At 69.8% G+C, this 56,500-nt stretch carries 59 protein-coding genes (2 of these 59 cut by a window edge); 16 read left to right on the top strand and 43 right to left on the bottom strand.

Features of this window, described 5'->3' with window-relative positions:
* Both BM199_RS06730 and BM199_RS06735 read right to left on the bottom strand, forming a co-directional pair.
* Positions 1 to 678 carry the 5' portion of a glycosyltransferase gene (locus tag BM199_RS06730; protein ID WP_091671220.1) on the bottom strand. 444 nt of this gene lie to the left of the window's left edge, so 678 of the gene's 1,122 nt are visible here — the first part of the coding sequence; its start codon is at positions 676 to 678; its stop codon lies beyond the left edge, outside the window.
* Between the two features lie 15 nt (positions 679 to 693).
* The gene (locus BM199_RS06735) at positions 694 to 1,812 is read right to left on the bottom strand and encodes a glycosyltransferase family 4 protein (protein ID WP_177242499.1); all 1,119 of its coding nucleotides are present in this window, start codon (positions 1,810 to 1,812) and stop codon (positions 694 to 696) included.
* Between the two features lie 179 nt (positions 1,813 to 1,991).
* Between BM199_RS06735 and BM199_RS06740 the strand changes: the two genes are divergently transcribed.
* On the top strand, positions 1,992 to 2,831 hold the full coding sequence (locus BM199_RS06740) for an inositol monophosphatase family protein (protein WP_091671221.1): 840 nt from the start codon (positions 1,992 to 1,994) through the stop codon (positions 2,829 to 2,831).
* A gap of 75 nt (positions 2,832 to 2,906) precedes the next feature.
* Here the strand turns inward: BM199_RS06740 and BM199_RS06745 are convergent, their stop codons facing one another.
* Together BM199_RS06745 and BM199_RS06750 are read right to left on the bottom strand one after the other, a co-directional pair.
* Positions 2,907 to 3,377: a DUF3592 domain-containing protein gene (locus BM199_RS06745; protein ID WP_091671586.1), complete on the bottom strand. Its 471-nt coding sequence runs from the start codon at positions 3,375 to 3,377 to the stop codon at positions 2,907 to 2,909.
* A gap of 64 nt (positions 3,378 to 3,441) precedes the next feature.
* Positions 3,442 to 4,944, bottom strand: coding sequence for a M1 family metallopeptidase (locus BM199_RS06750; RefSeq protein ID WP_177242500.1), 1,503 nt, complete (start codon positions 4,942 to 4,944; stop codon positions 3,442 to 3,444).
* A 77-nt stretch (positions 4,945 to 5,021) separates the two neighbouring features.
* Between BM199_RS06750 and BM199_RS06755 the strand changes: the two genes are divergently transcribed.
* The gene (locus tag BM199_RS06755) at positions 5,022 to 5,801 is read left to right on the top strand and encodes a LamB/YcsF family protein (RefSeq protein WP_091671588.1); all 780 of its coding nucleotides are present in this window, start codon (positions 5,022 to 5,024) and stop codon (positions 5,799 to 5,801) included.
* Positions 5,802 to 5,813: 12 nt separating this feature from the next.
* Here the strand turns inward: BM199_RS06755 and menD are convergent, their stop codons facing one another.
* Entirely contained in the window at positions 5,814 to 7,499 is a 1,686-nt protein-coding gene (gene menD, locus BM199_RS06760) for a 2-succinyl-5-enolpyruvyl-6-hydroxy-3-cyclohexene-1-carboxylic-acid synthase (protein WP_091671225.1), read from the bottom strand.
* Positions 7,500 to 7,562: 63 nt separating this feature from the next.
* Between menD and BM199_RS06765 the strand changes: the two genes are divergently transcribed.
* From BM199_RS06765 to BM199_RS06780, 4 genes are all read left to right on the top strand, one after another.
* On the top strand, positions 7,563 to 8,486 hold the full coding sequence (locus tag BM199_RS06765; protein ID WP_091671226.1) for a 1,4-dihydroxy-2-naphthoyl-CoA synthase: 924 nt from the start codon (positions 7,563 to 7,565) through the stop codon (positions 8,484 to 8,486).
* A 162-nt stretch (positions 8,487 to 8,648) separates the two neighbouring features.
* The gene (gene menE / locus BM199_RS06770) at positions 8,649 to 9,809 is read left to right on the top strand and encodes an o-succinylbenzoate--CoA ligase (protein ID WP_091671228.1); all 1,161 of its coding nucleotides are present in this window, start codon (positions 8,649 to 8,651) and stop codon (positions 9,807 to 9,809) included.
* Positions 9,810 to 10,020: 211 nt separating this feature from the next.
* Positions 10,021 to 11,238, top strand: a complete 1,218-nt coding sequence (locus BM199_RS06775) for a hypothetical protein (protein ID WP_091671229.1) — start codon at positions 10,021 to 10,023, stop codon at positions 11,236 to 11,238.
* Positions 11,239 to 11,290: 52 nt separating this feature from the next.
* On the top strand, positions 11,291 to 12,166 hold the full coding sequence (locus tag BM199_RS06780) for a 1,4-dihydroxy-2-naphthoate polyprenyltransferase (protein ID WP_091671231.1): 876 nt from the start codon (positions 11,291 to 11,293) through the stop codon (positions 12,164 to 12,166).
* Here BM199_RS06780 and cds1 read toward each other — a convergent pair.
* Genes cds1 through BM199_RS06795 form a run of 3 tightly spaced genes read right to left on the bottom strand, consistent with a single transcriptional unit; the run spans position 12,163 to position 14,064 of the window.
* Positions 12,163 to 13,242, bottom strand: a complete 1,080-nt coding sequence (cds1, locus tag BM199_RS06785; RefSeq protein WP_091671233.1) for an L-cysteine desulfhydrase Cds1 — start codon at positions 13,240 to 13,242, stop codon at positions 12,163 to 12,165. The genes BM199_RS06780 and cds1 overlap by 4 nt on opposite strands.
* On the bottom strand, positions 13,239 to 13,592 hold the full coding sequence (locus BM199_RS06790) for a DUF4229 domain-containing protein (protein WP_091671234.1): 354 nt from the start codon (positions 13,590 to 13,592) through the stop codon (positions 13,239 to 13,241). Before BM199_RS06790 ends, cds1 begins: the two co-directional genes overlap by 4 nt.
* Positions 13,585 to 14,064: an Lrp/AsnC family transcriptional regulator gene (locus BM199_RS06795; protein ID WP_091671235.1), complete on the bottom strand. Its 480-nt coding sequence runs from the start codon at positions 14,062 to 14,064 to the stop codon at positions 13,585 to 13,587. Before BM199_RS06795 ends, BM199_RS06790 begins: the two co-directional genes overlap by 8 nt.
* A gap of 209 nt (positions 14,065 to 14,273) precedes the next feature.
* On the opposite strand from BM199_RS06795, the gene BM199_RS06800 reads away from it, so the two are divergent.
* On the top strand, positions 14,274 to 14,486 hold the full coding sequence (locus BM199_RS06800; protein WP_091671237.1) for a BldC family transcriptional regulator: 213 nt from the start codon (positions 14,274 to 14,276) through the stop codon (positions 14,484 to 14,486).
* A 178-nt stretch (positions 14,487 to 14,664) separates the two neighbouring features.
* On the opposite strand, the gene BM199_RS06805 is transcribed toward BM199_RS06800, so the two are convergent.
* A complete protein-coding gene (locus BM199_RS06805; RefSeq protein WP_091671239.1) occupies positions 14,665 to 15,696 on the bottom strand; it encodes a LacI family DNA-binding transcriptional regulator in 1,032 nt (343 codons plus the stop codon).
* Positions 15,697 to 15,916: 220 nt separating this feature from the next.
* Between BM199_RS06805 and BM199_RS35155 the strand changes: the two genes are divergently transcribed.
* From BM199_RS35155 to BM199_RS06825, 3 genes are all read left to right on the top strand, one after another.
* A complete protein-coding gene (locus BM199_RS35155) occupies positions 15,917 to 16,018 on the top strand; it encodes a cellulose binding domain-containing protein (protein WP_218160306.1) in 102 nt (33 codons plus the stop codon).
* Between the two features lie 232 nt (positions 16,019 to 16,250).
* A complete protein-coding gene (locus tag BM199_RS06820; RefSeq protein WP_218160301.1) occupies positions 16,251 to 16,865 on the top strand; it encodes a glycosyl hydrolase 115 family protein in 615 nt (204 codons plus the stop codon).
* Positions 16,866 to 17,003: 138 nt separating this feature from the next.
* Positions 17,004 to 17,186 carry a hypothetical protein gene (locus BM199_RS06825; protein WP_091671243.1) on the top strand — a complete coding sequence of 61 codons (183 nt, stop codon included), beginning with the start codon at positions 17,004 to 17,006 and terminating at the stop codon, positions 17,184 to 17,186.
* Positions 17,187 to 17,221: 35 nt separating this feature from the next.
* Here the strand turns inward: BM199_RS06825 and BM199_RS06830 are convergent, their stop codons facing one another.
* The 10 genes from BM199_RS06830 to BM199_RS34460 all read right to left on the bottom strand — a co-directional run bounded on the left by BM199_RS06830 (position 17,222) and on the right by BM199_RS34460 (position 26,614).
* On the bottom strand, positions 17,222 to 18,607 hold the full coding sequence (locus tag BM199_RS06830; protein ID WP_245788199.1) for a MinD/ParA family ATP-binding protein: 1,386 nt from the start codon (positions 18,605 to 18,607) through the stop codon (positions 17,222 to 17,224).
* 183 nt (positions 18,608 to 18,790) lie between these two features.
* Entirely contained in the window at positions 18,791 to 19,789 is a 999-nt protein-coding gene (ccsB, locus tag BM199_RS06835) for a c-type cytochrome biogenesis protein CcsB (protein WP_091671245.1), read from the bottom strand.
* Positions 19,789 to 21,402 carry a cytochrome c biogenesis protein ResB gene (gene resB / locus BM199_RS06840; protein WP_177242501.1) on the bottom strand — a complete coding sequence of 538 codons (1,614 nt, stop codon included), beginning with the start codon at positions 21,400 to 21,402 and terminating at the stop codon, positions 19,789 to 19,791. Before resB ends, ccsB begins: the two co-directional genes overlap by 1 nt.
* Positions 21,399 to 22,172, bottom strand: a complete 774-nt coding sequence (locus BM199_RS06845; protein WP_091671247.1) for a cytochrome c biogenesis CcdA family protein — start codon at positions 22,170 to 22,172, stop codon at positions 21,399 to 21,401. Before BM199_RS06845 ends, resB begins: the two co-directional genes overlap by 4 nt.
* Before the next feature lie 85 nt (positions 22,173 to 22,257).
* On the bottom strand, positions 22,258 to 22,878 hold the full coding sequence (locus BM199_RS06850; protein WP_091671248.1) for a TlpA disulfide reductase family protein: 621 nt from the start codon (positions 22,876 to 22,878) through the stop codon (positions 22,258 to 22,260).
* A gap of 1 nt (position 22,879) precedes the next feature.
* Positions 22,880 to 23,509, bottom strand: coding sequence for a histidine phosphatase family protein (locus BM199_RS06855; RefSeq protein ID WP_091671250.1), 630 nt, complete (start codon positions 23,507 to 23,509; stop codon positions 22,880 to 22,882).
* Complete coding sequence (gene hemL, locus BM199_RS06860; RefSeq protein ID WP_091671251.1) at positions 23,506 to 24,810, bottom strand: glutamate-1-semialdehyde 2,1-aminomutase; 1,305 nt, start codon at positions 24,808 to 24,810, stop codon at positions 23,506 to 23,508. The genes BM199_RS06855 and hemL overlap by 4 nt, the downstream gene beginning before the upstream one ends.
* Positions 24,811 to 24,892: 82 nt before the next feature.
* On the bottom strand, positions 24,893 to 25,717 hold the full coding sequence (locus BM199_RS06865; RefSeq protein ID WP_091671253.1) for a MerR family transcriptional regulator: 825 nt from the start codon (positions 25,715 to 25,717) through the stop codon (positions 24,893 to 24,895).
* Positions 25,718 to 25,778: 61 nt separating this feature from the next.
* A complete protein-coding gene (locus BM199_RS34455) occupies positions 25,779 to 26,207 on the bottom strand; it encodes a helix-turn-helix domain-containing protein (protein ID WP_245788200.1) in 429 nt (142 codons plus the stop codon).
* Positions 26,183 to 26,614 carry a DUF6597 domain-containing transcriptional factor gene (locus BM199_RS34460; RefSeq protein ID WP_245788201.1) on the bottom strand — a complete coding sequence of 144 codons (432 nt, stop codon included), beginning with the start codon at positions 26,612 to 26,614 and terminating at the stop codon, positions 26,183 to 26,185. Before BM199_RS34460 ends, BM199_RS34455 begins: the two co-directional genes overlap by 25 nt.
* Positions 26,615 to 26,779: 165 nt before the next feature.
* Here BM199_RS34460 and BM199_RS06875 point away from each other — a divergent pair, with 165 nt between their 5' ends.
* Positions 26,780 to 27,598, top strand: coding sequence for an alpha/beta fold hydrolase (locus BM199_RS06875; RefSeq protein ID WP_245788202.1), 819 nt, complete (start codon positions 26,780 to 26,782; stop codon positions 27,596 to 27,598).
* 27 nt (positions 27,599 to 27,625) lie between these two features.
* Here the strand turns inward: BM199_RS06875 and BM199_RS06880 are convergent, their stop codons facing one another.
* The 12 genes from BM199_RS06880 to BM199_RS06935 all read right to left on the bottom strand — a co-directional run bounded on the left by BM199_RS06880 (position 27,626) and on the right by BM199_RS06935 (position 39,727).
* Entirely contained in the window at positions 27,626 to 27,991 is a 366-nt protein-coding gene (locus BM199_RS06880; RefSeq protein ID WP_091671592.1) for a hypothetical protein, read from the bottom strand.
* Between the two features lie 13 nt (positions 27,992 to 28,004).
* Positions 28,005 to 28,451, bottom strand: coding sequence for a hypothetical protein (locus BM199_RS06885; protein WP_091671256.1), 447 nt, complete (start codon positions 28,449 to 28,451; stop codon positions 28,005 to 28,007).
* A complete protein-coding gene (locus tag BM199_RS06890) occupies positions 28,448 to 28,972 on the bottom strand; it encodes a hypothetical protein (RefSeq protein WP_091671594.1) in 525 nt (174 codons plus the stop codon). Before BM199_RS06890 ends, BM199_RS06885 begins: the two co-directional genes overlap by 4 nt.
* 243 nt (positions 28,973 to 29,215) lie before the next feature.
* Positions 29,216 to 30,190: a porphobilinogen synthase gene (gene hemB / locus BM199_RS06895; RefSeq protein ID WP_091671257.1), complete on the bottom strand. Its 975-nt coding sequence runs from the start codon at positions 30,188 to 30,190 to the stop codon at positions 29,216 to 29,218.
* An 80-nt stretch (positions 30,191 to 30,270) separates the two neighbouring features.
* Entirely contained in the window at positions 30,271 to 31,803 is a 1,533-nt protein-coding gene (locus tag BM199_RS06900; RefSeq protein WP_091671259.1) for a bifunctional uroporphyrinogen-III C-methyltransferase/uroporphyrinogen-III synthase, read from the bottom strand.
* Between the two features lie 115 nt (positions 31,804 to 31,918).
* Positions 31,919 to 32,890, bottom strand: coding sequence for a hydroxymethylbilane synthase (gene hemC, locus BM199_RS06905; RefSeq protein WP_091671261.1), 972 nt, complete (start codon positions 32,888 to 32,890; stop codon positions 31,919 to 31,921).
* Complete coding sequence (locus tag BM199_RS06910) at positions 32,890 to 34,281, bottom strand: glutamyl-tRNA reductase (protein WP_091671263.1); 1,392 nt, start codon at positions 34,279 to 34,281, stop codon at positions 32,890 to 32,892. Before BM199_RS06910 ends, hemC begins: the two co-directional genes overlap by 1 nt.
* A complete protein-coding gene (locus BM199_RS06915) occupies positions 34,278 to 35,171 on the bottom strand; it encodes a redox-sensing transcriptional repressor Rex (protein WP_091671264.1) in 894 nt (297 codons plus the stop codon). Before BM199_RS06915 ends, BM199_RS06910 begins: the two co-directional genes overlap by 4 nt.
* Positions 35,172 to 35,479: 308 nt before the next feature.
* Positions 35,480 to 36,139, bottom strand: a complete 660-nt coding sequence (locus tag BM199_RS06920; RefSeq protein WP_245788203.1) for a fasciclin domain-containing protein — start codon at positions 36,137 to 36,139, stop codon at positions 35,480 to 35,482.
* A gap of 160 nt (positions 36,140 to 36,299) precedes the next feature.
* Positions 36,300 to 37,904 carry a molybdopterin-dependent oxidoreductase gene (locus BM199_RS06925; protein ID WP_091671267.1) on the bottom strand — a complete coding sequence of 535 codons (1,605 nt, stop codon included), beginning with the start codon at positions 37,902 to 37,904 and terminating at the stop codon, positions 36,300 to 36,302.
* 74 nt (positions 37,905 to 37,978) lie between these two features.
* Positions 37,979 to 38,212 carry a glutaredoxin family protein gene (locus BM199_RS06930; RefSeq protein WP_091671596.1) on the bottom strand — a complete coding sequence of 78 codons (234 nt, stop codon included), beginning with the start codon at positions 38,210 to 38,212 and terminating at the stop codon, positions 37,979 to 37,981.
* A gap of 30 nt (positions 38,213 to 38,242) precedes the next feature.
* A complete protein-coding gene (locus tag BM199_RS06935) occupies positions 38,243 to 39,727 on the bottom strand; it encodes an AMP-binding protein (RefSeq protein ID WP_091671598.1) in 1,485 nt (494 codons plus the stop codon).
* A gap of 506 nt (positions 39,728 to 40,233) precedes the next feature.
* On the opposite strand from BM199_RS06935, the gene BM199_RS06940 reads away from it, so the two are divergent.
* The 3 genes from BM199_RS06940 to BM199_RS06950 all read left to right on the top strand — a co-directional run bounded on the left by BM199_RS06940 (position 40,234) and on the right by BM199_RS06950 (position 43,471).
* Complete coding sequence (locus BM199_RS06940) at positions 40,234 to 40,935, top strand: sigma-70 family RNA polymerase sigma factor (protein ID WP_091671269.1); 702 nt, start codon at positions 40,234 to 40,236, stop codon at positions 40,933 to 40,935.
* Between the two features lie 176 nt (positions 40,936 to 41,111).
* Positions 41,112 to 42,353, top strand: coding sequence for a DUF5667 domain-containing protein (locus tag BM199_RS06945; RefSeq protein ID WP_091671270.1), 1,242 nt, complete (start codon positions 41,112 to 41,114; stop codon positions 42,351 to 42,353).
* A gap of 110 nt (positions 42,354 to 42,463) precedes the next feature.
* On the top strand, positions 42,464 to 43,471 hold the full coding sequence (locus BM199_RS06950) for an HAD family hydrolase (RefSeq protein ID WP_091671599.1): 1,008 nt from the start codon (positions 42,464 to 42,466) through the stop codon (positions 43,469 to 43,471).
* Between the two features lie 21 nt (positions 43,472 to 43,492).
* Here BM199_RS06950 and BM199_RS06955 read toward each other — a convergent pair whose 3' ends face one another.
* The 10 genes from BM199_RS06955 to BM199_RS07000 all read right to left on the bottom strand — a co-directional run bounded on the left by BM199_RS06955 (position 43,493) and on the right by BM199_RS07000 (position 52,777).
* On the bottom strand, positions 43,493 to 44,557 hold the full coding sequence (locus BM199_RS06955) for a lysophospholipid acyltransferase family protein (RefSeq protein WP_245788204.1): 1,065 nt from the start codon (positions 44,555 to 44,557) through the stop codon (positions 43,493 to 43,495).
* Between the two features lie 41 nt (positions 44,558 to 44,598).
* Positions 44,599 to 45,648: an NAD-dependent epimerase/dehydratase family protein gene (locus BM199_RS06960; RefSeq protein ID WP_091671272.1), complete on the bottom strand. Its 1,050-nt coding sequence runs from the start codon at positions 45,646 to 45,648 to the stop codon at positions 44,599 to 44,601.
* A 317-nt stretch (positions 45,649 to 45,965) separates the two neighbouring features.
* On the bottom strand, positions 45,966 to 46,067 hold the full coding sequence (locus BM199_RS06965) for a 30S ribosomal protein bS22 (RefSeq protein WP_005453035.1): 102 nt from the start codon (positions 46,065 to 46,067) through the stop codon (positions 45,966 to 45,968).
* 166 nt (positions 46,068 to 46,233) lie between these two features.
* A complete protein-coding gene (locus tag BM199_RS06970; protein WP_091671274.1) occupies positions 46,234 to 46,449 on the bottom strand; it encodes a helix-turn-helix domain-containing protein in 216 nt (71 codons plus the stop codon).
* A 203-nt stretch (positions 46,450 to 46,652) separates the two neighbouring features.
* Positions 46,653 to 47,465: a pyrroline-5-carboxylate reductase gene (gene proC, locus BM199_RS06975; RefSeq protein WP_091671275.1), complete on the bottom strand. Its 813-nt coding sequence runs from the start codon at positions 47,463 to 47,465 to the stop codon at positions 46,653 to 46,655.
* A gap of 197 nt (positions 47,466 to 47,662) precedes the next feature.
* Positions 47,663 to 48,487 (bottom strand): thioesterase family protein, encoded by an 825-nt coding sequence (locus BM199_RS06980; RefSeq protein WP_177242502.1) that lies wholly within the window; start codon positions 48,485 to 48,487, stop codon positions 47,663 to 47,665.
* Positions 48,484 to 49,410 (bottom strand): proline dehydrogenase family protein, encoded by a 927-nt coding sequence (locus tag BM199_RS06985; RefSeq protein WP_091671277.1) that lies wholly within the window; start codon positions 49,408 to 49,410, stop codon positions 48,484 to 48,486. Before BM199_RS06985 ends, BM199_RS06980 begins: the two co-directional genes overlap by 4 nt.
* A gap of 80 nt (positions 49,411 to 49,490) precedes the next feature.
* A complete protein-coding gene (locus tag BM199_RS06990; protein WP_091671278.1) occupies positions 49,491 to 50,282 on the bottom strand; it encodes a sugar phosphate isomerase/epimerase family protein in 792 nt (263 codons plus the stop codon).
* A 4-nt stretch (positions 50,283 to 50,286) separates the two neighbouring features.
* Positions 50,287 to 51,669: a hypothetical protein gene (locus BM199_RS06995; RefSeq protein WP_091671280.1), complete on the bottom strand. Its 1,383-nt coding sequence runs from the start codon at positions 51,667 to 51,669 to the stop codon at positions 50,287 to 50,289.
* Positions 51,670 to 51,748: 79 nt separating this feature from the next.
* Positions 51,749 to 52,777 (bottom strand): Ppx/GppA family phosphatase, encoded by a 1,029-nt coding sequence (locus tag BM199_RS07000; protein ID WP_091671605.1) that lies wholly within the window; start codon positions 52,775 to 52,777, stop codon positions 51,749 to 51,751.
* Positions 52,778 to 52,914: 137 nt separating this feature from the next.
* On the opposite strand from BM199_RS07000, the gene BM199_RS07005 reads away from it, so the two are divergent.
* Positions 52,915 to 53,658, top strand: coding sequence for a hypothetical protein (locus BM199_RS07005; RefSeq protein WP_091671282.1), 744 nt, complete (start codon positions 52,915 to 52,917; stop codon positions 53,656 to 53,658).
* Between the two features lie 18 nt (positions 53,659 to 53,676).
* Here the strand turns inward: BM199_RS07005 and BM199_RS07010 are convergent, their stop codons facing one another.
* Together BM199_RS07010 and BM199_RS07015 are read right to left on the bottom strand one after the other, a co-directional pair.
* The gene (locus tag BM199_RS07010) at positions 53,677 to 54,366 is read right to left on the bottom strand and encodes a response regulator transcription factor (protein WP_091671283.1); all 690 of its coding nucleotides are present in this window, start codon (positions 54,364 to 54,366) and stop codon (positions 53,677 to 53,679) included.
* Positions 54,363 to 55,622: a sensor histidine kinase gene (locus BM199_RS07015; RefSeq protein WP_177242503.1), complete on the bottom strand. Its 1,260-nt coding sequence runs from the start codon at positions 55,620 to 55,622 to the stop codon at positions 54,363 to 54,365. The genes BM199_RS07010 and BM199_RS07015 overlap by 4 nt, the downstream gene beginning before the upstream one ends.
* A 223-nt stretch (positions 55,623 to 55,845) precedes the next feature.
* Here BM199_RS07015 and BM199_RS07020 point away from each other — a divergent pair, with 223 nt between their 5' ends.
* A protein-coding gene (locus BM199_RS07020) for a hypothetical protein (protein ID WP_091671286.1) crosses the window boundary here: on the top strand, positions 55,846 to 56,500 show its 5' portion. 329 nt of this gene lie beyond the right edge of the window; only the first 655 of its 984 coding nucleotides appear in the window; its start codon is at positions 55,846 to 55,848; its stop codon lies off the right edge, out of view.

Consider the following 56,500-nt stretch of genomic DNA (forward strand, 5'->3'; position numbering starts at 1 on the left):
GGTCAGCGCCGCCACGGTGTCGACACTGCGCTCGACGTGCTTCTCCGGGGAAAGGCGGCCGCAGTGCACCAGCAGCGCATCGGCTCCGCCCGCCAGCGTGTGCCGCCAGCCGTCGTGCCGCCGCGCGGGGTCGAACACGGTCAGGTCCACCCCGAGCGGCACACGGCGCACGTTCGGTGCGTGGATGCGGTCGAACTCGGCGCGGGCGAAGGCCGTGGTGCACACCACGGTGTCGTAGCTGTCCGCCATCCGCCTGTTCGCGGTGTCGGCGACACGGCGGGCCAGCGGTGCGGGCAGCAGGAACTGCTCGAGCAGCCGGTCGAGCCGCTCGTGCGAGATCACCACGCTGGGCACGCCTGCCCTGCGCGCCCACTCCCCCATGCCGCGCAGCGTCAGCCGGTCGGACACCTCCAGCCGGTCCGGGCGCAGCTCGCGCAGGACGGCGCGGACCCGGCGCGGGTCCACCGCGCGGTAGCCGCCCGTCCCGGGTATCCGCGGCGCGGGAAGCGAGCACCGCCGTACGCCGCCGGGCAACAGTTCGTCGGCGTACCGGCGTCCGGGAACCACCAGGGTCACCCGGTGTCCCCGCGCGACGTACCCCGCGCCCAGGTGGTGCAGCGCCGTGCGCAGGCCGCCGGAACGGGGGCCGTAGAAGTTGGCCAGCTGGACGATGTGCATGCCGCTACCCGACGCTCAGGCGGCTCTGGCCGCACGGCCCAGCACTGCCTCGTAGTGGCCGACCAGCTCCTCGCACACCGCGGGCCAGGTCCGGCCGAGCACCGCCGACCTGGCGCGCGCACCGAACTCGGCGCGCAGCACGCCGTCGCGCAGTTCCCCGACCCTGCAGCGCAACTCCGCCGCGAACTCCTCGCGCCGCGGCGGGAGGAGGTAGCCGGTGCGGCCGTGCATCACCAGGTCGCGCGGCCCGCCCGCGGCGGGAGCGAGTACCGGCAGGCCGGATGCCATCGCCTCCTGCACCGCCTGGCAGAAGGTTTCGTGCGGGCCGGTGTGGACGAACACGTCGAGGCTGGCGTAGGCGGCGGACAGCTCGTCGCCGTAGCGGGCCCCGAGAAACGCGGCGTCGGGAATGCGCTCTGACAGCGTCGTGAGATCAGGGCCGTCGCCGACCACCACGACGCGCACACCGTCCATCCCGGCCAGCGCGACCAGCCGGTCGACCTCCTTCTCCGGCGCGAGCCTGCCGACGAAGCCGACCAGCAGCTCACCGTTCGGTGCCAGTCGCGCGCGCAGGTCAGGGTCCGCGTGCGCGGGCGCGAATCGCTCGACGTCCACACCGCGGCCCCAGCGGTGCACCCGCGGCACCCCGTGCAGGCGCAGCTGGCGGACCGAATGGGTGGAGGGTGCCAGCGTTCGATCTGCTCTGCAGTGCAGGCGCCGCACCCAGCGCCACGCCGCGCGGGCCCCGAGGCCGAGTCCGTACGCGGAGGCGAACCCCGCGACATCGGTCTGGTACACCGCGACCGAGGGCACCCCGAGTCGTCGAGCGGCGGCCAGCCCGCGCGCGCCGACGACGAACGGCGACGCGAGGTGCACCACGTCGGGAGCGAACCCGGCGATCGCGGTGAGCACCGTTCTGGTCGGGACACCGACCGGCATCGAGTTGACCATCGGCAGGTCGACGGCGGGCACCCGCACCACGGGTACGTCCAGATACTCCTCAGGGCCTGCGCCGGGCGCGATGACGAGCACATCGTGTGCCCGGTCGCGCAGGTGCTCGATGACCCGCAGTACGGAGTTGGTCACGCCGTTCACCTGCGGCAGGAAGCTCTCGGTGACAATCGCGACTCGCACACGAGCACTGTCCCACCGGGACGCTGCGTGCGCATCGACACGAGCGTGTCCATGAGGACAACGCTGAACGAAATCTCCCCCATCGCCCGGACGGGTGAGGGGAACCTGTCGTCAGATGTCGAGACGGCTGTCACCTCGTGGTCGCGTTCCGTAAACGAAGGATGTCCACGCTTGAGGGGGTGACTCTCCTGTCCTCCCGCCCCTGGCAGCCCGTTGAACCCGGCCTGCTGTCACGCGCGCTCGAGGTCGCCGGACGGCTGGCCAATGACGCCACCGACGTCATCACCGCGACCGCGGGTCGCGGCGCTCGTCCGAACCCGCGGGACTCTCCTTTCGACTGGGTCACCGACACCGACCGGACGCTGGAGCGGCACACGCGTCGCGTGCTGACCGCCGAGTTCCCGGGCATCCCGGTCGTCGGCCAGGAGTTCGGCGCGGACGTCGGCGCCGATGTCGCCGAGTACCGCTGGGTGGTCGACCCGGTGGACGGCACTGCCAACTACGTCGCAGGGGTGCCGTGGTGTGCCTACAGCCTCGCCCTGATCGACGCGTCCGGCCCGGTGGTCGGGGTGGTCGCCGACCCGTTCCGGGGGCAGATCTACGCCGCCGCCCGCGGCCGGGGAGCCCGCGCGAACGGCACGCCGGTGCTGCTCACCGACCGGCCCGGCGGTGCGGGCTCCATCGTCTGCACCGAACTGTCCCGCACCGGCCCGTGGCCGGGGATGGGCGAGTTCATCGAACGCGCGGCGACGGCTCGCGCCGGTGTGCGCGTGCTCGGCTCCGCGGCACTGTCGATCGCACAGGTCGCGCTCGGTCACGCCGCCGCAGCCGTGCTGCACAGCTACCACGAGTGGGACGTCGCGGGCTCGGTCGCGCTGGCGATCGAGGCGGGCGCCGTCGTACTCGACCGCAGGGGCGAGGGCACCGCGCTGCCCGCCGACGGCCTGCTGGTGGCCGCGCCGAGCGCGGCCGAGGACGTGCTGTCCTGGTGGCAGGAGACCGCGACCACCTCACCCTGACCCGGCACCGCACTTTCCCGGGAAAGTGCGGTAGTTGCGCACGCACGTACCGCACTTTCCCGGGAAAGTGCGGACCTAGGCGGGGCGTGCGGCCTCTGTCTTCGCGGCTTTGGCGGCCGGGGTGGCGGCAGCCGACACGTTCCGTCGGATCCACCAGATCGCGGGGCCTGCCACCAGCCAGGTGAACAGGATCGTCGTGCCGAGCGGCAGCAGGGTCAGCGTGGCGCCGCGGCCCGCGACCCTGGCCAGCTCCGGATCGGTGACGTCGTACTCGATCCACACCAGATCCCCCGCGGTGAGGCCCTCGGGATAGAGAACGCCGTTGGCGGGACTGTGGGCGATCCCGTCCGGAGTTTCGTAGCGGATGATCGCGCGGTCGAAGCTGACCTGCTCCACGGTGGCGTACGCGGTACCGAGGTTGGTGGAAATGGCCCTGTCGTTGCGAATGGCCGCGAGCAGCAGCGCGACGCACATCACGGTCAGCAGAGCCGCCACCGCGAACACCGCCCGCAGGGCGATCCGCCACGTCCGCTCGCTGCCCGTCACGAGATCGAGTTTAGTGGAGTCCACCCACCCCCCGTGCCCGGCGGGCGGACTCCGTCCCGCATCGTCAGTGTTCGTGCAGGTGTTTCTGGTTCGCCTTGATCTGCGCGTAGGACTTCGGCTGCGCGACCGCGGCCAGCGCCCGCGTGGTCTCCCCGTTCGGGCCGACCTCCGGCTTTCCCCTGGTGAACAGCCAGGTCTGGAACAACTCGTCCAGCTGTTGGCCGGAGATCCGCTCGGCGAGGTCCACGAACTCCGGAATCCGCGCGTCGCCGCCCTTCTTCTGCTCGAGCCAGGTCCGCAGGATGGTGAAGAACGCGTCGTCGCCGACGGCGGTGCGCAGCGCGTGCACCGTCATCGCGCCCCGGTCGTAGACGGCGGCGTCGAACTGGTTCTCCGCGCCGGGATCGCCCGGCGGCACCTGCCAGAAGTCGTCGTCGGCCGGGACGGAGTCGTACATGTACTGCGCGAGCTCGGCGGCCGTGCCCTCGCCCTGGTCCTCCGACCAGAGGAACTCGGCGTAGGTCGCGAAGCCCTCGTTCAGCCAGATGTCGCTCCACCGGCCGAGCGACACCGAGTCGCCAAACCACTGGTGGCCGTTCTCGTGGGCCACGACCGAGGTGTTGGACCCGCCACGGAAGAACTTGTCGCTGTAGACCGAACGGGTCTGGTTCTCCAGCGCGAATCCGATGCCGGTGGAGGCGACACCGCCCTGCGCCTCGAACGGGTAGGGCCCGAAGTAGTGCTCCAGCGCCTCGACCACCTCGGGAGTGCGCTCGATGCTCGCCTTCGCGGCGTACAGGTCCGCGCCGAGCGCGGGGTCGTACGCGTTGAGCATCGGCAACCCGCTCGGCGTGGTGGACTGCGACACCTCGAAGGCGCCGACCGCGAGGAAGGTCAGATAGGTGGCCTGCGGCTGGGTGCTGCGCCAGTTCCACCTCGTCCAGCCCGCCCGCTGCTTGCTCTTGCGCACCAGAGTGCCGTTGGAGATCGCGGCGGAGTCGTCTGGCACCTCGACGGAGACGTCGAACGTCGCCTTGTCGGTCGGATGGTCGTTGGACGGGTACCACCACTCGGCGCTCTGCGGTTCGTCCACCGCGAGAGCGCCGTCGTTGGTGCGCTTCCACGCCGTGTAGCCGTCGATCTCCACCTCCGACGGCGTGCCCGAGTAGCGCACGGTCACGGCGACGAACTGGTTCGCGGCCAACGGCCTGGCCGGGGTGACGATCAGTTCGCTCGGGTCCTTGCCATCCGCGCGGAAGCGGGCGGGTGCGTTGTTGACGCGCACCGAGTCGACGTCGAGGCCGAAGTCCAGGTTGAACCGGGACAGCTGCTGCGTCGTGGTCGCGAGGATCGTCGTGGTGCCGCTGAGCAGATCGGTCTCGGGCTGGTAGGTCAGCCGGATGTCGTAGTGGGCGACGTCGTAACCCCCGTTGCCCGCTCCCGGGTAGTACGGATCCCCGACTCCCGGCGCACCGTGGCCGGGAGTCGCGGCAGCCGTCGTGGAGAGCATGACCGTCGCGAGCCCGGTGGCCATGAGGCCGACGCCGGCGCGAGTTCGTGCGCGCATGTATAGCCTCCCAGTGGTACAAGCCCGACGAACGTATCCGGCGCTTCGACAGCCGGAACACGGCCGAAGGATGGTTCTTGGCTCCTACAGCGGTCATCGACCTGAACTGTGACCTCGGCGAGGGATTCGGGGTGTGGACCCTCGGCGATGACGAGGCCCTGCTCGGCGTGGTCACCAGCGCCAACGTCGCCTGCGGCTTCCACGCGGGTGATCCGTCGATCATGCGCGCCACCTGTGACCGCGCCGCGGCCGCGGGCGTCGCGGTGGGAGCGCAGGTCTCCTATCGCGACCTCGCCGGCTTCGGCCGCAGGTACATCGACGTCGTCCCGCAGGAACTCGCCGACGAGGTGACCTACCAGATCGGTGCGCTGGACGGGTTCGCCAGAGCGGCGGGCACCAGGGTGGCCTACGTCAAGCCGCACGGGGCGCTCTACAACACCGCCGTGACCGACGAGACGCAGGCCGAGGCGGTGGTCGAGGGGGTCACCCGCTTCTCACCGGACCTGCCGATCCTCGGCCTGCCGGGCTCGCGGCTGCTCGCCGCCGCGGGGTCTCGAGGTGTGCCGGAGGCCTTCGCCGACCGGGCCTACACCGCGGCGGGCAGGCTGGTGTCGCGGCGCGAGCCCGAAGCCGTGCTGCACGATGCCGCCACCATCGCGGCCCGGTGCGTCCGACTGGCGGTCGAGGGCACGGTGCGCAGCATCGACGACACCGACGTCGCGGTCTCCGCGCGCTCGATCTGCGTGCACGGTGACACTCCCGGCGCGGTCGAGATCGCCCGGGAGGTCCGCACCGCCCTGCTCGACGCGGGCGTGCAGCTCCGTGCGTTCGCCGGGGACGAGTGGTCTCCCCGGTAATTCATCGACGAGTTACCGGCCGTTGCCCGCGACATCCCTGGCAACGGCTGCCCGTACCCGGGCGTGCAGGTCACGGTGCCTGGAGCGGTCGACCCGCACCTCCACGATCCGCAGCCCCGGCTCTGGGCGCAGCGCGGCGCGCAGTTCCGTGCGGGTGGCCGCGACGGAGTGCGGCACCCGGTAGGCCGCGCACAGCGCGCCGAGATCCGCTCCGTGCGGCGTGCCGAACACCCGCTCGAAACTCGCGCCGTGTTCCGGCGCGCCCTGTTCCAGCAGCGAGAAGATGCCGCCGCCGTCGTCGTTGAGCACCACGATCGTGAGGTCGGGGCGTTGCTCGGCCGAACCGGTGAGCAGGCCGTTGGCGTCGTGCAGAAAGGTCAGGTCGCCGATCAGCGCGTAGGAGTGTCCCCGGTGCACGGTGGCGGCGCCGATGGCGGTGGACACCGTGCCGTCGATGCCCGCGACGCCCCTGTTGCGGTGCACCAGCACGTCCGGCCGGATGCCGGCGGCGAGTGCGACGTCGCGCGTGGGGTTGGACGAGCCGACGACCAGCAGCGAGTCCTCCGGCAGTGCGTCGACCAGTTCGGCTGCCAGTGCCAGCCCGCTCGGCCACGGCTCCTCGGCGAGTGCGTCCCGCACGGCCACGCCCGCCGCGGCGTCCGCGCGCTGCCATCGGGCCAGCCACTCGGGGTCGGCGGGTTTGGTCGGCTCGTCGAACCACTGCCCCACCTGCCGCACGTTGTGCGCGGGCGCGGGCCAGTCCGAGTCGGGCCGGACGAGCAGGACCTCGACGTCCGGGTCGGACAACAGGCCCTGGACCTGGCGAAACACAGTCGGGCGGCCGATGCAGAGCACCTGCTCGGGCTTGTGCTCGGCGATGAACTCCTCGATGCCGAGCAGCCAGGCCCCCGAGCCCATCGCGGTCGCGCCGCCGAGTCCGAGGCCGCCGGTCTCCGAAACGACCGGCCAGCCGTGCTGCTCGGCCCACTCGCTGGCCGCCCGCACGCCGGCGTCGCAGGCGATCACCAGTCCGTGTCTGGCCGAGGGCACGACGAACGCGGGCAGCGCGCCGAAGTCGGGCAGCTCCGTCCAGCGCGCGCCGCCCGCGCGGCCTTCCAGCGACTCGAACCACTCGTCGGCGTCGGGGCCGGTGTCGGGCACCAACGGCTCCCGGAACGGCACGTTGAGGTGCACCGGCCCGCACCGCCACTCCCCGTACGCGGCGTTCCAGGCCCGGCAGATCTGGCTGCGCCAGTACGAGTTCTGCCCGGCCCTGCGCTCGGCGACGGCCAGTTCGTCGAAGTACCGCACGGCGCCGCCGTAGAGCTGGTGCTGGTCGATGACCTGGTTGGCGCCCGCGGCCCGCAGCTCCGGCGGCCGGTCCGCGGTGAGCACGATCAGCGGGACGCCCGCACGGTCGGCCTCCAGCACGGCCGGGTGGAAGTTGGCCGCGGCCGTGCCCGAGGTGCACATCACGGCGACGGGACGGCCGGTGCGGGCGGCGATGCCGAGGGCGAGGAAGGCCGCACCGCGCTCGTCGATCCGCACGTGCAGGCGCAGCTTCCCGGCCGAGGCGGCCTCGTAGAGCGCCAGCGAGAGCGGGGCGTTGCGGGAGCCGGGACAGAGCACCACGTGGGACACGGTGTTGCGGACGAGTTCGTCGACGATGACCCTGGCCTGCGCGGTGGACGGATTCACCAGGCAACTCCAACCACTGGTGTCGTCGTACTGGTCATCGTCACGAGACCTATTCTCCCAAACGTGGATGACGTCCAGATTTCTGCGCTGTTCGACCCCGCCCAATGGAGCGAAATCGAAGGTTTCGACTTCACCGACATCACCTACCACCGTTCGACCGAACAACGATCCGGCAAACGCGTGGTGCGGATCGCGTTCGACCGTCCCGAGGTGCGTAATGCCTTCCGCCCGCACACCGTCGACGAGCTCTACCGGGCGCTGGACCACGCCCGGCTGAGCTCGGACGTCGGCTGCGTCCTGCTCACCGGTAACGGCCCATCGCCACGGGACGGCGGATGGGCTTTTTGTTCTGGTGGTGACCAGCGTATTCGCGGTCGGTCCGGCTATCAGTACGCGGACGGGGAGACCTCCGACACGGTTGACCCCGCACGTGCAGGTCGGCTGCACATTCTCGAGGTCCAGCGGCTGATCCGATTCATGCCGAAGGTGGTGATCGCGGTGGTGCCCGGCTGGGCGGCAGGCGGCGGTCACTCTCTGCACGTCGTGTGTGACCTGACACTGGCCTCGGCCGAGCACGGCAAGTTCAAGCAGACCGACGCCGACGTCGGCTCGTTCGACGGCGGTTACGGCTCCGCCTACCTGGCCAGGCAGGTCGGGCAGAAGGTGGCGCGGGAGATCTTCTTCCTCGGGCGCGAGTACAGCGCGGAGGAGGCGAAGGCGATGGGCGCGGTGAACGCGGCCGTCCCGCACGCCGAACTGGAAGCCGAGGCACTGCGCTGGGCCTGGGAGATCAACGGCAAGTCGCCGACCGCCCAGCGGATGCTGAAGTACGCGTTCAACCTGATCGACGACGGGCTCGTCGGGCAGCAGTTGTTCGCCGGGGAAACCACCCGTCTCGCCTACATGCAGGACGAGGCCGTCGAGGGCCGGGACGCCTTCCTCGGCAAGCGGGACCCCGACTGGTCGGCCTACCCGTACTACTACTGACCGTGACCACACTTTCCCGGGAAAGTGCGAGCGTCGCCAAGGCCAGGGGCCCGTCCGGCGGCACTTTCCCGGGAAAGTGCGAACCTTGCGCGTGCAGGTAACGCACTTTCCCGGGAAAGTGCGTCACCTGGGACAGGGCACTGGGCACGGGAGGAGGCACGGGTGCACGAGGTGTGGATCGACGGCGGGCCGGAGTCCGTCGGCGAGCTGCTGACGGCGCTGGCGGCCGCCCTCGACGGCGGCCCGGTGGTCCTGCCGCTCGACTCGCGTTCTCCCGGCTCCGCCACGATCCGCGACGCGATGGAACCGCAGACACCGGTGGAGCCGTCGACGGCGGTGATCGTGCCGACGTCGGGCTCGTCCGGCACACCCAAAGGTGTGCTGCTGTCCGCCGCCGCGCTCACCGCGTCCGCCACCGCCACCCTCGAGCGCCTCGGCGGACCGGGGCGCTGGCTGCTCGCCACCCCGGCGCACTACGTCGGCGGACTGCAGGTGCTCGTGCGCGGGCTGCTGGCCGGGCACGAGCCCACCGTCCTCGACACGTCGTCGGGCTTTCATCCCGACGCCTTCGCCGAGGCGGCCGAAGCACACCTGCGGCTGCCGGGGCCGCACTACACGGCGCTCGTGCCGACGCAGCTCGCCCGGCTGTTGCGGGCGGGCGGCGCGGCGGCCCGTGCCGCCGCCGGGTTCGACGCGATCGTTCTCGGTGGCGCGGCGCTGGACCCCCGCCTGCGGGACGCGGCTCTCTGGGCCGGAGTCAGCGTGATCGGCGCGTACGGCATGAGCGAGACGGCCAGCGGATGTGTCTACGACGGAGTGCCGCTGACCGGGGTACGCGTGCGGCTCGATCCGACGGGTCGGGTGGAGCTGGCCGGACCGATGCTCTCGCACGGCTACCGGTTGCGCCCCGACCTCACGGCCGCGGCCTTCACCGGAGGCTGGTTCCGCACCAGTGACCTCGGGCGACTGCACGAGGACGGCAGGCTCGAGGTACTGGGCCGCGCCGATGACGTGATCAACACCGGTGGCGTCAAGATCGCCGCGGCCACGGTGGAACGGGTGCTGACGGCCGATCCGGGTGTGGCGACCGCCTGCGTGGTCGGCCTGCCGGACGCGGAGTGGGGCGAGTCGATCGCCGCTGTCGTCGTGCCGGTCGGGAACTCGGCCGGCGGTGACGAGCTGCGCTCCCGGTTGCTGGCCGGCGTGCGGGCCGAACTCGGAGCCGCCGCGGTGCCCAAGCGGCTGGAGTTCACCGCGGAGCTGCCGCTGCGCGGCCCCGGCAAGGTCGATCGCAACGCCGTCCGGGACCGACTCGCTGGGTGAGGAGCGGCGCGCCGTGCATCGCCCAGTTGCAGCAGTCGCGCTCCGCCCTCATCATTCTGGTGGGCGACGATAGTCGGTAATTTTCGTCCTCTTTCACACGGTTGGTTGACAGATCACCACGTTCGGTTTTGGCTCTCCCTAGCCAGGTGGGGTGCGGCCCTGTAGCGGCCGGCGGGAGGTCGCTCCGTGGCCCTGCCGAAGGAGACGCACCATGACGTCTACGAGAATCGAGTCAAGACGCCGTCCAGGGTGGACAGCGGTGGCGGCCGCCGTCGCAACGGCGGCGATCGGCGCCACGGCGCTGGCCGCGCCAGCCGGGGCGGACCCGACCATACCGGCCAGCGGCACGCTGACCTGGTCCATCACCCCGTCCGAGCCCCGCTACGACGCGACCGCCAGCGGCACGTTCGCCAGCGCGGAACGCGCGGAACTCACATCGATCGAGGTGTTCGACGTCGAGCGGCTGAAGTCGCCGGTCAACACGGTCGCGGCCGAACTGGACGCGAAGATCCCGGACACCGCTCAGGCCGCGCTGGATGTCCGCGGCCAGCGGGCGGACGGCATGTGGAGCGAGTGGACGGAAGTGACTCCGGACGCCGCCGCGGTGCTGCCGGAATCGACATCGTCGGTGCAGGCACGTCTGGTGCTGATCACGCCGGAAGGCACGCCCGGCGCACACGTCCGGCGGATCGATCTGACGGCATGGAACGCCGAGGGCGCAACCGCGACCCAGTCGGTGCAGGCCGCCGCGTCCACCTACCGGGTCTTCGCCACGCGGGAGGGACTCGTCGGGGGCACCACCGCGAATGGCCACGTCATCGTCAAGCGGGACCACTTCGTCGCACTGCCCTCCCGCCGCGGCCTCGCGAACAAGAACAGCGGCAACTACACGGTGCAGGTGTGCACCTCGAACAACGCGCGCTGCGAATGGGCCCCGGTGTGGGACGTCGGGCCGTGGAACACCAAGGACGACTACTGGAACGCCGACCGGGAACAGTGGACCGACCTGCCGCAGGGCAAGCCGCAGGCGCAGGCCGCCTATCAGGACGGCTACAACGGGGGTAAGGACCAGTTCGGCCGCAAGGTGGCCAACCCGGCCGGGATCGACCTGGCCGACGGCACGTTCTGGGACGGGCTCAAGCTCTCCGACAACGCCTGGGTCAACGTGACCTACGAATGGACCGGATCCGGCCCGTGGGGCACGATCGCGACCGCGAGCACCCCGCTGAACGTCCGCTCCGGGCCGAAGAACTCAGCCGCCCAGGTGGGCCTGGCAGCCAAGTACGCGCAGGTGCGGATCGAGTGCCAGGTGACCGGCGACAGTGTCTCGGGAACCCAGGGGACCTCGAACCTCTGGTACCGGCTGGCGAGCGGCAAGTACGTCGCCCGCGCCTACGTCAAGGTCGGCTCCGCACCCAGCGCCTGCTGATCGCGGGAGGCCGTGGCGGGCACCCGCCGTCGCCATGGGAAGAATGATCGCCATGGCGACGGTGACGGAATGGATCGAGGGTGCCCGGCCACGGACCCTGCCCAACGCGGTGGCGCCGGTGCTGGCCGGTGTGGGCGCCGCGGCGCAGCTGGGGGCGTTCTCCTGGTGGCAGTCGCTGCTCGCGCTGCTGGTGGCGCTGGCCCTGATCGTCGGCGTGAACTTCGCCAACGACTACTCGGACGGCATTCGGGGCACCGACACCGAACGGGTTGGTCCGCTGCGGCTGGTCGGCTCGGGTGTCGCCCGGCCCCGCGCCGTGCTGACGGCCGCGCTGGTGTCGCTGGGTGTCGCGGGGGTCCTCGGCCTGACGCTGGTCGCCGCGACCGGTCGCTGGTGGCTGCTCGCGGGCGGCGCCGCGTGCCTGGCGGGAGCCTGGTTCTACACCGGCGGCAGGCGGCCCTACGGCTACGCGGGCCTCGGCGAGATCGCGGTGTTCGTCTTCTTCGGACTCGCCGCGGTGCTGGGGACCGTGTACGTCCAGGCGGGCACGGTGAGCTGGGCGGCGCTGGGCGGCGCCGTCGCCATCGGCAGCTTCTCCACCGCGGTGCTCACCGCCAACAACCTCAGGGACATCCCCACCGACACGACCTCGGGCAAGCGGACGCTGGCGGTGCGCCTCGGCGACGCGGGCACCCGCAGGCTCTATCTCGGGCTGGCACTGGTGCCGTTCCTGATCACCGTCGCACTGGCTCCGGCGTTCCCGCTGGTGCTGCCCGCGTTGCTCGCGGCGGTGCCCCTGCTGAAGCCGGTGCGCGCCGTGACGGGCGGCGCCACCGGGCCAGGCCTCATCCCCGCGCTGCGCGACACCGGCATGGCGATGCTGGCCTGGTCGGTGCTCACTGCGTTGGGGCTGGTGCTGGCCGGCTAGTACTGGCCCGACCACGTGCCGGTGGCCAGGAAGCGTTCCATCGCCTCCCGGTACGGCGCGGGGTCGAGCTGCTGCTCGGCCAGCCAGTCGTCGTCGTAATAGGTGTGGGCGTAGCGGTCACCGCCGTCGCACAGCAGGGTGACCACGCTGCCGGTCTGGCCCATCGCCAACATCCGGGCGATCAGCTGGAAGGCGCCGCAGAGATTCGTGCCCGTCGACCCGCCTGCCCAGTGCCCGGTCCGCTCCCGCAGCAGCCGGATGGCGGCCATGGAAGCGGCGTCGGGGATCTGGAACATCTCGTCGATCACGCCGGGCACGAACGACGGCTCCACCCTCGGTCGCCCTATCCCCTCGATCCGGGACGGCATCCCGGTGGAATAGTCCATCGCGCCGGTCTGCCAGGCCCCGAAGAACGAGGAGTTCTCCGGGTCGGCGACCGCGATCTTGGTGGTGTGGCGGCGGTAGCGAACGTAGCGGCCGAAGGTCGCGCTGGTGCCGCCCGTTCCCGCGCCGACGACGATCCAGGACGGCACCGGATGCCGCTCCGAACGAAGCTGCGCGAACACCGACTCCGCGATGTTGTTGTTCCCCCGCCAGTCGGTTGCCCGCTCGGCGAAGGTGAACTGGTCGAGGTAATGCCCGTTGCACTCGGCGGCCAGGCGCTCGGCCTCGGTGTACATCTCCGGCGGTGTGTCCACGAAGTGGCAACGACCGCCGTAGAACTCGATGAGGGCGACCTTCTCCTGGCTGGTCTTTCGCGGTACGACGGTCACGAAATCGAGGCCGAGCATTCGCGCGAAGTACGCCTCGGACACCGCGGTGGATCCGCTGGAGGCCTCGATCAGCACGGTGTCCGGACCGATCTGGCCGTTGACCAGGCCGTAGAGCAGCAGCGAACGCGCGAGCCGGTGCTTGAGCGAGCCGGTCGGATGCACCGATTCGTCCTTCAGGTAAAGGTCGATGCCCCAGTCCGGCGGAAGCGGGAAGACGTGCAGATGCGTGTCCGCGCTGCGGTTCGCGTCGGCCTCGATGATTCGGACGGCCTCGCGCACCCAGGCCCTGGCTGGCTGGCTCACTTCTCCTGCTCCCGGTCCTCGGCGGGAACTTCGGACGTCTCGTCCTCGGCTTCCTCTGGCACCGTCTCACCTCGGAGTTCGGCCCGTAGCTGCGCACGCTGCCTGGCGCGATGCTCGTTGCGGGCGGCGAGCCCCGCGGTGACGCGGCCGTTGAGGCGACGGAACAGGAGCAGGCCGAGCGGCAGGCCGACGACGGTGCCGACGGCCAGTGCGACCAGCAGGGGAACATCGACCAGCACGAGAATCCCCGCCACCACCGCGATCAGTACGAAGCGGGCGAGGATGTACAGCGTGAGGTCGCGGGCGAGGTGACCGGGGGCGTCTCGCTGCTCGGCTGGGGATTCACTCACGGTCTGCAGAGGCTACGCGCTCGATGAGAACGGCATTGTTGGGACGGCCCTCGAAGCGGGTGGAGAGCACCACCGTGGTGTGGGTGCGGGCGACGCCACCGATGCGGCGCAGCCTGCCGAGGGTGCGCTCGAGTTCGTCGACGGTAGCCACGCGGACCTTGACGACGAAGGCCTCGTCCCCCGCTACCGCGTAGCAGCTCTCCACCTCGGCGAGCTGGCCGAGCGCTTCGGCCACGTCGTCGTCGGTGGCGGTGTCGGTGGGCTGGATGCCGACCAGCGCGGTGACGCCGAGGCCGACGGTGCCCGGATCGACCACGGCGTGATAGCCGGTGATGACGCCGGCGGCCTCGAGCTTGCCGACCCGCTCGTGCACCGATGACGGCGAGAGCCCCACCGTGCGGCCGAGCTCCGCGTAGGTGGCCCTGCCGTTGAGCCGCAGCTCGGCGATGATCTTGCGGTCCAGCTGATCCACCAGCCCACTCTAACCACCGGCGCGGCGGTGGGCAGTACGCGCCAACACCGGGGCGATTTGTCCCATTACTACCTCTTTACTCTCCGACAACCGTTCGAGTACCCGACGGGTGAGATGCAACGATTGCCCTTGTTGGAGACCTGGACCTTCGACCGAATGGCCGAAGGTGTCCGTAGGTCTAGCAGGCAGCGCGTGAAGGAGGCGGAAAAATGACCGCGACCATGGGCGGACGGCTGCTCACACCTGGTGAGGTCGCCGCGTTGTTCCGAGTTGACCCGAAGACCGTGACCCGCTGGGCCACCGCGGGCAGGATCGGGTCGATCCGCACTCCCGGTGGGCACCGCCGGTTCCGCGAGGCCGAGGTGAACGAACTGCTGGCCGAGCTGACCACCGACGCGAGCGAGCCGACGCCTAGGGCGTAGAGCACGAAAGCCGCGCTCGCTCGCGTCACCGCGCTGCGCCGCGGAGCGCGCCGGACCAGCACAGCGAGCGAGCCGACGCCAAGGGCGTAGAGCACGAAAGCCGCGCTCGCTCGCGTCACCGCGAGGCGCCGCGGAGACGGCCTGTCCGCGGCGCAGCGCTGGCGGTCAGGAGCTGCGGTCAGGCCGACTCACGGCGCACGAGTTCGGTTGGCAGGATCACCGGCGCGAGCGCCTGTCCTGGCCGTTCGATCTGGGTGACCAGCAGTCGGACGAGCTCCCTGCCCATCTCGTGCACCGGCTGGCTCACACTGGTCAGCGCCGGGTCGGTGTTGCGCGCCACGTCCGAGTTGTCGAAGCCGATCAGGGCCACATCGTCCGGCACGCGGCGGCCCTCGGCACGGAGCACCCGCAGCGCGCCGGCGGCCATCAGGTCGCTCGCGGCGAACACCGCATCGATCTCGGGATCCTCCTCGAGCAGTTCGCGCATGGCCCGCTCGCCGCTCGGCTTGCCGAAGTCACCCTGCGCCACCAGCCTGGTCACACCGCGCCGCCCCTTCAATGCCGAGCGGTAACCCATGAGGCGGTCGATGCCCGCTGCCATGTCCTGCGTGCCGGTGATCGTCCCGAACCGGCGGCGGCCCTGCTGGTACAGGTACTCGGTCGCGGCCCGTGCTCCCGCCAGATTGTCGGCATCCACAAAGGGAACACCGTCCATGCCGGACATCGGCCTGCCGATCAGCGCCACCGGCGCGCCTGCCGCCACCAGATTGCGCGGCAACGGATCGTCACCGTGCAGGGAAATCAACACCACACCGTCGACGTGGCCGTTGCGCACGAGCTGCTCCACCCGCTCGTGCTGTCGCGCGGTGCTCGCCATCATCATGTTCAGCTGCAGGGGGGTGGAGGACAGTTCCTGGCTGAGCCCCCGGACGAGCGAGGCGAAGAACGGTTCGCTGAACACCCGTTCCTCCGACTCCGACACCACGAACAACACGGTGTCGCTACGCCTCGTCACGAGACTGCGCGCTGCCTGGTTGGGAACATAGCCGAGCTTTCGGATCGCATCCTGGACGGCCTTGAGCTTGCTCTCGCTCACTTCTAGCGATCCGTTGATCACCCGGGACACCGTGCCGCGGGAGACACCCGCCTCGGCGGCGACCTGCTCAAGCGTCGGCCGTCCAGCCGTTCGGACCCGGCTCGAGCTCGGCATACGGCACACTCCTCGATCGGCGCGCGTGGTTCCCATGGTGCGAAATCATCGTACTGGGAACGCTCACGAGAAGACGGAGTGTGAGCCGTTGGCCGCGGTGTCCTCCCGGGTCCGGAGTCAGTGGGCAAGCGGATTCCAGCGGGTCGGGCAGGCCAGGAACGCGCAGCTGAGCCAGGACGGGAAAGCCGTCACAGCCAGGAATGTGGCCTGAAACGGCAGCCTGCCCCCGGGTGGCTCCGCGACCTTCGGTTTCCAGGGGACGTGGACCGGCGCGAATCCTGTCCCGGCGGAGTGCACGTTGAACGGAGCACGCTGCGGCTGACCGGGGAATGACCGGCAGGTGGGAAAAGTCGCGGCTCGGATCCAAACTGTGCGTGGATGAGTTTCCGGCTGGCGGCGTATTGCCGTGTGCATCGAGGACCGGCGTGTGCTGCTTGCCCGCTACGTGTCACCGAAGAATGCGACGCGCTGGTCGAACGCTTGCTTGGCGTGGACTCCCGGGTCATCCCCGTGGCCGAACGCCGAGTCGGTCTGGATATTTCGAGGGTGTGGTCATGCTCGGCGTCGGTGACGTCAGCCTGTCCTACGGCGGCGGCATCGAGCTGATGCGGAATATTTTGGACAGTCAGCGCGCGGTTCTCGACGAGGTGCTGGACGTCGACATCGCCGAGATTCCTCAGGTACAGACCCTCTACAAGGCGGTGCAGCGGTACCGGGACAACATGTGCAAGCTGCCCGAGCAGAGCCAGCCGGAGCAGTACATCGAGGTGTTCAACCGGGGATCGCGGCCGTTCCGCTACGACATCCACCCCGGGCCATTGTGGACAACCCGAGGGCAGGGTGAACGCCAACGGCGTGCGGTGGAAGCGGATTCCGGGCCTCGGCCGCACGGGCGCGGGGTCACCGCGGCCAGCCGGACTCCCACGGCGGTTGCCCCCGGCCGCGGAGAACACGATGACGACGTTCAACCCGTTCAGTGGCAGCGCAACACCTCCGACAACGTCAACCGCACGGTCACGGCACACACGGTCGGCCGGGGCGAGCACCCACTGAAGATCTGGATGGTCGACCCGACGGTGGTGACGCAGAAAATCGTGGTTGACCCGGGTGGACTGAAACCCGGCTACCTGGGTTCGCCGGAGAGCCACCACACCCATCCACGCTGGTGACCGGCCAGTCAGCGGGGTCAGTGAGAGCTTCCGAAACTCCGCTCGAAGACACAGTCGGCAGACCGGTGACCCCATATCGCGACAAAAGGGTTAACCTCGTGGGAGACACCTCGCACACCACGACGGAAGGAGCGGGCAATGATCTACCTGCTCGCGGTGATCGGCGCACTGACCATCGCCGTACTGTTGTGGCGGGCGTTCGGTGCCGAACGTGTCGGCGTGCCGACCCGACAGGCGCCGACCGCACCCGACGACGACCCGGACTTCCTGCGCAAGCTTGCCGAGGAACAGCGCAAGCGGCGGCGCGAAGACGAGAAGTAGCGACGAGATCCCAGGACTACCGCCTGGGATCCCCGCTAACGAACTGTGCGGTCGTTCGGGAAACCGTCGGCCACCGTCGCGGCCAGTTCCAGCAGTGCCAGCCTGGTACCCGCGTCCAGGCGATCCAGTTCGATCTCCGCGCCCTCTTCCAGATGCGGATCGAACGGAATCTTGCACACTCCCCGCGTCCGCGCGCCGAAATGCGCGGCCAGCTTCTCGAGATCGACCGAGCCGCCCTTCGGCCGCACCGAGTTGATCACCGCTACGGAACGTTTCACCAGGTCGCCGTAGCCGTGAGCATCCAGCCAGTCGAGCGTGGCCGACGCGCTGCGGGCACCGTCCACGGAACCCGACGACACGATCACGAGCGCGTCGGCGACGTCGAGCACGCCCTTCATCGCCGAATGCATCAGTCCGGTGCCGCAGTCGGTGAGGACGATGTTGTAGAAGTGCTCCAGCAGGTTGACCGTGCGCCGGTAGTCATCCTCGGAGAACGCCTCGGACACCGCGGGGTCCTGCTCACTGGCCAGGATCTCCAGCCTGCTGGCACCCTGTGAGGTGTACGAGCGGACGTCGCTGTAGCGCGTGATCTTGTCCGCGTCCCGCAGCAGGTGCCGCACCGTGGCCGTGGTCTCGATCGGAATCTTCTGCGACAGCGTCCCCCTGTCGGGGTTGGCGTCCACCGCCACCACCCGGTCCCCGCGCAGGGAAGCGAAGGTGGAACCGAGCGTGGTCGTGGTCGTGGTCTTGCCCACCCCGCCCTTCAGGCTCAGCATCGCGATCTTGTAGCACCCGCGCAGCGGCTGGTTGACCCGCGAGATCAGTTCGCGCTTGCGCCGGTCGGCCGGGCTCTCGCCCGGATTGATGAGCCCACCGCTGCCGACGAAGATGGCCTTGCGCCAGCCCGTCTGCGGGCGCCGCTTCATCCGCTTGACCAGGTGCGCCGAGGTCAGATCGTTGCCGCCCGTCAGCGCGTGCCTGCCCACCTGCTGCTGACCCGGCATCGGCGGGACGGCGTACTGCCCCGCGTTCGGGGCCTGCTGCTGGTACTGCTGGTACTGCGGCGGATGCAGCGGCGGCAGATTCGGGTCGTAGCCGTGGTGGTAGGCGGGCTGCTGCTGCGGACCGGACGGCGTGGCCTCGGTGTAGTAACTGGGCTGCGCGGGATCCGGCGACGGCGGCGGCACCTGATAGGGCCCCGAGGTACTCGGGTTCGGCGGCACCTGGTGTGGCCCCGAGACCGACGGGTTCGCCTGCGCGGCCGGATGCGGGGTCGAGTCGGTACTCTCCTCGGAGAACCCCGCCGCAGCCCCCTGGTCCTGCTCCGCCTGCGGATTGTGCCACTGCGTCGGCGTCTCGGCGGCCAGTCCTTCCTGGTCCCCGGTGTAGCCGTCAGCCGGGTCTTCGTTGGGTCCGGTCACCGCTCTGCCATCCTCCTGTGCTTGTCGCAGGACGCGCACGTCCCCAGCGCCATCAGTGCCTGTCCGAGAACCCGCGACGCGATCACCCCGGGTTCGCGCAGAGCATTTGCCGTGATCAGCTCTCAGACGCTCTCTCACGGGCGACGGTAGTCGCAGGACGGCCGAGGGTCGAACGCAGGTGCACTACCCCACCCCTGCGTAGGAATGCAATCCCGTCGTGACCAGGTTGACGAAGAACAGGTTGAACACCGTCATGGCGAAGCCGATCACGTTGATCACCGCGGCGCGGTTGCCGCGCCAGCCCGCCGTGGCCCGTGAGTGCAGGTAGGCGGCGTAGACCACCCAGGCGATGAACGCCACGGTCTCCTTGGGGTCCCAGCCCCAGAACCGGCCCCACGCGGCCTCGGCCCACACCGCACCGCACAGCACACCGAAGGTGAAAACCGGGAACGCGAACACCGTCGTGCGGTACGCGACGCGATCGAGCACGTCGAGCGCGGGCAGCCTGGGCCCGAACCGGGCGAACTTCTGCGGGTCCTTCTCGTGCCGTGACCGGATCAGGTAGAGCACGCTCGCCACACCGGGCACGAGGAACACACCGGAGGACGCGGCCGCGGCCGAGACGTGGATGACCAGCCAGTACGACTGCAACGCGGGCTGCACCGGGGCGGACTCGGCGTAGAGCATGGTGCCGCCGACGAACATCAGAATCACGACGGGCAGCAGCACGAACGCCGAGAGGTGGCGCACCGGCGAGCGGCGCAGCACGACGAGCCAGGTCACGACCGCCACCAGGCAGATCGCCATCGTGTACTCGTACATGTTGCCCCACGGCACCCGGTTCGCGGAGAGCCCGCGCAGCACCAGCGCACTCAGGTGGAGCAGGACAGCGAGCACGGTCAGCGCCACGCCCATGCGGCCGAAGCGCTCGGCCCGGCTGCGCTCCCGCCCTGCCGGGGTGGGTCCCGCGCTCCCGGCAGGGGGCTCGGCGGCGGTCGTCGACGGCGGTCCGCCCGCGCCGACGAGTTCGGCGGCGCGTACCCGGGTGCGTTCGGCGCCCTGGGTGCCCTTGCGCCCGAACGACTGCTCGACCAGGAAGAAGATCATCGCGAGCACGTACACGACGACCGCTGTGGTGTAGGACCAGTCGCTGAACTGCGACAGTGTCTCGTTGACCGGCATCAGTGTTTCCTTGCCTCGCGCAGCAGTCCGGCTGCGATCCGGTTGAACTCCTCGCCGTACCCGGCCTGATCCGTCCTGGCCAGACCGCCGATGTCTACCACGGTAAGCCGCTGATCGGCGGCGGACTCGGCAGGGGCCACACGGACCCACAGCCTGCGCCGCTTGACCAGCAGTGAGCCGGCCAGCCCGATCAGCATCGCGACCGCGAAGCCGAGCACCCAGACCTGGGTGGGGTCGTGCGAAACCTGCAGGGAGACCCATCGCTGCACGCCGTCGAAGCTGACCGTGGTGCCGTCGTCAAGCGTGAGCTTCTCGCCGAGTTCCAGGTTCTCCCGTGCCACCCGCTCCAGCCTGCCCTGGTCCACCATCGACTGATCGACCTCGAAGATCGACTGGCCCCGACCGGAGTCGATGCCGAGGTCACCCTTCATGACGTCGACCGCGACGGCGGGGTCGTCGAGCTGCGGCCCGGCCGAACTGAGCACCTTGCCGTGCAGGAACGCGGTCGGGGCGAACAGCCCGGTGATCGCCAGTTGCTGCTCGCGGCGCTGCACCGGGTCGGTCACACCGGGTGGATCGAATTTGGTCGCGCCTTCGGACAGCAGGGTGGTCTGGTCCATCGGCCGCCACTGGATGGTCTGGGTCCGCACGCTGCCGTCCGGGAACGTGACGGTGAAGGTCGGCGCGAAGCCGTGGCCGAGCAGGTAGACCCGGTCCCCCGCCGTGCGCAGCGGTTCGTTGACCTCCAGGTTGTACGGCCGCCAGGTGCCGGTCTCCAGATCGGGCCCGGACTGGTACTCCAGGTCGGCTTCGTAGTGGTTCGGCTGGTTGTTCTCCGTGTACTCGGCGGCGAAGCCGTTGACCCGCAGGCAGAACGGGTTCAGCTGGGTGCCGTCGACCTGTAGGCCGGGATTGAACGAGTCGTAGTTGAGGATGCCGGAGTTGCAGAACGGCTGGCCGTCCGCCTGCACGATGACCTGGCCCTCGTAGGAGAACATCTTGCCCAGCGCGAACGCGACGATCAGGCCGAGCATCGCGAAGTGGAACACCAGGTTGCCGGTCTCGCGCAGATAGCCGCGTTCGGCGCTGATACTGCGCGCGCCGCCTGCCTCCGCACGCTCGATGATCCGCCAGCCACGGAGGCGGGAACGGGCAGCGGTGAGCACGTCGGCGGGCTCGGCCGTCACCTCGGCCCGCTGGTGGTGCGGCATCCGGGCGAGGTTGCGGGGGGTGAGCACCGGCTTGGCCCGCATGGAGCGGACGTACTCCAGGCTGCGCGGTGCGAGGCAGCCGACCAGCGACACCATCAGCAGGAGGTAGATCGCCGAGAACCAGACGCTGCTGTAGACGTCGAAGAACTGCAGCCGGTCCAGCAGCTCACCCCACCAGCCGTAGGCGGCGATGTACTCCTCGGTCTTCGGCGGGTTGAGCGAGCGCTGCGGCAGCAGCGCGCCGGGCATCGCGGCCAGCGCGAGCAGGAACAGCAGGATCAGCGCCGTGCGCATCGAGGTGAGCCCGCGCCAGGTGTTGCGGACGAAGGCGAACGCGCGCCGCGCGGGCGTCTGCCGGTAGGGCTTGCGCGGCCCGGCGGGAGGTGCCTCGGTAGCGGTCACAGCGGCAGCTCCACATCCGAGATGAACGCGTCGCGCATCCACGCCACCATCTCGCCCCACAGCCCGGTGACGAGCATGATGCCGACCACCAGCAGCAGACCGCCTCCGGCGAGTTGCACCCGCCTGCCGTTGCGGCGCAGCCAGTCGGTGGCGCGCACGGCCCAGCGGGCACCGAGCGCGATGAGCAGGAACGGCAGTCCCAGTCCGAGGCAGTAGACCAGCACGAGCAGGAACCCGCGGGCCCCGCTGCTGCCGCTGGCGGTCGCGATCGCGAGAACCCCGGAGAGCGTCGGGCCGATGCACGGCGTCCAGCCGAGACCGAAGACGGCCCCGAGCACGGGCGCACCCCACAGGCCGCCACGCGGCACGTGATGGCCACGAACCTCGCGTTGCATGAACCGGAACCGGCCGAGGAACACCAGCGCCATCGCGATGGTCAGCACTCCGCCGACACGTTGCAGGACGTCCTGGTTGACGAGCAGGGCGTCGGCGAGCCAGACGAGGGTGCCGACACCCGCGACGAAGACGACGGTGAACCCCAGCACGAACAACGCGGTCGCACCCAGCACGGCGTACCTGCCCTGCTTGCGCCCCTCGTCCTCGTTGACGGCGGGCGCGTCCGCGCCGACCAGGGCAGCGAGGTAGGCGAGATAACCCGGCACGAGCGGCACCACACACGGTGAGGCGAAGGAGATCGTCCCGGCGAGCAGCGCCACCCCGGCCGCGAGCAACAGCGGCCCTGAGGTCGCCAGCTCGGTTACGGGATCCACACGATCAGGGTAAGGAGTGTGAACGACGTGAGGCGCTGAGGGTGGTGGCCAGCAGGAGCCCGGTCACAGCTGCCGGCGCGCGGCCTCAGCGGCTCGCGGGCGCGGCGGCAGCGGCCTGCGGTTCGGCGGCGAGGCGCTGGACCACCGGGAGCAGGTCCTCCGCCAGCAGTTCCCGCAGGAACACCGCGGCCACCCGGTGCTGCCGATCCAGCACGATCGTCGAGGGCACGAAGTTGCGCGGATAGCCGGACAACTTCAGCAGCGTCCGCCCCGCCGGGTCGTAGATCGACGGGTAGGTCAGGTTCCGATCGCGCATGAAGTCGATCGGCGCCTGCCGGTCCGGGTCCCGCAGATCGATCCCCAGCACTCGCACGCCGTCGTCCTTGGTCTGCTCGTAGACCTTCTGCATCTCCGGCGCCTCGGTCCGGCACGGCCCGCACCACTGACCCCACAGATTGATGACGACCACCTCGCCGGCGAAGTCCGCGGTGGAGATCTGCTGCCCCTCGTTGAACAGGTCCTCGCCCGAGATTTCCAGCGATTGCCGGTCCGGATCGTCGTAGAAGATGTCCACTTTGCCGCCCGGTGAGACGAACTCGAACGTGCTGCCGCGGGACACGGCGTCATCCCCGGAAGTGCAGCCGGTCAGCACCAGTGCGGCCGCACACAGTGCCGCTGCCGCCCTTCGTGCCCCTGCAAAACCCATCTCAGGCACCTGTCTTGCTCGGGTCGGTGGTTCCGCCGGGTTCGCTGTAGACGATGTCGGCCAGCGTTTCACCTTCGAAGACCAAGCTGGTCAGCGAGGCCAGCGAGCACTGCCGTCTGCGCGGGTCGTGCCACAGCGGACGGCCCTCCAGGTACCGGCGCAGCGTCCAGACCGGCAGTTGGTGCGAGACACACAGCGCCTCGTACCCCTCGGCCTCGGCGCGAGCCGCGTGCACGGCGCCGAGCATCCGTTGCGCGATCTCGGCATAGGGCTCACCCCATGACGGCTTCAGCGGGTTGTGCAGCTTCGACCAGTGCCTCGGCTGACGCAGCACGCCGTCGCCCACCGAGACTCGAAGGCCCTCGAACCGGTTGTCCGCCTCGATCAGCCGGTCGTCCGTGGCGATGTCGAGCCGGTGTGCGGCAGCGATGGGGGCCGCGGTCTCCTGCGCCCGCTGCAACGGGGAGGCGACGACACGCACGAGCTGGTGCCCGGACAGCGCCTCCGCCACGGACAGGGCCTGCTTGCGCCCGGTCTCCGACAGTCCGAAACCGGACAACCTGCCGTAGAGGATTCCGTCCGGGTTGTGCACCTCGCCGTGCCGCAGCACGTGGACGATAGTCGTCGTCATGCCTGCACGACCTGCGCCGCGGCGCGGGCCGCGAACGGTAGCGCGGCCTCGATGGCCTCGAACGCGTCATCGTCCATGGCGGCGTTGACGAACCACGCCTCGAACGCGCTCGGCGGGGCGTACACCCCACGTTCGAGCAGGGCGTGGAAGAACGGCGGGAAGCAGTCGGTGCGCGCCGTGGCGGCGTCGTGGTAGTTGCGCACCGGCTCCTCACGGAAGAACACGCTCACGAGGTTGCCCGCGTACGCCACGGTGTGCGGGACGCCCTCGGCGGTCAGCGCCTCGCCCAGCAGCGCGCCGAGCCGCTGGGAGTTGGCGTCCAGCGCGCGGTACACGGACTCGTCGGCGGCACGCAGCGTGGCGAGGCCCGCGGCGACGGCCACGGGATTCCCGGACAGCGTGCCGGCCTGGTAGACCGGGCCGGTCGGCGCCAGCCTGGCCATCACGTCGGCGCGCCCGCCGAACGCGGCGGCAGGCAGCCCACCGGACATGACCTTGCCGAAGGTGTAGAGGTCGCCCGCGACCCGTTCCAGCCCGAACCAGCCGCTGCGGGAGACCCGGAATCCGGTCATCACCTCGTCCATGATCAGCAGCGCGCCGTGCTCGTGCGCGATGTCGCGCAGAGCGGCGTTGAAGTCGGCGTCCGGCGCGACCGCGCCCATGTTGCCCGCCGCGGCCTCGGTGATGATCGCCGCGATCGTGTCCGGCGCGTCGGCGAAGGTCTGCCGAACGGCCTCGATGTCGTTGTAGGGCAGGACGATGGTGTCCTCCGCCTGGGCGCCGGTGACGCCGGGCGAGGTCGGCAGACCCAGTGTCGCCACACCGGAACCGGCCTGCGCGAGGAGCGCGTCCACGTGACCGTGGTAGCAGCCAGCGAACTTGATGATCTTGCTGCGCTCGGTGAAACCCCTGGCCAGGCGGATGGCGCTCATCGTCGCCTCGGTGCCGGAGTTCACCAGCCGGACCTGCTCGACGGGGTCCACCCGTTCGATGATCTCCTCGGCCAGCTCCACCTCACCGACGGTCGGGGTGCCGAACGAAAGGCCCTCCGACGCCGCCGCGCGGGCGGCGGAGACGACCTGCGGGTGCGCGTGCCCGAGGATCATCGGACCCCAGGACGACACCAGGTCGACATACCGGTTGCCGTCCACGTCGGTCAGGTAGGCGCCGTCACCAGCCGCCATGAAACGGGGGGTGCCGCCGACCGAGTTGAACGCCCGCACCGGCGAGTTGACCCCGCCGGGCGTGGCGACGCTCGCGCGCTCGAACCATGCCTTGGACTCATCAACTGGCTGTGTCACGACACCCAGTCTCGCAAATCCCGGGACGACCGTGCCCGGCAGCCGTCGCGGGTGCGGGGCTGCCGGACCGACGAGGCATCCGTCACACCGGCGTGACCGGCTCCTGCAGCTCCGTGACCCACTCGTCCGGATCGGCGGGACATCCCAGGTAGACCTCACGCGGAAAGCCGGTCGAGGTGTACCCGTTGTCCTCGATCCACCTGGCCATCGCCTGCCAGCTCGGCATGCAGTTGTCCATCGACCCACGGTGCACGAGGACGGCCGCCTTGTCGGCGCCCGGGAGGGTGGTGATCGTCAGGCCGTTGGGGTCGTCGATCGCACCGGCCACCGGAATCGCCGCGTGCACCACGACCTTGCCGTCCGTCTCGGAGGTCCGCTCGTAATAGCAGGTCAGCGGGCCGCTGGGGGTGATCTCCGCGGCTTCCAGCCGCCGGAACAGCTCAGCACACAGGGGCTGGACGACCGGCCCGATGTCCTCGGGCCGGAGATCGGCGGCGATATCGGTCAGTTCGGCCACCGTGGTGGCCGGGATGCTCTTGAGTACGACGTCGTTGGCAAGCATGCTGCCCTCGCTCTCGATCGTTCGGAGCCTCGCCTCGACCTGGTTCAGTCGCGCCGTGTCGGCCGCCAGTGCCGCTTCGAGTTCTGCCCGCCGCAGCGTCAGCATCCCGCGCAGTCGTTCGACGCCGATCTGCTCGTCGAGCAGGTTCCGCACCTGTTCGAGAGTGAAGCCGAGCTCCTTGAGCGCGACGATGCGGTTCAGCCGCGTCAGCTGACCTGCCCCGTAGTAGCGGTAGCCGCTGTACGGGTCGACCCTGGCCGGCCGGAGCAGGCCGATCGCGTCGTAGTGCCGCAGCATCCGGATCGAAACCCCACCGTGCCTGGCGAAATCTCCGATGGTGAACATGACGCCTCCGAGTTGACGGCCTCACATGGTGTCAGGGTCAAGAACTCCGCCACCACATGCTTCACGGGGACACGTATTCCGTGGGGGTGCAGCCGGTCAGCGTGCGGAAGTCGCGGTTGAGGTGGGCCTGATCCGCGTAACCACAGCTGTGCGCGATGTCCGACCAGGACGGGGGCGACGGCGTGGTCAGGAGGGTCGCGGCACGGTGCAGCCGGGCGATGCGCGCCACGGTTTTGGGGGTGAGCCCGATCTGCTCACGGAATCGGACATTGAGGTGCTGACGGGTCCAGCCGATCTCGTCGGCGAGCGTGCTGATCCGAAGGCGTCCGGCCGAGGCCGTCAACCGTTGCCACGCCCCGTGCACCGGCCTGGCCAGTGTGGGGCCGTGCTGGAGACGGGCGGTCAGGTAGTCGTCCAGCACCCGGAAACGCGCGGTCCAGCCGGGCGACTCGGCGAGCTGTTCGATCAGCAGGTGGACATCGGCGCCCACCAGGTCGGCGAGGCCGATGTCGAATTCGCCAGCTCCCGTAGGGGCAGGCCGAACAAGGCGTAGGCACCCACGGGTGTCAGCGCGAGGACGATTCCTCGAGAGGGGCCTGCCTGCTCCAGCACCAGCGGCCGGTCCCGCAGACCCATCACCGGCGATATCGGGAGGTCCTGTCCCTGCCGGGGATCTGGGGCGAGCAACCGGCGAACCAGCGGTGCCTCGAGGTCGATGGTCACCACGATCGCGCCCAGCGGCGCCATTCGCCATGGCTGCGGATCCATCCACCGATAGTCGTGCCCGGTGTAGGTCAGTACGTGCCCTGCCAATCGCGGGTGCGGCTTGCCGAAGACGCGTTGCGCCGGTGCCCGCACGACTTCCCGGCGCGACACCACGAGCGTCCAGCCGGCCATTGCCTCACCCCCGACGCAGGCCATCTTACTTTCGTCCAAGAGAACATCGCCCACGATCCGTAGCGTCAATTTCTCCCAAGAGAGAGGTTTTCGCTGGTGAAAAATATCGGTGAGTTCAGAAGTCCGGCCGCCCGGAAACAGTATTTCGAGGCGTACGACAAGGCGATGAACGAGTGTCCGGTGCCGGATGCCGTACTCGACATCGGCACCCGGCACGGCACGACCCGGGTACACCGCTTCGGTCGGGGCGACGCGCCGCCGATCGTGCTGCTGCCCGCCCTCATGGCCACGTCCGCCTGCTACGCGCCGCTGATACCCGCGTTCGCCGCGCACCGCCCGGTGTATGTGATCGACACGCTCGGCGAGGCAGGCCGCAGTGTGCAGACCGAGCCGTTCGCCGGCATTCCGGACCGCGCTCGCTGTCTTGACGACGTACTTGACGGCCTGGAGCTCACCGACGTCCACCTCGTCGGCGGTTCCACCGGCGGGTGGCACGCGTTCAACCAGGTGATCCACGCGCCGGGCAGGATCGCTTCGATCAGCACGCTCGACCCCACCACCGTGACGGCCAAGTTCTCCTGGCCCGCGATCTGGTACGGCGTGCTCGGTGCGGTTCTCGACAGGGACTGGATCTGGCGGCGGTTCCTGCGTTGGTCCGCGGGCGAGGACATCATGGACCAGCCGGACGCACAACTGGTTCTCGCCGGAATACGCACTTACCGACCGCGGGTTCCCTTTCAGACCTGTCCCGCCGACGACGACATCCGGTCCGTGACAGTGCCGGTACTGGCACTGTTCGGCGCGCGCAGCGTCGTGCACGATTCGAGCGTGGCGGCGGACCGCCTTCGCGCCCTGCTACCTCGTGCCGAGGTGGAGACGCTGCCGGACGCGGGACATTACCTGTTTCTCCGACCGGACGACCGCGCCCGAATCGTCGAACGGGTTCTGGATTTCGTCCACCGCACGAACCTGGACCGGCGGTAGCCCTGGACCGGCCGGCGAGCTCGTGCCTCAACCAGCGGCGTTGCTCTTGCGGTGCTTCCGGCTCGACCTGCGGCGGGTGCGGACGGCGAGCAGCAGCTGCCGCACGGCATCCACCACCAGCAGGCAGGCCAGCGCGCCGAGGCCGATGGCTCCCGCGGCCCAGTCACCCTCGAACCGGGTGGAGGTCAGCTCAGTGCCGTCGGAGAGGCGCAGCACCACCGGCAGCACGACGTTCGACCAGCACAGTGTGGCTGTCCAGAACGCGACGGCGGCCAGCCCCAGCTCGACGAGCGCGACGAGCGCCCGCCACGGCTGGTGCAGCCGTTCACTGGGCGGCGGCGGTTCCGCCGGCCACGCTGGGGAGCCTGCCGTCTCGGCGGCGACCTCGGTCATGGAGTGCAGCATCTCACGAGCGCCGAGCCTCGTGCAGAGCAGAGCGCAGTGCCTCGACGTCCATCGCCCAGGCCAGCACGACGGAGTCGTCGTCGAGCCGGAGCGGGAGTTCGTCGTACTTGCGCGGCACCGTCCAGCCGCCGCCGAGCACGGTGGCGCCCACCGGCGCGCCGACGTCGTCCACCTCGGCGATGCGCTGCACAGCGAGAGGCTCCCGGCCCTGCCACAGGGTGGTCGGCGTCAGTCGCACCGCGAGGAAGCGCCGCCGCGCGTACACCCACACCGACGTCAGGGCCAGGAGCGCGAGGCCGACCAGCGTCCAGGCCAGCGGATGGGTGGGCCCGCCGAGCACCACTTCGGACAGGAACCCGACGAGCGCGAAGAGCGGACCCCACAGCAGCGGAGCCGGACCGGAGCCCGGCTCCTTGTAGAGCACTGTCTCCTCGCCTGCCGAGGTCATGACAGTGACTTCGGGATTTTCGGAAAGTAGCCGGTCACGCTCGGCAGGTAGAGCAGCACGACGGCGGCCGCAGCGAGCAATGCGGAGAGGCTGCCGAACAGCCGGTGCCCGAACAGCAGCAACTGGAAGAGCATCGTGACCACCGCCAGCACGGTGAGCACGGTGCGAGCGGATCGGGTGCCCTCCCGCGCCTTGTAGGCGAACAGCGCGAACATCGCCGCGAAGGCGATCGCTCCGACCAGTGCCGCCCAGAGGAAGCTGGTGGTGCCGGAGGCGATCTGTTCCTCGCTGATCTGGTCGTTCGCGGAGATCTCCACCAGTTGGGCGATGATCGCGTCCTTGTTGACCAGCGTGACCACGTATCCGAGAACCATGGCGGCACCGGACGCGAGCCACAGGCCGAACGAGATGTTCACCAGCTTCGGCGGATCCACCACCCTCGGTGCGTCACCGGGCATCCGGGGAGCGGGCGGTAGGCCGTCGGATCGCCGCTGGTCGTCCGATTCGTCCGGGGTAGTCACGTGCAGCACCCTACCGGCGAGGAACCGTGGTGGCGTCAAGGACCGCCACGCATTCCCGCCACCGTCCCCCACCCCCGTAGTTGGTGCGTCTGCAAGTACGCCCATGCAAGATCAAGTTAGCCGTTTTCTACAACCCAGCGGACTCACCCGAGCCGTTCCGTCCGACTTGCTTGGGGGTAGTTATGGACGAAGTCGATCTTGCTTGGAGGTACTTGCAGGCACTCCAAGTTGGTGCGGGAGGGCTCAGTCGGCGAGCCAGCGGGCGGCTTCGGCCGCCCAGTAGGTGAGGATCATGTCCGCCCCGGCCCTGCGGATCGACGTGAGCACCTCGAGGACCGTTCGCTCCCGGTCCAGCCAGCCCTTCGCGGCAGCGGCCTCGACCATCGCGTACTCGCCCGAGATGTTGTACGCGCCGACCGGAACCGGTGACGTCTCCGCGGCGGCCCGGACGACGTCCAGGTACGCCAGCGCCGGCTTGACCATCACCATGTCCGCGCCCTCGGCGACGTCCAGCTCGATCTCGCGCAACGCCTCGCGGGCGTTGCCCGGGTCCTGCTGATAGGTCTTGCGGTCGCCCTTGAGCTGGGAGTCCACCGCCTCGCGGAAGGGACCGTAGAACGCGCTGGCGTACTTGGCGGAGTAGGCGAAGATGCCGATGTCGGCGAAATCGGCGTCGTCCAGCGCCCGGCGGATGACGCCGACCTGACCGTCCATCATGCCGCTCGGCCCGAGCAGGTGGGCGCCCGCCTCGGCCTGCGCGAGCGCCATTTCGGCATATCGCTGCAGGGTGGCGTCGTTGTCCACCCGGCCCTGCGCGTCCAGCACACCGCAGTGTCCGTGGTCGGTGAACTCGTCGAGGCAGGTGTCGGCCATCAGCACGGTGTCGTCGCCGAGTTCGGCCCGCAGGTCGCGGAGGGCGACGTTGAGGATGCCCTGCTCGTCGACAGCCCCCGAACCGGTGGCGTCGTGCGTGCCGGGAACGCCGAAGATCATCAGACCGCCGACGCCCGCCTCGACCGCCTCGACGGCGGCTTCGCGCAGCGAGTCACGGGTGTGCTGCACGACTCCCGGCATGCTGGAGATGGGCCGGGGTGAGTCGGCGCTCTCGGCGACGAACATGGGCAGAATCAGCTGGCGCGGCCGGACAGTCGTCTCGCTGACCAGACGCCGCATGGCCGGGGTGACCCGCAGACGCCGCGGGCGATGCTCGGGAAACACGCCAGCGACGGTACTCCGGCCAGGTGCGGACACACCGAGGGCCACCCCGCGGTTGGCGGGGTGGCCCTCGGTGCGACACGTCAGGAACGGCGGGCGCGCTTGGCCTTGCGCGGGGGCGGGAGGGCCCCCTCCGCACGCAGCCGCGCCGCGTGCTCGGCGAGCGCGTCGACCAGCGCGATGACGTTCGGCGACTCCGGCTGGACGTCGACCCGCAGGCCGAACTCCGTCGCCGTCTCGGCCGTCTTCGGGCCGATGCAGGCGACCAGCGTGCGGGTGTGCGGCTTACCGGCGATCCCCACGAGGTTGCGGACCGTGGACGACGAGGTGAAGCACACCGCGTCGAACCCGCCGGTCTTGATCATCTCGCGGGTCTCGGCGGGCGGCGGCGCGGCACGCACCGTGCGGTACGCCGTCACGTCGTCGATCTCCCAGCCGCGGTCGCGCAGGCCGGCGGACAGCGTCTCCGTGGCGATGTCGGCGCGCGGCAGCAGGACCCGGTCCACCGGGTCGAGTACGTCGTCGTAGGGCGGGAACTCCTCGAGCAGGCCCTCGCTGGACTGCTCGCCGGAGGGCACCAGCTCGGGGATGATGCCGAAGGAACGGACCTTCTCCGCGGTGGCCTCGCCGACACAGGCGATCTTCACACCGGAGAACGCGCGGGCGTCCAGGCCGAACTCCTCGAACTTCTCCCACACCGCGCGCACCGCGTTGGTGGAGGTGAAGACGATCCACTGGTAGCGGCCGTCGACGAGACCCTTGACCGAACGCTCCATCTGCGCGGGGCTGCGCGGCGGCTCGACGGAGATCGTCGGCACCTCGTGCGAGGTGGCGCCGTGGCTGCGCAGGCGATCCGCCATGTCACCGGCCTGCTCCTTGGTGCGCGGCACCAGCACCTTCCAGCCGTACAGCGCGCGGGACTCCCACCAGGACAGCTTCGAACGGTTGCCCGCCTCCGTGCCGATGGTCACGACCAGCGGCCCCACCAGCTCGCCGGCGTCGGCGGACAGCGTCGCCAGCGTGCTGTCGACCGTGCGCTGGGTGTTGATCGTGCCGTTCGACGTCACCGCGACCGGGGTCTGGGCCGGAACGCCCTTGTCCACCAGCGCGGACGCCGCCTCGGCAAGATGGCTGGACGTCGCGTGCAGCACCAGCGGTCCCGGGATCGCCGCGAGTGCGCCCCAGTCCACGTCGGAGCGGACGTCGACCTCGGTGTGTGTGCCACCGAGCGCCACACCGGCGTAGGCGGGCACTGCCGCACCCGGCGACACCCCCGGCACCACGTCGAAGACGGCGCTGGTCTTGGACACGGCCTGAACCTCGGCCACCACCGCGGGCTGGGTCAGCGGGTCACCCGCGATCAGCCGCAGCACCAGCCTCCCTGCCTTGGCCTCGGCCGCGAGGTCCTTTGCTACGTCGCCCGGCTCACCGACGGCGGGACGCACCTCGGCCGCCGAACCTGCGAACGTCAGCACTCCGGACGGCACGTCCGGGTCGGTCACCACCAGGTCGGCCTTGGCCAGCAACTCCTGGGCGCGGACAGTGAGCAGTCCGGCGTCCCCGGGGCCCGAGCCCACGAAGGCGACTCGCCCCGTGGTCTTTCGTGCGCGGGTCATGTGTGTATTTCTCCTCATCAGCGGCCATGGCGATCACGTGCGGCCGTATCTCTACTGGGCGTGTTCGTCGGTGTTGGCGGATGCGCGCGGACCTCGCGCCTCGCACCAACGCTTCTCAGCGCGAGTTGCGCCCCGGGCCGGACAGCATTCCGGCTCCGAGGTCGAGCAGCTCCGCGGCCAGATCCCGGCCGAGCTGCTCCGCCTCGCTCTTCTCGGCGACGGCCGAGGCACGCAGGATCTCCACCGGACCGGAACCGGCCCCGATCCCCTCGAGCCCCGCGGCGGCGACCCCACGCAACGAGATGCGCTCCACGACGGAGCCGTTCTCGTCGAGGTCCTCCACCACTTCGGCCAGTGCGCCGACGGGTGCGCTGCAACCGGCTTCGAGCGCGGCCAGCATGGCGCGCTCCGCGGTCACCGCGACCCTCGTCACTTCATCATCCACAATGGATTGAAGAAGATGCTCTACGTCCACCTCGTCGACGCGAGTCTCCACCGCCAGCGCACCCTGCGCGGGCGCGGGCAGCATCTGGATGGGCTCCAGCGTCTCGGTGATGTCGTGCAACCGGTCCACCCTGGTCAGCCCGGCCCTGGCCAGCACGACCGCGTCGAGTTCACCACTGGTGACCTTGCCGATCCGGGTGTCGATGTTCCCGCGAATCGGCGTGATCTCGAGACCGAGGCCGAGCGCGCGCAACTGCGCGATCCGGCGCGGCGATCCGGTTCCCACCACCGAGCCGGGAGGCAGTTCGCCGAGCGTCAGCCCGTCCCGGGCGATCAGGGCGTCCCTCGGGTCGGCGCGTGGCGGGACGGCGGCGAGCACGATCCCGCTCTCCGGCGCCGTCGGCAGGTCCTTGTACGAGTGCACCGCCACGTCGATCTGCTTCTCCAGCAGCGCCTCACGCAGCGCGGAGGTGAAAACGCCGACGCCGATCTCGGCGATGGGCGCGCTGGAGCGGTCGCCGGGCGTGGACACCCGGACGATCTCGACCGACTGCCCCGCCTCCTCGAGCATCCTGGCGATCGTGCCGGTCTGCGCGAGGGCCAGCTTGCTGCCCCTGGTGCCGATCCGGATGGTCCTTGTCATCAGTTGTCACCGTCTGTCTCATCGGAACCGCGCGTCCGCATACCGTCCACATGCGACGGTCCATTGCGGATCCCGCGGATGTCGATCTGGTCGTGCTTGGCAGCCGCCGCGACGCTGGACACGGCGGCGGGCGCCTGTGGGTCGAGCCCGAAGAGCTCACTCAGCGCGTTCGCGTAGTCCGTGCCCGCCGTCTCGGCGGCCAGTTGCTTGACCCGCACGGTGGGCGCGTGCAACAGCTTGTCCACCACCCGGCGGACGGTTCGCCCAACCTCCTCGCGGACGTCGCCGTCGAGGTCGGGCAGGCGGTTGTTCAGTCGCAGCAGTTCGGCGTCGACCACCTCGGCGGCCCGTTTGCGCAGTGCGGTCACGGTCGGGGTGACCTCCGCGCTGCGCTGGCCCGCCAGGTACTCCCGTACCTCGTCCAGCACGATCCCCGCTGCCCGCGCGATCTGCTTCTCGGTGTGCGCGCCCGCTTCGCTCATCCGGCGGCGAACCGTCTCCAGATCCACCACCTCGACGCCAGGCACTCGTGCCACGGCGGTGTCGACGTCCCTCGGCAGCCCGAGGTCGCAGATCACCAGCGGCCGGTCCGGCCGCGAGGTCACATGCTCGGCGGTGAGCACGGCGTCCTGCGATCCGGTGCAGCTCACCACGACGTCGGCCCGCGCGACGGCGCCGGCAAGGTCGCTCATCGGCACGGCGGTGGCCGGGATCCCGGACTCGCTGACCGAGGCAGCCAGCCTGGCCGCGTTGCTCTCGGTGCGGTTGGCCACGGTGACCGAGCCGATCCCGCCCTTGCGCAGCTGGGACGCGGCGAGCGCACCCATCGAGCCCGCACCGATGACCAGGGCATGGCGGCCGGTCAGTTCACCGGCGGCGGCGAGCGACTCGGAGACCACCGAGGCGCCCAGCGCGTCCAGGCCGGTCTCGGAGTGCACCCGCTTGCCGACTCGCAGTGTGGTCTGCACGAGCTCGTGCAGCCCGCTGCCCACGGTGCCCGCTTCGCGCGCCGTGGCGTAGGCGGCACGAACCTGGCCGAGGATCTGTGTCTCGCCGACGACCATCGAGTCCAGGCCGGATGCGACCGAGAACACGTGCTCGACCGCCGCGCCCGCGTAGTGCACGTACAGGTTGTCGTAGAGCTGCGCGGGCTCCATGCCCGCCTGTCGGGCCAGTACGTCGGCCGCGTCGGCGAGACCACCGTGGAAGGTCTCCACCATGGCGTAGACCTCGATGCGGTTGCAGGTGGAGACCAGCATCACCTCGGAGATGTGCTGCGCCTTCTGCAACTCGTGCAGCACCTTGACGAGCTCGTCGGCGGGCACGGCGGTCCGCTCGAGCAGCGCCAGGTCCGCCGTACGGTGCGAGAGCCCGATGGCCAGCACACTCATGACCTTTCCACCAATCCGTTGCCAAGGCCCAGCTTCGTCATCGGCACTCGCGAGTCGCTCGAAGATCCGTTGGCGGCTGCCTGCGCCGACGCCGCCGCCTCCGCGATGTCCGCGCGCCTGGCGACGTGGAAGGACAGGATCTGCAGCTCGACGGCCAGATCCACCTTCCGCACCTCCACGTGCTCAGGCACCTGCAGAACCACAGGGGCGAAGTTCAGAATGCACTGCACCCCACCCGCGACCAGGCGGTCACAAACCGACTGCGCGGCCGTCGGCGGGGTGGCGATGACTCCGATGGAGATCTGCCGCTCGGTGCACACGGCCGGGATGTCGTCCAGATGCGACACCGGCAGGCCACCGACCGGTACTCCGACCAGGTCCGGGTCGACGTCGAACAACGCCTCGACCGGGAACCCGCGACCGGGGAAGCCACCATAGTTGGCCAACGCATGACCGAGGTTTCCGATTCCCACCACGGCGACCTTGTGCTTGCGGGTCAGCCCGAGCGTTCGCTCGATCTGCCCGACCAGCACGGTGACCTCGTAACCAACGCCACGGGTGCCGTAGGAGCCGAGGTACGAGAGGTCCTTGCGCAGTTTGGCGGAGTTCACCCCGGCGACAGCGGAGAGCTCCTCGCTGGAGACCGTCGTGGCGCCCTGGTCGGCCATTCCCGACAGCACCCGCAGGTAGACGGCGAGCCGGGCGACGGCAGCCTCGGGGATGGCCTTGGCGCGAACGGCATCACCCTCGCCCGCGGCGCCGTTACCGGCGTCCACGGCGGGCATCTCCGCGGTCGGAGCGTTGTCGGCGTCCGGCGCGTCCCTGGTGACTCCTCGGCCGCGCTTGTGCGCGGCCTGGGCCCCGTTTCGCCGGCCCCGCTCTGCCACCACGCTGGCTCTCCTCGTCAGCAGGCCACATCCGGCCCGTCATCGGCGTACATACTTTCGTAGCTCAACTCTTGACCTTGCGAACGCAGGGGTGTTCGATATCCGGTCCGCGCGGGTCGCTGGCAATACGGTAGCTATTTGTGAACGCAGGCACAAAGTGGCTGGTCCATGCCGTTGCCAACACCACAGGATGCCTCGCGCTCACTCTCTCTCGCTATGACGGGCCACACATGCCACCTGCCCGGAGCAGCACGAAGGCCCGCGCGACAGCCGTCGCACGGGCCTTCGGGTACCGCGGGAGTTTCTGTTCCTCAGTTGGTGCCCGGCATCATCACCGAGTCGATCACGAACACGGTGGCGTTCGCGGTCGGGACGTTTCCGCACAGCACCTTGGCGCCGTTGACGGTCATGTTCTCGCCCTCACCCTCGATCTTCAGCGGGCCACCCGCGTTGTTCAGCGACTCCACCGTGCCGGCCTCGACCAGGCCCTCGCGGTCGTAGCGCTGCGGCACGACGTGGTACTGCAGGATCGGGGCCAGCTCGTCCGGCTTGCCCGCGAGCTCGTTGAACTTCTCCTCGCCCAGCGCGTCGAAGGCCGGGTCCGCGGGTGCGAACACGGTCAGCGCCTCAGCACCGTTGAGGGTGTCGCCCAGCCCGTCGACCGCGCCGACGGCGGCGACCAGCTTGGTCAGCAGCGGGTTGTTGCTGGCCGCGGTGGCCACCGGGTCGTCGATCATGCCGCCGACGGAGCCTTCGCCCTCGGTCGGCACCTGGGAGCAGCCGGGGCCGTAGACGTCGTCGGCTGTGGTAACCCCGTCGCCGGCCGCGGAGCTGCTGCTCTCCATCGGGGCTGACGAGGGAGCAGGGGTGTCGTTCTCCGAGCCCGAGTCGGCGTTGGTGTCGTCGCCACCACAGGCGGCGAGGGACAGGATCGCCGCCGCGGCGATACCGGCTCCTGCGAAGCGTCGCACGTTCCTCACTGAAATCACTCCATTCTGGGTCCGGACCGCCGACGGGGGCCGGAGCGAGCCTTGTTGCTTGTCATGGGTGATTCGGTGCCGGTAGGGCGGCGGATTGCCCACACCTTGAAATTATTCGCGAAATTTCTAACGGTGCCGAACAAGCGCGCTCTCAGGCGGTGTTGAACAGCACCGAGTGCCAGCCCGTCGCGCCGTCGGGCACGGCGGGCACCCGCTCCTCGGTCTGCGTGTAACCAGACCGGTCGGTAGCCCGTGCGGTCGCCTTGTGGCTGCCGGGCGGAACGTCCAGTTCGATCTGCCACATCCGCCACGTGTCGTCGTTGACCACTGTGGACAGCTCGGCCTCCTGCCACGGGCCGTCGTCGAGCCGGACCTCGACCTTCTCGATACCGGTGGGCTGCGCCCAGGCGATCCCGGCGACCACGACCCTGCCAGCCCCGAGATTGGCGAAGCCCTTCGGCGAGTCGATCCGCGACATCGTCTTGATCGGTCCGCGCTCTCCCCAGCCACGGTCGAGCCAGTAGGCGTTGCGCGCGTCCCAGGTGGTGATTTCCAGGTCCCGTACCCATTTGGTGGCCGAGACGTAGCCATAGAGGCCGGGCACCACCATCCGGGCCGGGAACCCGTGCTCCAGCGGCAGCGGTTCGCCGTTCATCCCGATCGCGAGCATCGCGCCCCGGTCGGGATCCAGCGCTGCCTCGACGGGCGTTCCGCAGGTCCACCCGTCCTCGCTGGTGGAGAACAACTGCTCCGCACCGTCGCGCACCCCCGCTTCGAGCAGCAGGTCGCGCAGGTCCACTCCGATGAAGTTCGCCGTGGAGATGTACGGGCCACCCACCTCATTGGACACACAGGTCATCGTGATGGTGCGCTCGATCAACGGTCGTCCGCGAATGTCGTCGAAGGTGAAGGTGACTTCGCGGTCGACCATTCCGTGAATACGCAGCGACCAGTCCTCGGCCCGCACCTGGGGCACGATCAGTGCGGTGTCGACGCGATAGAAGGAATTGTTCGGGGTAATGAAGGAAGGAGTGCCGAGTTTGGCGAAATCGGCGTCGGCCGGAACCGGTGGCGCCGGCTCGGCGACCGCCAGTTCCCCGATCGCCGCTCGCGAGGCGCCCGCGTCCCTGGCGGAGGAGACCAGCTGCCCGCCGAGCCCGACGACTCCGGCGCCGACCGCGACACCGCCCGCGCCCACCAGGAACCGTCTGCGGTTCGGGTCCGCCGATGCCGTTTCGACGTCGGGGTCGGTCTCCGTGTTCTCGTGCTCGGCAACCGCGCTGCGCGGCGCGATGCGGTGCAGCCAGCGGAACACGAGCACGCCCGTGCCGAGACTCGCCACGGGAGCGAGGAGGGACAACTGCCCCAGCGCGGGCCGGTTGAACACGGCCACGAGCCCGACAAGGCCGAACAGGGCGATGATCACCGTGCCGGGAACGACCGAGCGCCGGGACACCAGCCCGGCCACCGCGGCCAGCACCAGCATCACAACGGCCATGCTGCCGAGCAGCACGAGCTTGTCGTAGACGCCGAAGGTGCGCACGGCGTAGTCCTTGAGCCAGGTCGGCGTCAGGTCGATGGCCGAGTTGCCCACCGCGAGATACGGCGAGGAGTTCAGGCCGACGAAGGCGGCCACCAGGTGCCCTGCCGCCAGCGCGGCGGCGAGCGCGAGCACGCCGACCAGCGCGGCAACGAGCACCGACAGCCTGGGTTTGCGGTCCTGGGTGCCGTCAACGGCAGTCACGTCAGCGCTCATGTCTCAATATTCGGTGCCAACGAGCGTTCGGATTGCCGCGATCGTCCTTACGAGTGACTTACGGACCTGCCAGCTCAGGCCAGAGCACGGCGCAGCCGGTCCTCCTCAACGGACCAGTAGCCGTGCTCGTCGCCGTCGACCAGGATCACCGGCACGCGGTCGCCGTACTCCGCCCGCCATTCGGTGTCACTGTCCACGTCGAGGGCCGACCACTGCACGCCCAGCTCCCCGCAGATACGTTCCACGTCCCGCTCGGCGCGCTCGCACGCCGAGCAGCCCTGCCTGGTCATCACGGTCACCTGGTGCATGTCAGTCATCCCTGTCCACCTTCAGATCGCCTACCTGAGATTCATCCGCCGCAGCTTGCCCGTCGCGGAGTGCGGCAGCGAGTCGGCGAACTCCACCGTGCGCGGCACCTTGTACCCGGCGAGCGCCTCCGTGCACGCGTCCATCACCTGCTGCTCCGACAGCGCCGCACCCCGCTCGGGCACGATCACGGCCTTGACGGCCTCACCGCTGCGCTCGTCGACGACGCCGACCACGGCCGACTCGGCCACTCCCGGCAGTGCGTTGATGACGCTCTCGACCTCGTTCGGGTAGACGTTGAATCCGTTGACGATGATCAGATCGTTGGCCCGGTCCACCAGGTGCAGGTCGCCATCGGTGTCCAGGTAGCCGACGTCGCCGGTGCGGAACCAGCCCTCGCCGTCGGGGCCGTGCGCCCCGTCCGGCCAGTAGCCGGAGAACAGGTTGGCGCCGCGAATCGACACCAGTCCAGTGCCCATCGGCTCCCCGTCGTCCTCGGCGAACACGTCGTCCGGGTCGGCGGGGTCCAGCGGGACCGGGCCGACCGTGCCGTCACTGTCCACGAGCCGCAGTTCGACCCCCGGCAGTGGCCTGCCGACCGATCCCGGCTTCGGGTATCCGGTGACCATCGTCGTGGTGACCACGGGCGCGGTCTCGGTCAATCCGTAGCCCTCGAACACCCCGAGACCGGTCGCGCCGCGGATGGCGGCCAGCACCTTGGGATGCAGCGGGGCGGCACCCGAGGTGAGCAGGCGAACCGTGGCGAGGCCCTCGCCCAGTTCGTCGGCGGGGAGCGCGGCGAGTTCCACGTACATCGTGGGCACCCCGAGCAGCGAGGTCACCCGGTACTTCACACAGGCCTCGAGTGCGGTGTGCACGTCGAACCGCTCCGCGAGCACCAGGGTCGCGCCTGCCGAGGTCCCTGCCAGCAGGCCGGGGCCGAGGCCGTAGACGTGGAACATCGGGATGCTGATCAGCACGCGGTCGCTGGGCTCGACGACCCGGACGGGGAGGTGCTCCAGCTGGGTGACGTTGGCGAGCAGTGCCCGGTGCGACAGCATCACGCCGCGCGGCGCTCCGGTGGTGCCCGAGGTGTACGAGAGCACGGCGAGGTCCTCGCCCGCCCCGACCGGCTCCACCGGCTCGGGCCGCTGCTCCCCAGCGGTGACCGCCGACAGCACCCGGACGTCACCGGGTAGGTCGTCGGCGGCCGCACCGATCAGCAGCCGTGCGCCACTGTGCTCGATGAGTCCGCGCAGCTCCGACTCCGGCCCCTGCGGTGGCAGTGGCACGGCCACCCCGCCTGCCCGGAGCACGCCGAACAGCGCGATCACGAACGCCACCGAGGTGGGTAGGCACAGCGCGACCCGATCGCCTGCGGTCAGCCCGGCCGCCCTGAGTTCGGCCACCTGCGCGTCCACGGCGGCGTCCACCTCGGCCCAGGTCAGCGTCTCCGCCGTCGCGGTGTCCACCAGCGCGGCCGCATCGGGCTTCGCGCGTGCGGTGGCGGCAAGCAGATCGGCAACGTTGCCCGCATGTCCAGACGCCCCGTCAGCGTTTGTCTGGGAACTCGGGTCCGCGATCGATTCGCCAGGGCTGACGCCCTGCCGCCTCGATAGCGGGACTTCGTCGGCCGAGTTCCACAAATCACCGTGATCTCGCGACTCCCTGTTCTCAGACGCCCCGTCAGCGGTCACAGCGCAGCCCCTTTCGCGTCCGGATGAGAGATGCCCAGTCTGGCATTCCCCTCCCCCGTCATGGTGCGGGTCGGCATCCGTCTCCTCATCGCAATCAGATCACCACGGTGTTCTGCACAAAAGTGGGTTGTTCACCATCAACGTGCGGCCAGGCCCATGCCTCACCCCCAGCCGGCAGCCACGACCACCCTTCGGGCGGCCCCGTCTACCGACTTGTGAACAACTCCCACTACCTACTTTCGGGTAACTAGACGTATGCTGCGAGACGCACCCGGGTGGCGGTGATCACTCGGGCGCGAGACACGAGGCTGTTGGAGGTGCGACGGATGAGCCTGCAGTTGGCTGTTTCAGCAGGCCCCGCCCTGGTAGCGCGCCCAGCGGTGGCGCCGGTCACTGCCCCTGTGCTGCCCGCGGCACCGATGGCCCCGGCCACGCCCGACCCCGCAGAGATCGCCACGGCAGAGGCCTGGGAGCTGGTGCACCTGGCCCAGGAGGGCGACACCGGCGCCTTCGGCAAGCTGTACGACCGCTATGTGGACGTCGTGTACCGCTACATCCTGTTCCGGATCGGCGACCGGGAACTGGCCGAGGACCTCACCAGCGAGACCTTCCTGCGCGCACTGCGCCGCATCACCTCCGTCAGCTACCAGGGCAGGGACGTCGGCGCGTGGTTCGTCACGATCGCCCGCAACCTGGTGCTCGACCACGTGAAGTCCAGCCGGTACCGGCTGGAGATCGTCACCGACGAGGTGAGCGACACCGGCGCCACCACGTTCAACGGCATGCAGGCCCAGCCCGCGTCGGGACCCGAGCAGCAGGTGCTCAGCAGGGCGATGAACGACGAGCTGTTCCGCTGCATCTCCGACCTCGGCGACGACCAGCGTGAGTGCGTCGTCCTGCGGTTCCTGCAGGGCATGTCGGTGGCCGAGACCGCCGAGATCATGAATCGCAACGAGGGCGCGATCAAGGCGCTGCAACATCGCGCGGTGCGCAGGCTCGCCCAGCTGCTGCCCACCGGCCTGCGCTGACCCCGGACCGTTTTCCTCCTCTGCACGCGCCGTGCAAAAGACACGATAGGTTGACGTCGCGAGTGCGACGTTCGGCTGGCTCCGGCGTCGGCGCCGTAACCGGAGCCCCCTGCCGTTCGTTGCTCTTACCCGAAAGGGTCGATCAATCGAACTGTGCCTGACGACGAGGATGTGTCGTGGACGTGCCTGGCCGGATCCCGCGGGAGCGGGGCGCGCGTGAGCGGTTCGCTCGTGCCGTGGACCAGGGCGTCAGCCATCTCGACGACCAGGAGTTCGGCGAAGAACTGGCCATCGTGTCCGCTCTGCGCAGAGCCGGCGCGGACGGCGCGCCGGACCGGGCGGCCCGGGAACGGATCGCCGCCAGGATCGGCGAGGCCGACCGGGAACCGGAGCTCGCACCTGTTCCCGCGACCACGGTGACGGTCCTGGAGGCGGCCGCCCCCGCCGATACCGCCGCGGAGGCCACTGTCACCGTGCCGCGTCCCCGAAGCCCCGAAGCCGAGCGGGAACGGTCGAAGCCGCGCCTGCCCGTCCTGGTGGCCGCGGCGTTCTGTCTTGTCCTCGCGCTGGCCGGCATCGGTACGACGATGTCCAGCGACTCGCTGCCCGGCGACGTCCTCTACCAGGTCAAACGAGCCCAGGAAAGCGCCTCCCTGCAACTGACTCTCGACGAGGGGGACCGGGCGCGCAAACAACTGGAGTACGCCGGGGACCGGCTGGTCGAACTGGCCCTGCTGGCCGAGCGGACGGAGCCGGGAACAGGCCACGAGGCCTTCCGGGCCGCGCTGGCCGATTTCGGCACCGACGCCCGAGTGGGCGTCGCACAGTTGACCGCCATCGCGACAACCACCGACGGCAGCCAGCTCGACCTGCTGCGCAACTGGGTGGAGACGCAGTCCGACCGGCTGGCCGAATTGCGGGCCGCCCTGCCCGCGGAGGTGGCGGCGCACCGGGCGGAGACGGCGGTCCTGCTGCGGGAAATCGACGAACGCGCGACCGCGCTGTCCGGACGGATGAACTGTTACCAGATCACCTCGGGTGAGTCCGACGAACTCGGCGTCCTGCCGTCGGAGCAGGACTGCGCCGCCCGGCCGGGCAGTCGCGCAGGCGGTTCGGCCACCCCCACCTCGGTCGGCCCTGCTGCTCCCGGTGGCGACACGGACGACCAGGACCCGGCGCCGCGAGACGCCACACTGGTCGGCAGGCAGCCCACGACGAGTGCTTCGCCCGACCCCGCGCCCCATACCTCGTCGGCCCCGGCTCGGACGACTTCCACCTACGTCCCACGGGAGTGGCTCCCCGCGCCCGCCCCGACATCGGTGTCGCGCCCAAGGCTGCCCAGCGCCCCGACCGAACCACCAGCGGTGGTGTCCGTGCCACCGCTGCTGCCTGAAGTGCCCGGGACCGGCATCGGTTAGGGCGTGTTTCACGCTCGTCATCCGGCCGCTACGCGAGCGACGGGCATACTCGATACTGTGTTGCACGGGCTGCGGCCGCTCCGGCCGTGGACCCCGACGTGTCGCAGGTTGTGGAGGCGGTGTGCGTGTCACGGTGGCGTGGCCGAAGTAAGGGCCAGGAACTCGAACGCCTCGCCGCGCTGGCGGGCGAGGCGTCGGCTGACGCCGCCGTCGCGATGGAGGCCTCCTCGGCGGCAGCGCTGGCCGAGGCGGAGGTCATCGCCGAGGCCGCCGCGCCGACAGCCGAACCCGAGCCTGCTTCCACGGCTCCCCCGCAGGACGGCGGCGACGAGCCGGCGGTACAACCGGACCTGACGGCAGCGGCGTTCTTCGACGTGGACAACACGATGATGATGGGCGCGTCGATCTTCCACTTCGCTCGTGGCCTCGCCTCACGCAAGTACTTCACCACCTCCGATCTCGCCGGATTCGCCTGGCAGCAGATGAAGTTCCGGGTCGGTGGCCGGGAGAGCCCGGACACCATCAGGTCCAGCCGGGAACAAGGACTGTCCTTTGTGGCTGGACGCACCGTCGAGGACATGAACGCGGTCGGCGAGGAGATCTACGACGAGCTGATGGCGGACAAGATCTGGTCGGGCACCCGCGCGCTGGCCCAGATGCACCTGGACGCTGGCCAGCGAGTCTGGCTGGTGACCGCCACGCCGGTGGAGCTGGCGGCGATCATCGCGCGGCGGCTGGGGCTGACCGGTGCGCTTGGCACAGTGCTGGAACAGGAAGACGGCGTCTACACCGGACGGCTCGTCGGCGACATGTTGCACGCACACGCCAAGGCCCATGCCGTGCGTGCGCTGGCGGCGCGGGAAGGCCTGAACCTCCGGCGGTGCACGGCCTACTCCGACTCCCAGAACGACGTGCCGATGCTGTCGGTCGTCGGCACCGCCGTCGCGGTGAATCCGGACGCGGGCCTGCGCGACGTCGCACGGCAGCGCCAGTGGGAGATCCGTGACTTCCGCACCGGGCGTAAGGCAGCCAAGATCGGCGTGCCCTCGGTACTCGGCGCGGGCGCGCTGGCCGGAGCCGTGGCAGCCGGCCTCGCCTACCGCAGGCGCGCCGCCTGAACTCGCGGCTCAGCAGCCAACTCAGCCGCGGAAAATACTCCTGCGCTGAGCCAGTCCGCGGTAGAGCATCTGCTGGATGGACTCCCGTACCTGGTCGGTCAGGTTGAAGACCAGCATCGGGTCCTCCTCGGCGTCCGGTTCGAACGAGTCGGTCCGGATCGGGCTACCGAACTCGATGTGCCACTTCGTCGGCAGCGGGACGGCCCCGAGCGGTCCCAGCAGCGGGAAGAACGGCGTCACCGGGAAGTACGGCAGGCCGAGCAGCCTGGCGAGTGGCTTGAGGTCGCCGATCTTGGGATAGATCTCCTCCGCACCCACGATGGCGCACGGAATGATGGGCACCCCGCAGCGCAGTGCCGCGGAGACGAAACCACCACGGCCGAATCGCTGCAGCTTGTATCGCGAGGAAAACGGTTTGCCGACGCCCTTGAACCCCTCTGGCCAGACGCCGACCAGCTCGCCACCGGAGTCCCCGGTGCCGCGCAGCAGCCGTTCGGCGTCGGGCTGACAGGCAAGCGTCTGTCCCGACTTGCGGGCCAGCGCCCCCACCATCGGAATCCGGAACACCAGGTCCGCGCCGAGCATCCGCAGATGCCGGTGCTGGGGGTGCTCGTCGTGCACCGCGACCGCGGTCATCACCGAATCCAGCGGCAGCACGCCAGAGTGGTTGCACACCACCAGCGCACCACCGGTGTCCGGCAGGTTCGCCACCCCCTCGGTGCTGACCCGGAACCACTTCTCGTACAACAGCCGTAGCGGCGGCAGCAGCAGTGTGTCCGTCAGCTCCCGGTCGAAACCGAACTCGTCGACGGTGTAGTCGCCGGTCAGTCGGTGCCGGAGGAAGTCGAGTGCGGCACTGAGCCCTTCGGGCAGCCCGTCCGGTCCCACATCGGCGGCATGCTCCGGCCCCGCCGAGGGCTCGGGCTCCTCGCTGCCGGGAAAGGCGAACACCGGCGCGTCCGCGCGCCGTGCGCCCGGTGGAGCGGGTTCGAGCTGTGGTGTGTCGTGTCCCGCCCGGTCGTGCTGTCCGTTACCCCGCTCCGGCGGACGCAGCGGGATGATCTGTGCTTCCGTGCCCTTCGCCACTGGTTCCGCCTCGCCTTCCCAGCGTCCGTGCCCGTGTCCGTTCACCTGCTCGTGGCCTGTCCGGTCGCCGCGGCGAGTGCGACCTTGCCGGCCAGTCCGGCCAGCCGGTGCCCGTCCACCACCGGCCGCAGCCCCCGGCCGCGTACGTAGTCGTCGAACGCATCCCTCGTGGTCCATTTCGGCGTGTACCCGAAGACGGTTTTCAGCCGAGTGGTGTCCACGACCCGCCCGAAGTTGAGCAATCGCACCTGATCCGCCGAGAAGTCCACCACCCGTGCGCCGTGCAACACCCTGCCGACCGAGGGCACCGCACCGCGCGGCACGGGCAGCTCCAGTCTGCCCGCGCGGCGAATCGCCTGTGACAGCGTGAGTACCCCGTCGCTGCCGACGTTGAACACGCCCGGCTTGTCCTCGATCGTGGCGTGCTCCAGCACCGCGAGGGCGTCAGCGGAGTGCAGCAACTGCATGCGGGCGTCGTAGCCGAGGACCGTCGGTACCACCGGCAGCGCGAAGTAGCGGCCGAGCACGGTGTCGATCTCGGGTCCGATGAGGTTGATGAACCTGGCCGTCGTCACGGTGATGTCGGGCCTGCGCCTGGCGAGGCCGCGTACGTACCCCTCCATCTCGACGGCGTCCTTGGCATAGCCTGAGCTCGACATGGGGATGAGTTCGGAGTCCTCGGTGAACACCGCGGGCGAGCGGGCGCCGGCGCCGTACACCGCCGCGGTGGACTTGATCACGAGCTTGCGCACCAGCGGCGAGCGCTGGCAGGCCGCGAGCAGTCGCATGGTGCCGATGACGTTGATTTCCTTGAGCACTGATCGCCTGCCCGGCCCCGCCGGGTGCGCCGTTGTGGCCGCGTGCACAACCGTGTCGACCTTGGCCGAACCGATGACCTTCGCGATGAGCGGGTTGCGGATGTCGGCGCGGACGAACTCGGCCCTGCCCATCCGGTGCAGAACCGCACGGCCGGGTGGCGTGGTGTCCACCCCGATGACACGTTCGAGGCGCGAGTCGTTTCCCAGCCGCGCCAGCAGCCGGCCGCCGAGCTCACTCCCGACGCCCGTGACGAGCACGATGTTGGACGGCATTCGGCTCCCTGGGTCGGGTTCTGGCACTCGCGCGGTGCCGAAGATGACGGCATTCGCGAGTGTGCGAGATGCTGCGGTTTCGCGAGTACGCGCCCAGGATGTTACCGCCAACCCGGCGGTCCCGAAGGTCCTCTAACACGGTATTAACCCAGGTCACACTGGTTGTATCCCGGCGTCACCCAGATGGCGGCGGCCCGCCCGACAGATGTCGGACGGGCCGCGTGAAAACTGGTTCGCCTCAGAGTCTGTCTGAGAACTCGGTTCCACAGGTCACCACGACCACGCAAACCAGAGTTCTCAGACGCCCTGTCAGTGCGTCACTTGCCCTGCTTGCGACGCTGCACTCGCGTGCGGCGCAGCAGCTTGCGGTGCTTCTTCTTGGACATGCGCTTGCGGCGCTTCTTGATCACCGAGCCCACAGGTGCTCCTTCACGTCGTTCGTTGGGGTCACGCGAGACAGCGCGTCGTCCAACTCCGAGCGCATCTGCCACGATCGGCCTATCAGGTTACCCGGGAGGTACCCGTGGCTTTTCCATGGGGCCTTCGAGGTCGCGCAGCAGGTATCGCCCTACCTGCGCGAGCTCCCTACCCCACGTCGAAGTACGCGCCCTCCAGATAGGTGTGGACGGCCTTCTCCGGCACCCGGAACGACTTGCCGACTCGTACGGCGGGCAGCTCTCCCGAGTGGACGAGCCGGTAGACGGTCATCTTGGAGACACGCATCAGCGTGGCCACCTCGGCGACCGTCAAAAACTGGACCTGCCGTGGCCCTGGGCCTTGATCCTTCTTGTTCGGCGGCATATTTCACCGTGCCTTTTCCGGCACGTGTCGCGCCGCGCGGCTTCCCCACCGGCGGTACCGACACGCACGTGCTTCTGTCGAGGGTAGCGGTGCGGATGGGGCTAGTGCGACGCCTGGCGCGAAGTTCGCCTTCGACCAGCACTGATCGGTCTACCCCTTTCGGTAATTCGTCGTCGAATTACCGAAAGGGGGACGGGCTGGGATCAGTGGTCCTCGTGCGCCTTGCCGAGTTCGACGGAGCGGTCGCGGGCCGCCTCGATCGCGGCCAGCAGCGCGGCGCGTACCCCGTGCTTCTCCAGCTCCCGGATCGCGTTGATGGTCGTGCCCGCGGGCGAGGTGACCGCCTCGCGGAGGATCACCGGATGCTCGTCGGTGCGGTCGAGCATCTTGGCGGCCCCCACCGCCGACTGGATGATCAGCTTCTCCGCCACCGCGCGCGGGAGCCCGAGCAGGATGCCCGCGTCGATCATGGCTTCGACCAGGAAGAAGAAGTAGGCGGGCCCGGAACCGGACAGCGCGGTGACCGCGTCCTGCTGCGACTCCGGCACCTCGACGACACTGCCGACGCAGGACAACAGTTCCGAGACCACGCGCACGTGCTCGGCGGTCGCGTGCCGCCCGGGCGACACCGCACTCATCGCCTCACCGACGACCATCGGGGTGTTCGGCATGACCCGGACCACCGGTGTGCCCTCGGCCAGCCTGCGCTCGTACAGCGCGGTGGGCAGGCCCGCGCACAGGGAGACCACGAGTGAGTCCGCCCCGAGCAGCGGCGCGAGTTGGTCCAGCACGGGGTCGATGTCCTGCGGCTTCACGGCGACCACGAGGACGTCGGCGCGTTTGGCGGCATCGGCCACCTCGACGGCCGCGACGCCGTAGTGCTCGGTCAGCTCGGCCGCACGCTCCGGATGCCGCTCGGTGAACATCAGGTCCTTCGCGCTGCGACCGCCCTGCAACAGGCCGGACAGCAGCGCCTCACCGATCTTTCCCGCGCCAAGTACCGCGATGGTGGTCATGGCAGAGAACGTACCTCCCCCGCTCGGCCGGGATCAGCGGCCTCCACCCTCGCACTTTCCCGGGAAAGTGCGGTCGTCGATCCCCCGAGCCGCAGGTGGCCGTCCCGTGGTCTCGCACTTTCCCGGGAAAGTGCGAGTAGTTGCGCGCGCGGGGTAGGGCACTTTCCCGGGAAAGTGCGAGATGGGCAGGGCCGGGATCAGCCTGCGGGGGCGAGCGCGAGCTGGCGCGCCTGGCACACGAGCCTGCCCTGCGCGTCGACCACGGTCGCGTCGGAGTCGAACCACGCGTCGTGCACGGCCCGGCAGTCCACCTGCACGCGCAGCCAGCCAGGGGCGGGCCGGGTACGGATCAGCGCGGTCAGCTGCGCCGTCGGCGCCCAGCCCGAGCGACCGAGGTTGAACACCACCGGCGGGTTGATGTCGCCTGCCAGCAGCGCGAAGTACGAGTCCGGCTCGCTCTCCCTCGGCCGTACCCACAGGCGCATGCGTGGCGGGTCACCGGTACGGCCGCTGAGATAACCCGCGCTGGCCGGATCGAGCCGCACGTCACAGCCCTTCGAGAGGTTGAACACGCCCTCGGCGGTGGAACCGGCCAGCAGGATGGCGCCGCCGGGCGGCTCGGCGGGCATGGTCGGCACGTCGGACCAGACCGGCCTGCGCAGCGGCAGCCTGCCCACGGTCGTCCTGGCCTCGACGCAACTGCGCCCGCGTTGTTCGAGGGACACGGCGACGACGGTGGCGCGCCTGCCGACCTTGCGCACATCGCTGCGCAGCAGCACCGGGCCGATCGCGGGCGGGCGCAGGAACTCCGCGCTCACGACCAGCGGATCGGCGGGTGGTTCGCCGCGTTCGGCCAGTGCCGCGACGGCGGTCCTGGCCAGCAGCGCCAGCAGGTAACCACCGTGCGGATGATTGCCGATGGACCATTCCTGGCGCAGGTCCGCGGTGAACGTCCCGTCACCGAGCGACCGTGGCGCGCAGACCGTGCCGAACGGAACGGGCACGGGATCCGGGACGCTCACGAACGGCTGACCAGCGCGCGGAGGAAGAACGCCAGGTTCGCGGGGCGTTCGGCCAGCCTGCGCATCAGATAGCCGTACCACTGCTCGCCGTAGGGCACGTAGACGCGCACGGTCTCCCCCTCCTCGGCGAGCTTTCGCTGCTCGTCCGGCCTGATCCCGTACAGCATCTGGAACTCGTATCCACCCCGCTTGCGCCCGAACCACCTGGCTCGCTCGGCGACCACGCTCACCAACCGCGGGTCATGTGTGGCGAACATCGGATAACCACCCCCTTCGAGCAGCGCGTTAGCGCAGCGAACGTAGCTCAGATCAACGTCGTGCCTGCCCTCGAACGCGACCTCGGGCGGCTCGGCGTAGGCCCCCTTGCACAACCTCACCCGAGAACCCGGTACCGCGAGTGCGGCAACATCGTTCTCGGTTCGCCGCAGATAAGACTGCAACACCGCCCCCACCCAAGGCCAGGTCCGGCGCAGTTCAGCCAGCGCGCTCAGTGTCGCGTCGGTGGTGGTGTGGTCCTCCATGTCGATGGTCACGGTGGTTCCGCACTGCTCGGCGGCAGCGCAGATCCGGTACGCGTTGTTCAGCGCGAGCACGGGATCCAGCCGGAGGCCGACAGCCGAGAGCTTGACGCTCACCTCGGCCCAGCCGGCCAGGCCCTCCGCGTGCAACCGGTCGAGGACGTTGAGATATGCCTGGACGATCCGCTCGGCCGCGGCCGCATCGCCGGTGTCCTCGCCGAGGTAGTCGAGGCTGGCGTGCAGACCGTCGTCGGCGAGGCCACGGACGGCCCGCACCGCGGCATCCGTGGTCACCCCGGCCACGAAACGCTGCACGACGGATCTGGCCAACGGAGCGGTGGCGACGGCATGCTGGATCGTCTCGTTGCCTGCGGCGGCCAGGATCAGCGAACGGAGCGGGTGCACACTGAAACCCTACGTGTTCACTCGTTTGCGTTGGGGTAGGTGAGCGGGGTGTCCGGCAAAGAAGTGGATCTTGAAGCGCCTCATTGCCCCAGATGCAGGCGCGCGAACAGCAGCGCTTCCGCGAGCTCCCGAGCCCGCCGGGCGCGCTGACCCGCACTCCTGGTGTTGACCTCGAGCACCACCTGCCCGTCGAAGCCACCGGTCGCGAGCTTCTCCAGCAGCTCGGCACACGGCTGCGTGCCCCGCCCCGGCACCAGGTGCTCATCCTTCGGCAGTCCGGTTCCGTCGGCGAGGTGCAGGTGGGTCAGCCCTGCGCCCATCCGTTCCGCCAGGGCCAGCGCATCGGCCCCCGCGGCAGCGGTGTGGGAGAGGTCGAGGGTGTAGTTCGCGTAGCCCACGTCCGTCGGATCGATGGAGGGCCGGAACGCCGAGACCCGGCTGTTGCGGCTCGCGCCGGGCGGCCGGACCTTGAACATGTTCTCCACCGCGATGGCCACACCGCTGGTGTACTCCAGCTCGGCAACGAGATCGGCGAAGGCGTCGCCGTAGCGGCGCTGCCATCGGAACGGCGGGTGCACGACGACGGTGCGGGCCTCCAGCTCCAGAGCGGCGTCCACCGTGCGCCGCAGCCGGATCTCCGGGTCCGGCGACCAGACCCGCTGTGTGATCAACAGTGAGGGCGAGTGCACCGAGAGAACCGGCATCCCGGTCTCCCGGGACAACCGGCGCAGGGCCTGCACGTCCTGGCTCAAGGGATCGGCCCAGACCATCACCTCGACGCCGTCGTAGCCGAGGTCGGCGGCCAGCTCGAAACCCGCTGAGGCCCGCAACGGCCAGACCGAGGCGGTGGAGAGCCCGACTGGAATCGCCATCGCGCTATTGGGAGACGAGCAGCAGGGCGGCCGGTGACACCGTCACCACCAAGCCGACCAGCAGAGCGAGCACGGTGGTCTGGAGGTCCTCGGCGCGGCGCACCTTGCGCACGATCAGGACCAGCCCGACCGTGACCGCCAACGCCGCGACCAGTGCGGCGGCAGGCAGTTTCACCCACAGCCAGTTGAAGCCGAGCCAGACGGCGGCACCGCCGACAGCCCCGAGAGCGAGCTGGCCGGCGAGCATCATCCACTGTTTCGCGGGTGAGGACTCCCTGGCCGGCTCGTCGTCGGTGTCGTCGAGGTCGTCCAGATCGTCGCGGTCGTCGATCGCGTCGCCGAGCGGCTCGTCGTCCTCGTAGCCGTACTCGTCCACATCGTCGGCTTCGTCGTCGAGTTCGCCGACCGCACCCGCCCGCGAGCCACCCTCGTGCAGCGGATCGTCGTCGAAGGCCCCGAACGAGGGCCGGTCGTATCCGTCCAGGTCGTCGACCGCGGGCTGGTCCCCGGTGTCGAACGTGGGCGTGAACGCCCCGGTTGGCGGTCCGGCCTCGAGCGCGTCCTGGTTCGGCACCGGCGGCATGACACCGACCTCGGTGTCGTCCATCTGCGACTTGTCCCGCCGCTGCCGCCAGCCGCTCAGGCCTGCCGGTGGTTCGTCCGGCTCCGGCACGCTCTGCGGCTGCGCGACCGGGTCGGCCGGAACCGCGGGGAACTGCTCGGTGTGCGGTTCCGGTTCGGGCGGTGGCGCCGCGGGCCTGCGCAGCGGCCTGCGGCGCAGACGGGGCGGCGACGGCTGCTGGGCCTGCGGCACCGGGTACCCGCCGGTGCCCATCGGCGGCCCTGCGGCCTCCTGCTCGGGCGCACCGTCCAAGCGCGCGGGGAGGGATCCCTGCTGCGGCGGAGGCGGAACCTGCATCGGCTGCGAGGGCTGCTGGGGCTGCTGCGGCGGAGCAGGACGCGGGTCGGGGCCACGACCGTAGGACTCCGGCTGTGGTGCCGGGGGTGTCGGTGGTGTCGGTGGTGCCTGCGGCGGGTGCTGCGCGGGCGGGGGCGGTGCCTGCCTGCGCGGCGGCATGCCCCGCCGGGTCGGCGGCCCTGCCTCCTCCTGAGGGGCCGCTGCGCGCGGACGCCTCGGCGGAGCCGGTGGCTCCTCGTGCTGTTCCTCGTGCGAACGACCGTTGCGCCTGCTCGGCGCCTCCGGCGCGGCACTGTCCGCCTGAATCCGGTTGATGATGGCCTGGGGCGCGGTGTCACCGATGTCCGGGCCCTCGTCGTCGGCACGGCGGCGCCGACGACGCGGGGCACCGCCGACCTGGCCACCGTGCTGCGCGAGCAGCTCGGCCACGGTCTTCTGTGGCTGCTCGCCACCGCTCTCTCGACTCATCTAACTGTGTCCAAAACCCGAAGTAGTCACGACGGCATCGCGGACCCGGCTGGGAAGCAGCAGTAATTCTGGCATTCCGTCACCTCTCCACCGTGCCTGTCGCACGCGATTCACGTCCAGCTCCACGTCCGGCCTCACGTACTTCTCGCCCCCACCCGGTCACCTTTGCAGTCTGGTCGTCCCCGTTGGAATGGTCCAGCCGCCGGAGAATCACACCCTCGCGTAGTGCCCACGGACATATCTCCAGTTCCGTGAGTGACAACCCTCGCATGGTGGCCTGCGCCACGAGTGCCCCAGCCACGAGTTGATGGGCCCTGCTCGCACTCACGCCCTCCAGCTGCGCCAGATCCGCGGACGGCATCCGGGAGATGAAGGCGATCAGCTGACGCAGAGCCGTGTCGGTGAGCACCCGCCGAACGCGAGGTCCGGCCGCGGACGGCGCCGCACCGGTCAGCCTCGCGAGCGAGCGGAACGTCTTGGAGGTGGCCACGATGCGATCGGGCGGACCGAGCCGGGCGACCTTCTTGGCCAGAACGGCGAGCTGGTCCTCCAGCCAGGCCGAGGTGGCCACCAGCTCCGAGCGGGTCGGCGGGTCGTGCCGGAACCGCGTCCGGGTGATGCGCCCAGCGCCCAGCGGCAGGGACTCCGCCAGCTCGGGCTCCTCGTCGATACCCATCGCGACCTCGAGTGAGCCGCCGCCGATGTCCAGCACCAGCAGTTTTCCGGCGGACCACCCGTACCAGCGGCGAACCGCGAGGAAGGTCAGTCTGGCCTCGTCCACCCCGGTGAGCACCTGCAGCTCGACGCCGGTCTTCTCGGCCACCTTGCGCAGGACCTTCGCCGAGTTGCTCGCCTCGCGTACGGCGGAGGTCGCGAACGCCATGACGTCGCCGCAGCCCAGCCGGACAGCGGCTGCCCTGGCCGATTCGACGGCACGCACGAGCTCGTCGGCGCCGTCCGTGGTCAGCTCGCCGTCGTCGGTGATCTGCTCGGCCAGCCGCAGCACGGTCTTCTCCGAATGCATCGGCGTGGGGTGCGCACCACGATGCGCGTCCACCACTAGCAGGTGGACGGTGTTGGAACCGACGTCGAGTACACCTAGGCGCACGAACGGCAACGGTACCCGGGTGCCCGGTGTGGCCGGTGGCCAACCGGTGCAGCACGCGGGAAATAGGCACCCTTTGTCCGTTTCACTGCCGATGCCGGGTTACCGTGTCCGGTCTTATCGCAGAGGTGGAGACGGTTATGACGATCGAGACCAAGCAGGACGTGACAGCCGCCATAGCCCGGGCCGAGGGCGAGCCCGTGCGGTGGCGCACGCTGGGTTGGGTGCTGTTCGGAGTCAGTCTCGTGCTGAGCGTGGCCAGCATGGCCGTCCCCGCGCTGATCGAACATCCGCTGACCAACGACCGCGGTGAGATCCAGGTGTACCTCGACGTGTTCGAGGAGGGAAACCTGCCGACGTGGTGGAGCACCGGCCTGCTGGTGCTGGGCACGCTGCTCTACGTCGTCGTCGGGATGGTGGCGAGGGCGGCCGGTGTGCGCGGCGCGTGGACGTGGTTCGTCGGCGCGGGCGTGCTGGGCGCGCTGTCGCTCGACGACCACACCGCGCTGCACGAACGCCTCGACCGGATCGGCAGGGACCTCGTCACCTTCGACGGCTTCCCGTTCTACTGGCTGCTGCCCGGTCTGCTGGCCGGTGCGGCCGTGCTGACCGCGGTGCTGGTACTCGCCCGCAGACTGCGCGGGACCGCGCGCTGGTGCCTGGTCGGTGGCTGCTTGCTGCTGCTCGCCTCGGCGATGGGCATGGAGGCACTGCAGGGCGTGCTGATCGCCACTGGCGAGAGCGGCCCCCTGTACGTCCTCACCTATCACGCGGAGGAACTCGGCGAGAACATCGGCGTGCTGCTGATGCTCGCGGCCGCGTTCCGCTCGATGTCCGTCCTCCGCCACCAGGACGGCCGCCTCAGCCTCGGCTATCAGGGCTGAACGACCGCCGCGGCGGGCTCAGGTCTCGAACTTGTAGCCGAGGCCGCGGACCGTGACCAGGTGGCGCGGCGAGCCGGGGTCCGGCTCGATCTTCGAGCGCAGCCGCTTGACGTGCACGTCCAGCGTCTTGGTGTCGCCGACGTAGTCCGCGCCCCACACCCGGTCGATCAGCTGTCCCCTGGTCAGCACCCGCCCGACGTTGCGCAGCAGGTACTCCAGCAGGTCGAACTCCTTGAGCGGCAGCGACACGTCCGCGCCGTCGACGGTCACCACGTGCCGTTCGACGTCCATCCGCACCGGGCCGGCCGCGAGGACCAGCGGCGTGAGCTCGCCATCCGCCCCCGGCTCACCGCCGCGACGCAGTACCGCCCGCACCCTGGCGATCAGTTCGCGCGCCGAGTACGGCTTGGTGACGTAGTCGTCGGCGCCCAGTTCCAGGCCCACGACCTTGTCGATCTCACTGTCCCGCGCGGTCACCATGATCACCGGCACGGCCGACCGCTGCCGAAGCTGCTTGCACACGTCGGTGCCGCTCATTCCGGGGAGCATCAGGTCCAGTAGCACGATGTCGGCGCCGTTGCGGTCGTACTCCTCCAGCGCCTGCTGTCCGGTGGTGGCCACGGCCGCGGTGAACCCTTCTTTGCGCAGCAGGAAGGCCAGCGGGTCGGCGAAGGACTCCTCGTCCTCCACAATGAGCACTCTGGTCACGCTGTTCCTCCATGGTCGGTCCTGTCGGTTCCGGTCACAGCCAGCCGGGCCTTCGACTCGGACGACGTGTCGTCCCGAGCGGCCGAGCGGGTCCTGCCCGAGCCGGGTTGGCCCGGCTCGGCATCGGCGGGGTCGCCGCCGAGGTGTGCGGGGATGCACAGGGTGAACGTGGAGCCGGTCCCCGGGCTGCTCCACAGCCTGACCTCGCCGCCGTGGTTCGCCGCCACGTGCTTGACGATCGCCAGCCCGAGACCGGTGCCGCCGGTGGCCCTGGAGCGGGCCTTGTCCACCCGGTAGAAGCGTTCGAAGACGCGCTGCTGCTCCTCCTCCGCGATCCCGATGCCCCGGTCGGTCACGGCAATCTCCACATCGCCCTCCACGAGCCGTCTGCTGATCGAGACGGGGTTGCCGGGCGGGGAGTACGCCACGGCGTTCTCCAGGAGGTTGGACAGTGCGGTGACCAGCAGTGTGCGGTCCCCCTCCACCAGCAACCCACTCGGCGCGTCCGTCGTGACGGTGATCTCCGCGGACTCGGCGGAGAGCTTGGCGCGGCCCAGCGCCTCCCGGACGACGGCGTCCACCTCCACGACGTTGAGGTCCGGCAACCGCTCGGCGCCCTGCAGCCGGGACAGCGCGATCAGCTCGGTGACCAGCGTGCCGAGCCGGGTCGACTCACGGAGGATCTTGGCGCCGAAGCGGCGGACCTCCTCCGTGTCCTCCGCGGCGTCCAGCACGGCCTCGGTGAGCAGTGCGATCGCGCCGACCGGCGTCTTGAGCTCGTGGCTGACGTTGGCGACGAAGTCACGCCGTGTCGCCTCCAGCCGGACGGCCTCGGAGTGATCCACGGCCTCGACCACGGTGTACCCGTCGCCGAGCGGCCGGACCTCGGCCAGCACCGCCTCCGGCTGCCTGCCCCGCACCTCCAGTGGGGAGAGGTCGATCTCCAGCGGGTCGCCGTTCTCCACGACGTGCTCAGCGGCCTTGCGTGCCCGTGCGTCGGCCTGGTTGTCCCGCACCAGGCCCAGCGCGACGGCTCTGGGGTTGTGCAGCACCATGTCGCCGAACTGGTTCAGCACGACGACCCCGTTGTGCGAGGAACTGATCAGCCGTCGCAGCAACTCGGCGGCGGTCGGCCCGGTCGGCCCACGCTCGGCGTCGGCTCGGCGGACCCTGGCGGTGAGGTAGCCGATGAGGACACCGGCAGCGCCCACCACCAGTGCGCCGATGGTCAGTGCGATCGATACAGGCGCGGTCACGGGGGAATCGTAAGCGCGGTAGTAGCCCTCCGGCCTAGTCCTGGCCGCGTTCTCGTGACGGCCGTGACACCTACGGGCTACATATTTGCCCCTCGGTCGGGCTTTGTTCATGTACTGGTCGCTCTGCGTCGACCTCGGACGAATTCGCCGTCATCCGATCGGGTTGCGTAATGAGTATCCGGTTATCCCGCGAAGGCACCTCACATTCCGCAACACTGTGACCATGACGGCGGACGGCAACGGAAGAGCATCTCGCTGGATCGCGCTCGGGGTGACGGCCCTGGTCCTCGCCTCGGCAGGGAGCTCGGTCCTGCTGCTTCGGACGCCGGAAAACGTCCCCGGTCTCGCAACGCCCGATCCCGCGATGGTGCCGGTCAACCTGGCGCTGCTGGACAGCGAGGGAACAGCAGCCGTCCTCTCTGCCGCCGAAGCGGCGGTCGAGGCGGTGTTCACCTATTCCAGCCGAGATCTGGACGCCCACAAGGACGAGGTGATCGCCGCACACGTCACGGAAAACGCGGCGAAAGAGGTCGGCCAACAACTCGACAGGACCGCCAGGAAAGCGGGCGGGGCGGACATCACGGTCACGAGCACGATCGAGGCCGCGGGGGTGTCCGAGTTGGGCGCCGACCACGCACGAGTGCTCACCTTCATCGCGCAGGACAGCACCAGAGTGGATACCGGTGCCCGCAGCACCGGCCTCGCCCGAGCACTACTGAATCTCGTCCGCGAGGACGAGACCTGGCTGGTCGACGAGTTCGATACCGACCTGGCCGTGACGGCGATCGACCTGGACGTGGAATCCCACCCCCAGGCCAAGGACCGCGACGCGCTGCTGGCCGCCGCACAGACCGCTGGGGCGACGCTGGCCAGCCTGG

It is taken from the genome of Amycolatopsis marina (assembly GCF_900111885.1).
Classification (GTDB): Bacteria; Actinomycetota; Actinomycetes; order Mycobacteriales; family Pseudonocardiaceae; genus Amycolatopsis; species Amycolatopsis marina.

Excerpts from the sequence above, each read along its gene's own strand:
- BM199_RS06850 (WP_091671248.1), bottom strand. The coding sequence starts at position 22,878 with ATGGGTTTTGCAGGGGCACGAAGGGCGGCAGCGGCACTGTGTGCGGCC.
- BM199_RS06960 (WP_091671272.1), bottom strand. The coding sequence starts at position 45,648 with ATGCCGTCCAACATCGTGCTCGTCACGGGCGTCGGGAGTGAGCTCGGC.
- hemC (WP_091671261.1), bottom strand. The coding sequence starts at position 32,890 with ATGACAAGGACCATCCGGATCGGCACCAGGGGCAGCAAGCTGGCCCTC.
- BM199_RS06780 (WP_091671231.1), top strand. The coding sequence starts at position 11,291 with ATGGCGACGGTGACGGAATGGATCGAGGGTGCCCGGCCACGGACCCTG.
- BM199_RS06995 (WP_091671280.1), bottom strand. The coding sequence starts at position 51,669 with ATGAGTCGAGAGAGCGGTGGCGAGCAGCCACAGAAGACCGTGGCCGAG.
- proC (WP_091671275.1), bottom strand. The coding sequence starts at position 47,465 with ATGACCACCATCGCGGTACTTGGCGCGGGAAAGATCGGTGAGGCGCTG.
- BM199_RS06885 (WP_091671256.1), bottom strand. The coding sequence starts at position 28,451 with ATGACCTCGGCAGGCGAGGAGACAGTGCTCTACAAGGAGCCGGGCTCC.
- BM199_RS06875 (WP_245788202.1), top strand. The coding sequence starts at position 26,780 with ATGAACGAGTGTCCGGTGCCGGATGCCGTACTCGACATCGGCACCCGG.
- BM199_RS06800 (WP_091671237.1), top strand. The coding sequence starts at position 14,274 with ATGACCGCGACCATGGGCGGACGGCTGCTCACACCTGGTGAGGTCGCC.
- BM199_RS06970 (WP_091671274.1), bottom strand. The coding sequence starts at position 46,449 with ATGCCGCCGAACAAGAAGGATCAAGGCCCAGGGCCACGGCAGGTCCAG.
- BM199_RS06820 (WP_218160301.1), top strand. The coding sequence starts at position 16,251 with ATGCTCGGCGTCGGTGACGTCAGCCTGTCCTACGGCGGCGGCATCGAG.
- BM199_RS06900 (WP_091671259.1), bottom strand. The coding sequence starts at position 31,803 with ATGACCCGCGCACGAAAGACCACGGGGCGAGTCGCCTTCGTGGGCTCG.
- BM199_RS06805 (WP_091671239.1), bottom strand. The coding sequence starts at position 15,696 with ATGCCGAGCTCGAGCCGGGTCCGAACGGCTGGACGGCCGACGCTTGAG.
- BM199_RS06775 (WP_091671229.1), top strand. The coding sequence starts at position 10,021 with ATGACGTCTACGAGAATCGAGTCAAGACGCCGTCCAGGGTGGACAGCG.
- BM199_RS06990 (WP_091671278.1), bottom strand. The coding sequence starts at position 50,282 with ATGGCGATTCCAGTCGGGCTCTCCACCGCCTCGGTCTGGCCGTTGCGG.
- BM199_RS06855 (WP_091671250.1), bottom strand. The coding sequence starts at position 23,509 with ATGACGACGACTATCGTCCACGTGCTGCGGCACGGCGAGGTGCACAAC.
- BM199_RS06880 (WP_091671592.1), bottom strand. The coding sequence starts at position 27,991 with ATGACCGAGGTCGCCGCCGAGACGGCAGGCTCCCCAGCGTGGCCGGCG.
- BM199_RS06940 (WP_091671269.1), top strand. The coding sequence starts at position 40,234 with ATGAGCCTGCAGTTGGCTGTTTCAGCAGGCCCCGCCCTGGTAGCGCGC.
- BM199_RS07005 (WP_091671282.1), top strand. The coding sequence starts at position 52,915 with ATGACGATCGAGACCAAGCAGGACGTGACAGCCGCCATAGCCCGGGCC.
- BM199_RS06750 (WP_177242500.1), bottom strand. The coding sequence starts at position 4,944 with ATGCGCGCACGAACTCGCGCCGGCGTCGGCCTCATGGCCACCGGGCTC.
- BM199_RS06825 (WP_091671243.1), top strand. The coding sequence starts at position 17,004 with ATGATCTACCTGCTCGCGGTGATCGGCGCACTGACCATCGCCGTACTG.
- BM199_RS06925 (WP_091671267.1), bottom strand. The coding sequence starts at position 37,904 with ATGAGCGCTGACGTGACTGCCGTTGACGGCACCCAGGACCGCAAACCC.
- BM199_RS06865 (WP_091671253.1), bottom strand. The coding sequence starts at position 25,717 with ATGTTCACCATCGGAGATTTCGCCAGGCACGGTGGGGTTTCGATCCGG.
- BM199_RS34460 (WP_245788201.1), bottom strand. The coding sequence starts at position 26,614 with ATGGCCGGCTGGACGCTCGTGGTGTCGCGCCGGGAAGTCGTGCGGGCA.
- ccsB (WP_091671245.1), bottom strand. The coding sequence starts at position 19,789 with ATGCCGGTCAACGAGACACTGTCGCAGTTCAGCGACTGGTCCTACACC.
- BM199_RS06910 (WP_091671263.1), bottom strand. The coding sequence starts at position 34,281 with ATGAGTGTGCTGGCCATCGGGCTCTCGCACCGTACGGCGGACCTGGCG.
- BM199_RS06930 (WP_091671596.1), bottom strand. The coding sequence starts at position 38,212 with ATGCACCAGGTGACCGTGATGACCAGGCAGGGCTGCTCGGCGTGCGAG.